The organism is Mesorhizobium sp. M0166 (assembly GCF_040322255.1).
Classification (GTDB): Bacteria; Pseudomonadota; Alphaproteobacteria; order Rhizobiales; family Rhizobiaceae; genus Mesorhizobium.
The window spans coordinates 1-54,924 of the sequence record NZ_JAMYTD010000011.1 but is presented as its reverse complement, the minus strand read 5'-3'; the positions used below and the strand labels follow the sequence as shown (position 1 = coordinate 54,924).

Sequence of the window (54,924 nt, the reverse complement as noted above, 5' to 3'; positions counted from 1 at the left end):
ACACGGCGCAGTCGTCGACCTTGATCGGCAGTGCCTTGGCCGACATCGTGATGGGCCGCACGGTCACCAATCCGCTCGGCGGCATGGCCTGCATATGGTGCCGATGTACACCGGAAATCTTTGGTCATATCCCTCATGGGCGCGTATTGCCGGATGAAGGATGTGGTTGCCTGATCCCGGTTTCCGCGCCGAAACGGGAACAGAGTGAAATGCCGAACTGGATGTTCTTTTCAGAAGTTCCTGCCGCCCGAGGGCCAAGTTTCGAAGACTCTGCGGAAACAGAACAGTCAAACTGGCTGGAAGAACGGAGCAACCCTTCCTTATGGCAGGCAGGCTTCAGAGGACATTCGATAGGCAAGGCTTGCCCCTTCGGAGAGTTCTCCAAGAAAAAAGGGAACAGAGTCCGGTAAACGGACCGGATTTCATAAGGGAACCGCCACGATGAGCAGAACCCGTCTCTCGCAGCCTCAGCGCGCGAAGCGCCGAGAAGCCCGGACTACGGCAGCTACGGTGAGGCGCTTCCGCTCAAAGGGCGATGATGCGGTCCGCAACAGGGTGGACGCGCTCGGTTGAAAGGGGAGGTGACCTCGATGGTCGCAAGCATCCAGGCTGTAGCCCCCCACGATGTGGCGCTTTCGGTGCGCGACCTCACGGTGAATTTGCCGCAAGGCATGGAACGGGCCCATGCTGTCAAGAACATTTCCTTCGATCTCAAACGCGGCCAGATACTCTGCATCATAGGCGAGTCCGGATCGGGCAAGTCGGTCACGGCGAACGCGATCATGGGGCTTCTGCCGAAGGTGATCCGCCTCTCATCGGGTGTCATCCAGCTGGAGGGGATGAACATCATCGGCATGTCGCCAGACAAGCTGCGCAATCTGCGTGGACGGGTCGTGTCGATGATCTTTCAGGACCCGCTCTCGGCGCTCAATCCCCTGATGACGGTGGGCGCGCAGATTGACGAGGTCATGGCCGCGCATGGCTTCGGCACGCCACAAACCTGTCGCAATCGCGCCATCGAGCTGCTCACTGAAGTAGGCCTGCCAGATCCCGAACTCATGTATCACCAGTACCCTTTCCGGCTTTCGGGCGGGCAGCGGCAGCGCGTCATGATCGCCATGGCCTTGGCGCTCGAGCCGACGGTCCTGATTGCAGATGAACCAACGACCGCCCTCGACGTCACCACCCAGGCTCAGATCCTGCAACTGATCCGTGACATTCAGCGGCGCAAAGGCATGAGCGTGATGTTCATCACCCACGATTTCGGCGTGGTGGCCGAGATCGCCGACAGCGTCGTGGTGATGGAAAAGGGCCATGTCGTCGAACAGGGCAGCGCCGAGCAGGTGTTGAAGTCGCCCAAGCACCCTTATACCCAGCGCCTGATCGCGGCCGTACCACATTTGACCGGCGAAGATCGTTCTCGCCCGGAGGCTGCCAGCAAGGAGCCCATCCTCAAGGTTGAGGGTCTGGTGAAGACCTATCGCGGCGGCAGCGCGCTGTTCGGCGCGCAGCGGACTGTGACGGCGGTCAACGAGGTTTCGTTCGAACTGGCGCCTGGCCGCACGCTGGGGATCGTAGGCGAGAGCGGTTCGGGGAAATCCTCGCTGGGCCGGCTGCTGATCAAGCTGCTGGACAGTGACGGCGGCAGGATCTTGTTCGAGGGCTGTGACATAGCCAAGCTTTCCGAAGCGAAGTTCCGCCCGCTTCGACCGCGGATCCAGATGATCTTCCAGGATCCCTTCGCTTCTCTGAATCCACGCTCGACGGTCGGCCACATCATGACAGTAGGTCCGATGGCGCACGGGATGCCTTATGCTCAAGCGCGCGATGAAGCGCGTGCGCTTCTGGCCCATGTCGGTCTCGATGCCGGTGCTTTTGGCCGCTACCCGCACGAGTTCTCGGGTGGGCAACGCCAGCGCATCGGCATCGCTCGTGCGCTGATGTTCAAGCCGAAGCTGTTGATCGCCGACGAGGCTGTCTCCGCACTCGACGTGTCGATCCAGGCGCAGATCCTGCAGCTTCTGGACCAGATCCAGCGCGAGACCGGCGTGTCGATGGTCTTCATCACGCACGACCTGCGCGTCGCCAGCCAGATCTGCGACGAAATCGCTGTGATGCAGAAGGGCCGGATCGTCGAGCGCGGGCCGCCCTCGCAAATATTCCTGAACCCGCAAGCAGCCTACACGCGCCAACTGGTAGCGGCAATTCCAGGAGAGCGGCCGGGCAATGCCCGTCCAGTAGCAGCAAACGCATAACAAATAACAAGAGAGGAACTACCATGACCAAAAATTCATCGACTACGTCCAACTACTCGAGGCGCGAAGCGCTGCGACTGATGGCGCTAGGTGGGGCTGCAGGCCTCATCGCGCCCAATCTGTTGGGCAAGCCCGCCTTCGCCAAGACCCCTCCTGCAGGCCCGGCCGGTCGCGTCGTCGTCGGTCTTTCGCAAGAGCCGACCGTATTCAATCCGCTGATGGCGCATATCGAAGTCGATGACGCGGTCCATTTCTCGGTTTTCGATGCGTTGGTCCGGATGGATCCCCAAGGTGGCCTACATCCAAACCTCGCAGCCGAGGTGCCAAGCCAGAAGAACGGCGGCATTTCGGAGGACGGTCTCAACTGGCGCATCCGGTTGCGCGACAATGCCCGCTGGCACGACGGTGAGCCCTTCACGGCCGAGGACGTGAAATTCACCCTTGAGCTCATCACGAACCCGAAGTTTCGCGCTTGGCGCACGAGCGGCCATTCGCTCGTGCAGGACATCACAGTGGTTTCGCCCACCGAGATCACATGGCGGATGAAGGAGGCTTTTGCGCCCTACCTTTCATTCTTGGCCGAAACCTTCATCGTGCCTAAGCACATTCTGGGGAAAGAGGCCGATCCGAATACCGCCGCGTTCAACCAGGCGCCGGTCGGCACCGGCGCATTCAAATGGGGCCAGCGCGTCGCGGGCGATCACATCGAGCTCGTCGCCAATCCTGAGTACGCCGGCGAAGGTCCCTATGTCGAGCAGCTCATCTTCAAATACATCCCCGACATGACGGTGCTCTACACGCAGTTCAAGAGCGGCGACGTGGACCTGGTTGATCAGTCGTTCATCACCGCCGACCATTATACTGAAGCCCGCGAACTACCAGACCGCGTGGTGACACTGGAGACAGGGGCATCCCTGGAGTCGATCTACCTCAATTTGGGCCGCCCGCAGTTCAAGGATCTGGCAGTGCGCCAGGCGCTCTACGCCGCGTTGGACAGGAAAGCGATCGTCGACACGATCTATTACGGCGTGGGCACTCTCACCGAGACCTTCATGCCGAAGGAGTCCTACTACTACGACCCGGACCTGCCGGTTCAGGAGTTCAATCTGGACCGGGCGCGCCAAATCCTTGATGAGGCCGGCTGGGCGCCGGGGCCGGATGGAATCCGCGCCAAGGATGGGGTGCGACTGTCCTTCTCCAACTCGACAACTTCTGGCAACAACCTCCGCGAGCAGACGCAGCAGTTCCTGCAGCAGACGTTTGCCGAGATCGGCGTCGAGATGACGATCTCGAATTTGCCGGCTGCAGTTATGTGGGGCGAGTTCTGGCTGAAGTCGCAATTCGACACCGCCATGGTGGGCGTCACGTATCTGATTGCCGCGGACCCCGACGCCACAAACCGGCTCCATACGAAGGCGATCGCCGCTCAAGGCGGACACGGCTCGAACACCGGACAATATTCCAATCCTGAGGTCGATGCCCTGCTCGAAAAGGGTGCTCGCAGCTTCGATCCGGAAGAACGGCGCGGGATCTATAACCGGGTGCAGGAAGTGGTGCGCCACGATCTGCCCTTCCTGCCGCTGTTCGCCTACACAATCGTCCTCGGACGCAAGAAAGGGTTGGACGGCTTCGAGCCCAACGCCAACACCCGCACCGCGTCGTGGAATGCCGCGGCCTGGCAGTGGAAGGCCTGATCCACGCAGTTGCCGCCGCCCGGTTCCGTCGCGGCGGCGGCAACAGATCAGAATCATCAACCCACAATGGAGGACTCGAATGCGCGGCTTCCTGCTCAATCGCCTCTCTCAGAGCCTGGTGCTGCTTGTGATCGTTTCGATCATCGGCTTCGGCATTCTGAACCTCCTTCCCGGCGGCCCGCTGGCGCAATTTGGGCTTGATCCCGGAATGACCCAGCAGGATATCGAGCGTCTCAAGGGGCTGCTGGGCCTCGATCGGCCTATATGGATCCAATATGTGGACTGGGCATGGCGGCTGGTGCGGGGCGACTGGGGTCACTCGTTCCGTGATGGAGCGCCGGTGTTGGAGGTCATCGGCAGCCATCTCTTTGCCACGCTGCTGTTGATGGGTTCCTCAACCGTGATTGCAATTTCCATTGGCGCCTGGATCGGAATCCGCGGCGCCACGCGCCGCTATTCGCTGTTCGACTATCTCGCAACTGTCGGTGCCATGGTCGCGTTGTCGGTCCCCACCTTCTGGTTCGGGCTCGTCGGCATCTACGTCTTTTCCCTGAAGTTGGGCTGGCTGCCCGCGGGCAATATGTCCGAGATCGGCGACGCCTCGATCCTGGGCTACCTCCACCATCTGATCCTGCCAAGTATTGTGCTGTCGCTGGTCCATGTCGCGATCTGGAGCCGCTACATGCGGACGGCGACTCTCGACGCCATCAGCCAGGACTTCGTCAAGACGGCTCGGGCCAAGGGGTTGAGTGAACGCCGGATCCTGATGAAGCATGTCGTCGGCAACGCACTTTTGCCGATGATTACCTTGGCCGGGATGCAGCTTCCCAGCGTCCTCACTGGCGCGCTCGTGACCGAAACCGTCTTTACCTGGCCAGGAATGGGACGGTTGTTCCTCGATAGCCTTGGTTACAGCGACTATCCGGTTGTGATGGGGCTGCTGATGTTCTCCGCCATCCTCGTTCTGCTTGGAAACCTGATCGCCGATATTGTCGTCGCTATTGTCGATCCGCGCATTCGTCTGGCTTGAGCGCGCAACTTCCCCGACAGGAGACAGCCGATATGACCGCTCTCACCGCAAATGCAGCTCCGAGCCGATGGAGAAACAACCGCGCGGCACGTCGTTTCATGCGCCATCGCTTGGCGCTGCTCGGGTTGGCGATGATCATCTTCCTGAGTCTTGCTTGCGTCCTCGGCCCCCATCTCCTGCCTTATAACTCACTGTATATCGATCTGCGGGCCCGCTTTGCCCCCCCGCTGACGGGCTACCACTTTCTAGGCACCGATCCGCTTGGCCGCGACGTGGCGGCAAGGCTTTTGATGGCGGGACGAATCTCGCTGCTGGTCGGTTTCTTCGCCATGGTTCTGTCGACGCTCATCGGCACCCTGGTCGGCGTGATTGCCGGCTATCGCGGCGGCTGGGTCGGGGCCACGCTGATGCGCACGGTCGACGGATTCCTGTCGTTCCCATCGATCTTTCTGCTGCTGGCGCTGGCTGCCGCACTGAAGCCCAGTCCCGTGATGATCACCGTCATTATCGCCCTCACCAGTTGGATGGAGGTTGCCCGGATCGTCGAAGCGGAAGTCCGCTCGTTACGCGAACGCGAGTTCGTCCTGGCCGGGCGAATGCTGGGATTGAGCGGCACCCACATCATGTTCCGCGAGATACTGCCCAACGCCATGGGGCCGATTATCGTCGCTTCCACCTTGACGGTCGCGCGCGCCATTCTCATGGAAGCCTACATCAGTTTCCTCGGCTACGGGATCCAGCCGCCACTTCCCAGCTGGGGCAACATGCTCAATGGCGCCCAACAATATCTGGGCAGCGCGCCTTGGCTGGCAATCATTCCCGGAGCTGCAATCACCATTGCGGTAACCAGTTTCAATTTCATCGGTGACGGGCTGCGTGATGCGCTCGACGTCCGAGACGACCACATCTGAAGTTTCATCGACCGCAGATCTTTACCCCTGCAATGCAGCGAGAAGTCAGCCACGTGCAAGAGCCTCATATCGCCGACAAGAACACACCCTACTGGTGGGAAGCAGCGCCCGTCATGCCGCTGCCGCGCCAGCCAGTCGCAAAGGAGCTTGACGTGGCAATTGTCGGCGCCGGTTATGCCGGGCTTTCGGCCGGGCTGGTGCTGGCGCGCGAAGGACGCTCGGTCGCAGCCTTTGATGCGATGAATCCGGGCGAGGGTGCTTCCACCCGCAACGGCGGGATTACGAGCGGAAGCATCCGGCCGGACTATGCCACGATCACCCGGCGCTTCGGGGAAGAGAAGGCCATGGCGATCGAGGCCGAGGGCAAGGTCGCACGCGAATTCCTCTACGACTTCATCAAGACCGAAGGGCTCGACTGCGACTTCCGACTGGTTGGCCAATTCAAAGGCGCTTTCGGATATGAACAGTATGAGAAGATGGCGCGCGGCGCCGAGACGCTGGCGAAGAAACTGGGGATTGAGTCCTACGCGGTTCCGCGTGCCGAGCAGCGAAATTATATCGGCACCGACTTCTACCGCGGCGGGACCGTTCGGATGGACATTGGCGGGCTGCACCCCGCAAAATTCCATGCTGAGCTCCTGCGGGTGGCGCTCGCATCCGGGTTGACGGTCCATTCGCATACAGTGGTCAAGTCGATCGAGAGGAACGGTTCGGGGTTCCGCGTCGCGACTTCGGCAGGGACGGTGGATGCACGGCAGGTTCTGGTCTGTACCAACGGCTATACCGACGGCGCCGCTCCCTTCCTACGCCGCCGCCTGGTTCCGGTCCGCAGCCGGATCATCGTCACCGAGGAACTTGCGCCCGATATCATGGCGCGACTGATGCCGAAGCTGATGACGATCACCGAGAACCGGCAACTCGGTTTCTATTATCGTCCCTCGCCTGACGGAAAACGCATTCTGCTGGGAGGCCGTGACAGCTCTCGCGTCGGCGATCCGGCGGCGCCAAAGCTTCTCCTACGCAAGGGACTGGTGAACCTTTTCCCGGAGTTGGAGAACGTGCGCCTTTCGCATTGCTGGTTCGGCAACGTGGCGATGAACCGAGACATGCTGCCCCGCATCTTCGAGAAGGACGGTGTGGTCTATGCCTCCGGCTTCTGCGGTTCGGGCGTGGTCTGGGCGCCATGGATTGGCATGCGTGCGGCCCACAAACTGATGGGGCATGGCGAGCAGTCGCGCACGGCGTTCGATTTTCGACCGCCTTCGGCCGTCCCGCTCTATCGTGGCAATCCGTGGTTCATGCCGGCGATTATCCAGGGCTATCGGTTGCAGGACCGTCTCGCCTTCTGGCGCGCCAGCCGCTAGTCGCCGACATCGGGGCGATCCGTGGTTCGTGGGGGCAAGCCTTTGGCGTGCCCGCTGCTGACACGACTGAAAAATCGCGCGAGTTGCAGGACAGCTCCAGTGGTGTCGAAAAATCCGTCAGGACTGGGGCCTGTCGGTGCGAAGCTGATCAGCGGTGGGACGCCTTTGCGCGGATCAACGCGTCGGCCATATAGAGGTCCTGCAGGGAGATACCGGAACTGTCGAAGACCGTGATCTCATTGTCGAAGCGGCGTCCGGGCACACGCTTTTCAATGACGTCGCCGATTGGTGTTACCGCAAGCATGCCGGCGTCGATCTCGTCGCGCACGTGCTGGAATTCGCCGATCTGGACTGACTGGGAAAGCAGATCACAAAACAGACGTGCCTTGGGAAACAGTTCGCTCGGCAATTCGCGCTTACCTGGAGCATCCGACCCCATGCTGACGATATGGGTTCCGGGTCCCACCCAAGCGGCATCGAACAGCGGTTCGCGTGCGGGTGTCGCCGTGACCACGATGTCGGCCGCGCGCACGGCTTCTTCCGGCAAGGCGGCGCGCGCCTTCAGTCCCCTTTCGCCGATCTGATCGACAAAAGCGTCGCGCCGCGGCGAAGGCCGGGCCACGACCAGCACGGTTTCGATTGGGCGGATGCGTGCCAGCGCCATCACTTCGAAGCTCGCCTGGTTGCCGGCGCCGAATATCGCCAGAACCTTGGCTTGCTTGCGCGCAAGAAGATCAGCCGCAACCGCGTCGGCGGCGGCCGTCCTGTAGGCGTTGACCTTCCCGGCCTCGATCACGGCGCCGAGCCGACCTGTATGCTGATCGAGCAGCACGATGGTGGAGTTGTGGCGGGGAAGGCCACGTGCCGGATTGCCCGACCAGAAAGAGCCGATTTTCAGTCCGGTCAGGTCGTCCGACGAACCGGATTTGATTGAGAAGGTATTGGTCGCGTCCTGTGTGCGTCCGAGAACAGCGGGAAAGACCCAGCTCTGCTGCGATGCTGCTGCCACGAGGGCCTCGCGCGCCGCCTCGAAAGCAAGTTTATGCGTGACGAGGGCGGCTGACTCCTCTTCGCTGATGTAGATCATCCAAAATTCCTCTGGGCATCACCGATCGCGGACAACCACGAAGCGGCGATTCAAGGTGCCAGCTATTCCTCGCCCGATTTGCGCGATTTGGCATGCCGAGGAACTGCTCAAAACGAATTATCCCGCTGATTTGAAGGGGCAAAACAGCAGCGAAATCTGTCCGCCGGGCGCGACTCTAAGATCCGACTTCAATCCGACTCTGGATCAAGTGACAGCGTTGCACCTTATGGCCTTTGAGCATGACAGAGATATCGTCAGCGCCCCGACCGAGCTGATGAAATTCCAAACCCGCCATTTGCCGGGCGCGCTGAAGCTGTCGCAGGAGATGGCCTGGCCCTACCGCCAGGAGGATTGGGAATTTGCCCTGATGGTCGGCAACGGCCTGGTCCTCGAGCGGGCAGGACAGGTGATTGGCACGGCCATGTCCTGGAACTACGGACAGTCCTATGCCTCGGTCGGGATGATTATAGTTACTGGCTCCGCGCAAGGCGGTGGCAACGGCGCCCGGCTCTTTGATGGATTGCTTGAGGCGGCACACGGTCGCAACCTGCTGCTCAACTCAACCGAAGAGGGGCTGGCGCTTTACAAGCGACGCGGCTTCACTGCCTGGGGCACGGTGCTTCAGCACCAGGGCTCGCTGAACGTCGCCGTGACGCGCAGTGCTTGCGACGACATCCGTCAAGCGACAGTCTCTGACCTCGCGGCGATCCAGGCCTTCGACGAACGGGCCACGGGCATGCCCCGGCTGGCGATGGTGGCTGCGCTCGCCGATGTGGGCAACGCCTTGGTCATTGAGCGCAGGGGAGGGATTGCGGGCTACGCTATCGCGAGGAGGTTTGGCCGCGGCTATGTCGTCGGCCCTTGTGCAGCCGAGAGCGAGCAAGACGCGCGGCTTCTGATCCTGGCCCAGCTTTCGAAGCTTCACAATCAATTCGTTCGCATCGACGTCTATGCCGAGGATGGATTGGGCGACTGGCTTGAGAGCCTTGGCCTTCAGCGGTCCGGCAGTGCGACCGCCATGGTCAAAGGGCAACGGCCCGTCTCCGAGCGGGCCGCCCATATGTATGCGTTGGCAAACCAGTCGTTCACTTAGGAAACGAACTTATGAACACGAGGGCAGCAAACGTGGCGGTGAGCGAGCCGGCTCGGACGATCGACGCCTTAATCACTCCGGCGCTGCTTCTCGACCGTGGGCGGCTCGAGCGCAACATCCAGGGTCTGGCCGAGCGCGCCAGGAAGTTTGGCGTGGCACTGCGCCCGCATATGAAGACGGCCAAAAGCATCGACGTCGCCCGATGCGCGTTCCACCGCGAACCCGGTCCGATCACGGTCTCGACCATCGCCGAGGCGGAGTATTTTGCGGGCCATGGCTTTCGAGACATAACCTATGCGGTTGGTATCTCACCGGCTTCGGCCAGGCGCGCCATGGAGCTTTGTCGCCGCACCGGCGCTGATGTGAAGTTGTTGCTCGATTCCGTCGGCCAGGCCGACGGCCTGGCCGACGTCCGCGAAGCCACCGGTATGACGCCATCTGTTTTCATCGAACTGGACTGCGATGACCATCGCGGTGGCTTGAAGCCGGACGATCCCAAACTGCTCGAGGTGGCCAACAGGGTCGTCGAGAAGGGCGCTAATCTCGTCGGCGTCCTCGCCCATGCGGGCGAGTCCTATGCCTTGAGCACGCCCGATGCGCTGGTCAAAGCAGCCGAGAACGAGCGTTCGGCCAGCTTGCGCGCGGCGGAAACTTTGCGCGCTCACGGCCATGCCTGCCCGATCATCAGCCTCGGTTCGACGCCGACGGCGCATTTCGCCAGTAATCTTGATGGGGTCACGGAGCTGCGCGCTGGCGTCTACATGTTCTTCGACCTCGTCCAGCACGGCGTCGGGGTCTGTGCCATCGACGCCGTCGCGATTTCCGTGTTGGCCACGGTGATCGGGTCCAAGCCGAAAAAGGGATGGGTGCTGGTCGACGCAGGGTGGATGGCGCTTTCGCGCGACCGGGGAACCGCAAACCAGCAGATCGACCAGGGCTACGGCGTGGTCTGCGACGAAAAGGGGCGGGTGCTTGAAGATGTGATCGTTGCCCAGGCCAGCCAGGAACACGGTATCCTCGCCATTCGTGCCGGCTCTGGAAAGTCCATGCCCGAGCTGCCGCTCGGGTCTCGGGTCCGGATTCTGCCCAACCATGCGTGCGCGATGGCCGCCCAGCATGACTTCTACAGCGTCGTCAATGGGGACAGCCCCAAGATTGAAGCGCGTTGGGAGCGGATGCGCGGATGGTAGCGCGCGCAATTACGCCTGGGATGTTGCCCCACTCAAGTCAGCATTGGTGGTCAAAATGAAGCTTACCTCATACTGGCTGGATACGGCTCAGCCGTTCAATGAAGGGTCGTCCAAACCGCTCGAAGGCCACTACGACGTGGCGATCGTGGGCGGCGGCCTGACCGGCTCCTCCGCCGCGCTGGCCCTTGCCAAAAAGGGCGCCCGGGTTGCCCTATTGGAGGCCGAAACGATCGGCAACGCCGCGTCCGGCCGCAATGGCGGTATGTGCAACAACGGCTTTGCCCAGAACTATGCAATCATGGCTGGCAAGCACGGCAAGCCGGCTGCAAATGCACTCTACAAGGCTTTCGACGCCGGCGTCGATATGGTTGAGCGGTTGGTGCAGGAAGAAAAGATCGACTGCAGCTTCTCCCGCGTAGGCAAGCTCAAGCTTGCTGCCAAGCCCGAGCACTACGACATGCTGGCGCGCAGCCAGGAACTGCTGGCTGCCAATGTCGACCCCGACACCAGGATGATCGCGCGCGAGGACCTGCGAACCGAAGTCGGCACCAACCGCTACCATGGCGGGCTGCTCTTTCCCAAGAGCGCAGGCATGCATGTCGGCCGGTTCGTCCGTGGCCTCGCGACCGCCGCTGCTCGGCGTGGCGCCGAGGTCCATGAACGCTCGCCCGTCATGGCGATGCGCAAGGTTTCAGGCGGGCATGAGGTAACGACGCCAAAGGGCAAGATCGTCGCGCGGCAGGTCCTGTTGGCGAGCGGCATTTCCCAGGTCGGTCCGCTGAGATGGATCCGCCGCCGCATCGTGCCGGTCGGTGCCTTCCTCATCGTGACGCAACCGCTGTCGCCTGCGCAGATCGAGCGTCTCATGCCGACCCGTCGCAATGTCGTCGATACGCGCAACCTCGTTGTCTACTGGCGGCTCACGCCGGACAATCGCCTTCTGTTCGGCGGGAGGGCGCGCTTTGCCGTGTCCAACCCTCAATCCGACGAAAAAAGCGGCCGGATACTCAAGGCGGCGATGGTCGAGGTCTTTCCGGAACTGACCGGCACCCGCATCGACTACTGCTGGGGCGGCATGGTCGATATGACACGCGATCGCCTGCCGCGCGCCGGAGAGCGCGATGGCATCTATTACTCTATGGGCTATAGCGGACACGGGACCCAGATGTCGACGTTGATGGGCACCATCATGGCCGACGTCATGGACGGGCACCCCGAGCTCAATCCCTGGAAGGATTTCGACTGGCCAGCGATCCCCGGTTATTTCGGGCGCCCCTGGTTCCTGCCGATTCTCGGCGCCTATTACCGCATGAAGGACCTTGTAGGGTGATGACGCCCTTCGAACACCTGGCCCGCAACGGCCACCTGCACAAGTTCTTCATCGACAGTCAATGGGTTGAGCCGAGCGGCACCGCGACAGGCGTCGTCGTCAACCCCGCCACAGAAGAGGTTGTGAGCCAGTTTCCGCTTGGAAATGACGAGGACGTTGACGCGGCCGTTGTAGCGGCTCGCCGGGCATTCGCCACCTGGAGCCGGACCACGCCAGAAGATCGCGCGGGTCTGCTCGATCGCCTGCAAGCGCTGCTCGAGGCGCGCGGCGAACTGCTGGCTCAATGCCTGAGCCTCGAAATGGGCGCGGCGATCGGCTATGCGCGTAGCGCCCAGGTGCCGCTGGCGATCACGCATGTTAAGGTCGCTCGCGATGTGCTGACAACCTTTCCCTTCGTCAAGCAGCGGGGGCAAACCGCCGTCACCCACGAACCGATCGGTGTCTGCGCCTTGATCACCCCGTGGAACTGGCCACTTTACCAGATCACCGCCAAGGTTTCGCCGGCGCTCGCTGCAGGCTGCACGATCGTGCTGAAGCCGAGTGAGCTTTCTCCGCTGGACGCCCTGCTGTTCGCCGAAGCGATTGAGGAAGCCGGCTTCCCTGCCGGGGTTTTCAACCTCCTGCAAGGCGATGGTCCAGGCGTGGGTATGGGTCTCGCCTCCCATCCGGATGTCGACATGATCTCCATTACCGGGTCCACCCGCGCGGGCATTGCGGTGGCCCAGGCGGCAGCGACCACGGTCAAGCGTGTCGCGCAGGAGCTCGGCGGCAAGTCGCCGAACGTGATCCTGCCGGACGCAGATCTCGATCGCGCCGTTTCTCTGGGCGTAGCCGCAGCGTTCCGCAATCTCGGCCAGTCATGCAGCGCACCGACGCGCATGATCGCGCCACGCGCACTGCTCTCCGAGATCGAGGAAATCGGCAAAAGGGCCGCAGCCCAGATCGTCATTGGCGATCCGCTTTGCGAAGCCACAACTCATGGTGCAATCGCAAACCGTGCCCAATTCGACCGCATCCAAGCCATGATCGGCGTCGGCATTTCCGAGGGCGCCAGGCTCCTCACCGGCGGACCGGGCCGTGCGCACGATCTGAAAGTCGGGTTCTATGTGAAGCCGACCATCTTTTCCGACGTACATACGAGCATGCGTATTGCCCAGGAAGAGGTCTTCGGGCCCGTTCTCTGCATCATCCCCTACGACACAATCGAGGAGGCCGTCACCATCGCCAACGACACGGTCTACGGTCTGGGGGCCCATGTGCAGGGCGAGGATATGGACGCCGTCAGGGACGTGGCCTCGCGGATCCGCTCCGGTCAGGTGCATATCAACTCCCCGGCCTGGGATCCGCACGCCCCGTTTGGCGGTTTCAAGCAGTCTGGAAACGGACGCGAATATGGGATCGAGGGCATGTTGGAGTATCTCGAGGTCAAATCCATCCTCGGCTATTTCTAGGCGACATCTTCGCCAAGTGCAGAGCGCGCCCGTCGGCCGAGCCCAGCTCCTGGACCGGGCTCACATACGAACCCGGCAATTGTCATGGCTCCGCAGCGTGCGGGCAATCTGCTGAGAAACCCGGTCGAGGCCCTTGGTCGATCCAGAATGCCGTCGCAATTAGAGATGTTTGGCCGTCACGGTCCAGGCGATCTGTACGTTTCGTACAACGAATTGAATACAACCGTGGAGAGACTACCATCGCCCTGGGCCGCATACGGGGAGGGTTGGATGAGTAAGGTGCAGAGGGTCAGTCCGGTAGTAGAGCAAGCAATCGCCGCAGTCCTCAATAGGGAGGACCGTGGTGACACCATCTCGATCACAGCGACATTAAACGCCGCGCGACAAGCTGCCCCTCATCTCGTCGCATCCGACGAAGAGCTAACCGAGGCGATCGTCGAGGCAGCAACTGCCCTGGGCCTGTCCGTTGCTTTCGACCGTGGGGAATAGCCGTCGGCTCACAGGGGTGGCTAAATCGGAACGTTGGTGTCATGCGTTGGGTGCCCCTCCGATGTTGCTGCATCTCAACGGGGCATCGCTGCGAGTTGGCAGGTGAACTCTTGCATCGGCAGCGAGTGTTGTCGCGCTGTCGCCGATAGTCCGCCAGAGCCGCGTCGAAGCGGCTGTCGCCGCTGAAACCATGGCAAGTGCATTTGCGCAGAGTTCGGTGTCCCGGAAGGCATCGCCGATCCCCTGCGCACTGCGTCCTTGCTGTAGCCAGCATCGCCAACGGGCGCCCGGCCTGGGCCCGTACGGTTGCGAAAGACGTTGGGCAACGCAGCGCCAGCGAATGGCGTCTCGTTGCCAAAACGGTCGGCCAAGGCAGGTCATCCCCGACTGCGATCAAGAACCCTGCGCGCCAGCCGGTCCACCAAGGTTGCCGCGATCGCCCTCGATGTCGTAGAGCCTACGATCGGCGGTTAAAATTGGTGGAGAAGAATATATGCCAGAGCACCCGAAACTCGTCTCTACTGCCAAGTCGCATGGCGGCGCCCAGCATGTTTACTCTCATCTCTCGACGAGCTGCTCGTGCGAAATGACGTTTGCCATTTTCGTGCCTCCGCAGGCACGGGAAAGCCGTTGCCCGGTGGTGTGGTACCTCTCCGGGCTCACCTGCACCCATGCCAATGTAATGGAAAAAGGCGAATACAGACGTATTGCCGCCGACCTTGGCTTGATCGTTGTCTGTCCCGATACCAGCCCGCGTCGTGCCGACATTCCGGATGAAAAGGACAATTGGCAGTTCGGCAGCGGCGCCGGTTTCTACCTCGACGCGACGCAAGAGCCGTATGCTAAGAACTATCGCATGTATTCCTATATCGTCGAGGAGCTGCCCGCCGTGATCGGGCGCGAATTTCCCGCCGATATGGCACGCCAGTCGATCTTCGGCCATTCGATGGGCGGGCATGGCGCGCTGACGATCGCACTGAAAAATCCCGCGCGTTTCAGAAGTTGCTCGGCGTTTGCGCCGATCGTGCAGCCAAGCACAGCCGGCTGGTCGAAGCCGGCTTTCGAAAAGTATCTCGGCCTGGATGAGGCCTCGTGGCGGCGCTACGATGCCACTTCGCTTATTGAGGATGGAAACCGTTTCCCGGAATTCCTGGTCGATCAGGGAACGTCAGACGGTTTCCTCCAGGAGGGCCTCAGGCCTTGGCTGCTCGAAGACGCCTGCTCCAAGGCAGGCATTCCGTTGAAATTGCGGATGCAGGACGAATACGATCACTCCTATTTTTTCATTTCGACCTTCATGCATGACCATATGACGTGGCATGCCGAACGGCTTTCACGAGCCTAAGGCCAGAGGAATAGATCGGCAGTCAGGCGGGCTCGGTGACGACGCCGATACGCCGGTAGACGAATGGTTCGTCCTTCGAAGGAACCGTCGCAGCGCGCTGGGCTTCCTCGATCAGCATTGCCATGCGCGCATGGATCGGCGATTTAGCGCAAGCCGGGTCCGTCGCGGCGGCATCGCCGGCGATTGCCATCGCCTGGCAGCGACAGCCGCCCCAGTCGATCTCGCGCCGCTCACAGTTGCGGCAGGGCTCCTGCATCCAGTCCGTGCCTCGAAATGCATTAAATGCCGGGGAATCGGTCCAGATCGCGGCCAGGGTGCGTGATCCAAAACGCTCGAAGCCGAGCGACGGTATGGTCTGGGCGGCATGGCATGGCAGCACGGTGCCGTCCGGCGTCACCATGAAGGCGTCGCGCGCCCAGCCGCCCATGCACGGCTTGGGATAGATGGCGAAATAATCCGGCGTAACGAAGTCGATGTTCATGATGCCGGTGAGCCGTTCGCGCGCCGCCGCGACGATCTCCGCCTGGCGGTCGACGGCAGCACGCTCGGGCATCAGTTGATCGCGATTGGTCAGCGCCCAGCCGGCGTACTGCACGTTGGCGATCTCGAGACGCTCCGCACCCAGCGAAAGGGCCAGATCGATGAATTCCGGTACCTCCTCGATATTGTGGCGATGGATCGGCGCGTTGATGGTAAGCGGCAAGCCGGCCGCGCGAGCGCGGCGTGCCGTTTCCAGCTTCTTTTCATGGCTGCCCCTGTGGTTGCCGATGCGCTCGGTGGTCGCCGGCCGTGCGCCTTGAAAGCTCAGTTGCAGATGGTCGAGCCCGGCTTCGGCAAATGCCTCGATGCGGCCATCCGCAATGCCGACGCCGGCGGTGATCAGGTTGGTGTAGACGCCGCGCGCCGAAAGCCCGGCGATCAATTGCTCGAGATCGCGACGCAGCGTCGGTTCACCGCCGGAAAGATGCACCTGGAGAACGCCAAGGTCGGCCGCCTGCGAGAACAGGTCGAGCCAGCTCTGCGTGTCGAGTTCGCGATTGGCTTTCAGTAATTCGAGCGGATTGGAGCAATAGGGGCATTGCAGCGGGCAGCGATGCGTCAGTTCCGCCAGCATGCCGATCGGGGGGAGATGGGGCTCGTTCATAGCTTCACCAGCAGCTTGTCCGACCATTCCTGCAGGAAGGCGACGACGTCGGCCGCCACAGCCTCCTGTTCGGCATCATAATCTGCGGCAAGGCCGGCAATGATGTGGCCGACCGTGGACCGCCCATCGCAGCGGCGCAATATGTCGAGGCTGATGTCGTTTGGCCAGAACACCTTTTCGGGCGAAAGCACGGCGAACGCCTGGCGCACGGGGTCATACTGTATGCGCACGTGCCTCGGCAGCGATGGAACCGACTGCGGCGACACCATGGCTCTTTCGCGCAGTGCCATCATTGGGCTGCCTCCGGACGGAAGGCGCCGGGCGGGATATTGCCCGGCTCGCCATAGGCGTGTTGAAGCGCGTCGAGCATGGCCCAGAGTATATCGCATTTGAACACCAGTGCATCGATCACCTGCTGCTGGCGTTCCGCCGTGTCGGCATGTTCGAGCACATAGGCGAGCGCGAAGTCGGCGTCGCGTGAGGCCTGTTCGGGCCGTCGGCTGAAATAGGCCAGCGTGTCCTCGGTGATATAATCGTATCTGGCCAGCATCGCGGGTACCCGCTCGCCGATGATGAGCGGCGAGAACATCTCGGTCAGCGACGACGCGACGGCCTCCAGCAGGGTCCGGTTCGTGCAAAAGGAGAGGTAAGCGCCAACCGCAAAACGTGTCGTCGGCAGGGCCAGCCTCTCGCTCTTCACTGCGTCGGCATCGAGACCGAGCGAGGTCGCCAGGTGCAACCAGCGCGCAATACCGCCGCTCCAGCCGTCCTCGCCGTCATGATCCTCGATGCGTTTGCGCCAGGCGGCGCGAAACGCCGGATCCTCGGCATGAGCGAGTATCATGGCGTCCTTGCGCGGAATGACAGCCTGATAGCAATAGCGGTTCAGCGCCCAGGCCTGCATCTCGGTCCTCGACAGCGCACCGCTGGTCATCCTGTGATGGAAAGGATGGCGGTTGTGATAGCGCTCGGCACCGACCTGCCGCAGCACGGCTTCGAGCTCGCTGGAGGACAGGCCTTTCTTGGCCGCGTCGTGGAAATCACTCACAGTTCCATCTCCATCCCGTCGCAGGCCACTTCCCAGCCAGCCGCTTCGACTGCTGCATGCTCGGCAGAATTCTCGTCCAGAACAGGATTGGTGTTGTTGATGTGGACAAAGACACGGCGGCCGATCCTCACATCGGCCAAGCCGGCGATCGACCCCGCACCTCCCGACATTGCCAGATGCCCCATGCGCGCACCGGTCTTTTGGCCGACGCCGGCAGCAATCATCTCGTCGTCGGTGAAGACCGTGCCGTCGAACAGAAGACATGCGGCATCGGTTAGACGCGTGCGCAGGGTCGCATCGATGCGGGCGCAGCCGGGGATGTAGAATACGGAGCCGCGACTGCCGGCACTGGCGATACGGACCCCGATCGTGTCGCCGGCATCGGAGCTGAAATTGGCATCCGGCTGGCCTTTTTCTTCGAGATATAGGGCTATTTTCCCGGGCACGGGAAAGCTCTCGACAGCTACGCCGGTGTCGTGGCCGTCTGCATCGCAGATCGCCAGCTCTTTCGCCGGCGGCAAGATGCGTCGCGGCACGAGCGCCGGATCGAGGACATTGAAAATCGAATTCGCCTCCAGCGTCGCCAGAACCTGTGTCGTTGCATAGATAGCGAAAGGCTGCCGCTCACGCAGGCTGAGCAGGCCGGCGACATGATCGACATCGGCATTGGTCAGCACCACCGCGCGAATAGGCGTGGAGCGCAGCGGCGCATCATGCGCAGGCTGCAATTCAGGCGTCGCCGCGATCTGCTGGCGAAGGTCGGGCGAGGCGTTGAACAGAACCCAGCCAAGTCCATCCGCCGACACGGCGACACTCGATTGGGTTCGTGGATGCACGCCAGCTACCCCGGTGCGAGCCGCACGGCTCAGACGATAATTGCAGTTCCATTGCGGAAAGCCACCGCCGGCAGCCGATCCGATGATTCTCAAGCGCATGAAAACGCCCGCCCCGCGGCTTCGCTGACCAGCAGCCAATTTGCAGCCGCAAAAAACAGCTCGCCCGCTTTGCGCGCCTCAAACTCTTTCACGAAAATCCCATGCGGCAAGGGGATGCGTGCCCCTGTTGCCAGGGACACGCACCTCTGCGGCCTACTTCTTGGGAGTAATTTCAGCAGGCAGATACCGCGAAATTTCAAAGCCCGCAGCAACCTGGCACATGGTCGGTTTTGTCCAGCTCTTCTTCATAACATTTCTCCTCTTCTACCAGCCCGAAGGGCCGATGCTGTCGTTAGTCAACCACTGCAGGGCACCGAAGCAATGGCTCGTCCATCAGGTTTCAAAATGGACAAATGAATCAATAGGTTTTAAAAAGTCAAAAAATGAAATCGAAAGTAGCTGTGGTCTCTTTCTTCAATTGTCATCGCGTAGGGTTTCTTCTCCTCCAGCGGAAGACTTGCACGTACCCAGCCATCCGCGCCGAGCGGATGCCAGATCACTGAACTGTAGCCCCACTCGACTGCCCGTTTCGCGGCATTCCACGACATCCAGCAATTCGTCATGCAATAGAACAGAATCGCGCGCGATTTGTCGGTGGCCGCGGCTGCGAGGCCTTGGCGAAAGTAGCTGGCGGTCTCTTCCGAAATAGCGCCGTATCCCGCGTTGGCCAGCCATATGCTGCCTGGAATGTCCTTTCTGACCTTGTCTCTCCATATCGTTCCAGCCGGCAGAGTGGTCGGCTTCGGCGTGTTCGGCATCACGTCGAAGAAGACGGCCTTTTTCCCTCGCCACAGCGCTTCCGCCTCTTCCGTGGTCACCACTGTCGCACCCTGCAGCATGTCCGGCACGGGTGCCCGGTATTCGTCCGGCCGGTAGCCAGCGGGCTCGTCAACCCCGCCTGCCCATGCCGGCTCCGTAATGCCCAGGAGGCCCATCATGAGCAGCAAAACCGCTTCCTTTCCTCTCATCGCCTGCCACATTTCTGGCCTCTGCCGGGCCCGTCCCAACTATTGTGTGATCGGATTGTCATGCTCGTCGATCAGCGGCACGTTGTAGCTGAGCAGGATCTTGATGATCTCCGCCTGGTTTTCCCTGATTACCCGGTTGAGCGTCCGCTTCCATTCCTGGTCGGACGGGCGTACGCCCATGGTGATGCGATAAGACATGCGCGAGCCGGTTTTTTCTTTCAGCAGCGGAACGATCGTGACGTCGGCTCCGAGTTCCCTGGCATAGTAGCCCGCCATCGGGCCCCACAGGACCGCCGCGTCGATCTTGCCGGCGAGCATGTCCTTGATCATGACCTCCCCCATGGAAGGGGTGACGCGCGTATCCACCGCCAGCGGGTAGATCTTGGCGGTCCGCAGAAGCTTGTTGGCGGCCATGTTGGCGGTTGGCGGCGTGCTTTCGACGACGCCGATTCTCTTGCCGGAAAGTTTCGGGTCTTCGATCGTCTCGACGCCTTCCATGCCGTTGCCTTTCGGGTAGACGAGCACATAGGCGGAGCGGTAGTAGGCATTGGTGTTCTGCACCAGTTCATCACCCTGGGCGTAGCCCATGATGATGTCGCATCGGTTGGCCCCAAGCGTGTTGCGCACAAAGCCGGTGACAGTGGGAAACCACGTGTAAGCGACTGATTTTCGCCCGGTCTTCTTGGCAACCAGTTCGGCCAGCTTGTTTTCGAAGCCTTGGCCGTTCTTGTCGGTAAAGGGCATGTTCGAGGGATCGGCGCAGACGCGCAGAATGTCGGGATCAACCAGTTCGCCCGCAGCGCCAAGCCCGGCATTTTGTGCCAGAACGTTCGACGGCAGCAAGGCGAGCGCGCCGAGGATCGACAGAACGACGCGCAGCTTCGATGCAGTGCAGCCGGTCATATCATCCACCCATGCAGGATGCTTCGGCATCCTTGGCTGCCTGGGCCTTGTTTTCGTGCTTGGGCGGCCTGCCGCGGGGTGCCGCGCCATCGGCGCGCGCGCGCAGATAGACGTAGAGATCGTCCAGGTAACAATAGACGTTCTTGTTGTCGCCAAAGGCAGGCATGACATTCTCCTTGCCGCCGCCGACATTCTTGCGGCCCTCGGCGACGATCGACAGGAACGTGGCGTAATCCATGTTCTTCAGGCTGTTGGCCAGAGCAGGCGCATAGCTCGAACCTGTGGCGTCCTGTCCGTGACAGACATGGCAATCTGAGTGATACCGGCGGTACCCGCTGAAGGTGTACCAATCGACGGTTCCGTTTTCGATCTTGTAGGTCGGATTTCCGTCCGCATCTAAATATTTGCCTCCTTCTTGCTTCACCGCCTTGGCTTTCTCCATGCTGTCTTCGGCCCGTACCAGACTTGAGCTGGCCAGAGGCAGCAGGACCAGGGCGAGAGCGGAAACTGCAATGCGAACGATCATTCAGACTCTTCCTTCGTTTGCCAGAAACCCTGGCTGCCGTCGTGCAGCGGCATTGATCGGAGTTGGGTGCGCGGCGCAATCGAGAGCCCGGTTCCCGGCTTCGGGGGCCCGGGCTCTCGTTTTCGAACCTAGTCGTTAGGCTCTTCCCGTTAATCAGTCCGGGAGGCCGAAGACGGTGAGCTGGCCGCCCAGCGTCGTATAGTCGGCAAGTGCCGCATAACCGCCGACGGCACCCAGACCAGCGGTTCCAACGACCGCGGCCTGATCGCCCTGCGCACGGCCCTGATCAACGGCGCCATGCCAGGCGGCGGCGTTATCGGGCGAAAGCAGCCCGCCTGCCAGACCGATACCGGCCCATCCACCGACGCCGGACAGAACGGCGATGTACTGCTTGCCGTCATGCTCGTAGGTTGTGATGTTGCCGATGATGCCGGATGGGGTCTTGAACTTGTAGAGCTCCTTGCCGTCCTTATCGACCGCCTTGATGTAGCCTTCGAGGGTACCGTAGAAGACGACGTCGCCATCTGTCGCCAATGCGCCCGACCACACCGAGAACTGCTCGGGCTTCGACCAGACGATCTCACCCTTGGCTGCATCCCAGGCAATGAAGTTGCCCATGTTCCCGTCACCGCCAGGCGCCGCATACATCGACACGGTGGCGCCTACATAGGGCTGACCGGCGGTGTAGCTCACTTTGTAAGGCTCATAGTCCATGCAGACATGGTTGGTCGGCACGTAGAACAATCCGGTCTTCGGCGAGTAGGCGGCCGGCTGCTGGTCCTTGGTTCCAAGCGCGGCCGGGCAGATACCGGTCGAGTTGGTGTCTTCGCCGTTCTGCTGGGTCGAATACTTGGCGACGACCTGCGGGCGGCCATACTGGTCGCTCTTGGGATCCATGTTGACTTCCGTCGCCCAGTTCACTGCCGGATCGTATTTTTTGGCGACGAGAAGTTCGCCGGTGGCGCGATCCATTGTGTAGGCAAAGCCGTTGCGGTCGAAATGCACCAGCACGTCGTGCTTGGCTCCGTTGACCTCCATGCCATCGACGAGAATCATCTCGTTGATGCCGTCATAGTCCCACTCATCATGCGGGGTCATTTGGTAGAGCCATTTGGCAACACCAGTGTCCGCATCGCGAGCCATGATTGTCATAGACCAGCGGTTGTCACCTGGGCGCTGGACCGGGTTCCACGTCGAGGGATTGCCGGTGCCGTAATAGACCAGGTTCAGCTTGGGATCATAGGAATACCATCCCCATGTCGTGCCGCCGCCCGTCTTCCACTGTTCGCCTTCCCAGGTGTTCGTGCCGGAATCCTTTCCGACAGGCTTGCCGAGATGGGTCGTCTTCTCGGGATCGAGAAGGGTGTCTGCATCAGGACCTTCCGAATAGGCTTTCCAGGCGAGCTTGCCGTCTTTCAGATTGTAGGCGGCCAGCCAGCCGCGAACACCGAATTCAGCACCGGAGACGCCCACGAGCACCTTGTCCTTGATGACTACGGGTGCCGACGTGCCGGATTCGCCCTTTCCGCCGTCGGTCTGGTCGCCGTTCTTGACAGACCAGACGACCTTGCCGGTCTTGGCATCGAGCGCGACGACGGTGGTGTCGGCCTGGTTGAGAATGATCTTGCCGTCACCATAGGCAACACCACGATTGACCGTGTCGCAGCACATGATCGGAATGACGTTCGAGTCCTGCTTGGGCTCGTATTTCCACAGGATCTTGCCGTCGTTCTTGAGGTCCAGAGCATAGACGTTGTTTGGGAAAGGCGTGTGGACATACATCACATCGCCGATGACCAGCGGCCCGCCTTCGTGACCGCGCAGCACGCCGGTGGAAAAGCTCCATTTGACCTGCAGGTTCTTCACATTGTCGGCAGTGATCTGGTTGAGTTTGGAATAGCGGGTGTTGGCGTAGTCACCCGTCTGCATCGCCCAGTTCTTCGCATCCGATGCGAGCTTTATAAGGTCTTCATTGGCCGAAGCCGTATAGGCAGCGCCGAGCGATAAAAACGCCGCGGTCGTCAGAATGTAAGTAGTTTTCGCAAGTACACGCATCCAAAATCCTCCCGGGTTCACAGTGAAGAATCGACCGTCAAGCCCCACAAGGGCTTGCCCAAGCAATTCATGTTGGGAAGTTATTTTCCGGCAGCTGTCACGACCTACCCCGAAGCAGAGGGCACCGTTACCGCCCGCCCCCCTTGGTCTTCGAAAGACTGCCGCCGCTCCCTGATAACGGTGGCGCTCTTGAAGCCGGAAACAAGAAAAAACTATGTCATCGTAAAAGACCAGGCAAGCAAAAACCTACAATGGATCGTTGCGCTGCAATATCGATATGCTGCACCGCAATATTTAGAAACAATTAAAATAAGCACCGTTTCAAGAACTAAAAAGAGGATGACCGCACAGCCGCGATGTATATAGCAACCATATTGTTCCCGTATTCTCGAGGTGATACACATTTGACTTTATTTCGATATATTCTACGGGGCGCCTCCGAGTAAGTATGCGTGCGTCTCGCTGGTTGCCGGATAGTGAGCGAAGCATGAAATGAACGCGTGAGGGAGGGTGCGCAGCGGGTCATGAAGCTGGCTCTTGTCGGTCGATAGGGCATTCCTCCTTTGGTCCTATACGCAGGCCATTGGAGCTTGACGGGCTTTGCGGCACGTCGCCAATTGGAGCGATGATCCCTTCTGGATGCATGGTGTCCAGGCCAAAACTGGAGGTTCCCCATGATAAGGTCTGTTGGATCTCTCACCCTGCCGGTGGCCTTTGCGACCACGCTGGCCTTTGCGAACTCGGCCAACGCCGCGGGAGACTACCCGACGGCAACGATTGCCGACTACGTGCTCGGCTGCATGCAAACAAATGGCCAGACACGCCAGGCGCTTGAAAGCTGTTCCTGCTCGATCGACGTTATCGCCTCGATCCTTCCTTACGATCACTATGAGAGGGCGGAGACCTTCAAAAGCATGTCGTTGACGACAGGGGAGGCGGCAGGGTTGTTTCGCGAAAGCGCGCCAGCGAAGGCGGCGCGCACGGAACTGAAACGCGCGCAGGCTGAAGCCGACGTACGTTGCTTTTAGTCAGGCGGAACAGGCACGCGTGGCCGGTGCGCCTCACAGTCTCGCCGTTTCTATCGGCCAATGGCCGCGAAATACCTTGCCATCCGTGTCGCCTCGACACGGATTTCGCCTTTGCCGTGCGCGGTGAAAGCGAACCGGAAATTGGGATCCTCCGAAATAGATATTCCGCCCTCCATCGAGAGAATCGGCTGATCGCCTTGAGAGATCGACAGTTCGTGGATGAAGTGCGCGGGAATGAAATACCGGGTGTCACCGCTTTGGCACGAACTCGAGCAATGGCGCGTACGGCGGCCCGACCAGCGGCGGATAGCGGCGGTAGGTGTTGTAGACCGCTCCGTCCTCCATCGCGAAGACGCTCCACCCTGCGCTCACCGACACGGCCGACTGGAGGTCCGGCGCACCCACATCGTCCCGGTAATCCTGCAGCCATTGCGGGGCCTCGCGGAGCAGCTGCCCCATGTCGAACTCGTCGCGGGCGATTCCGGACATCTCCTCCCGGCGGAATGCGAAGCCGTAGTCGAACAGGAAGTCGTCGCCGTAGCCCGACACGTAGGGCATCGTCCACCCGCGCTGTGTCTTAGTTGCCATCAGCTTCTCCAGCGGCGCCAGCGACATCGCGATGAGTGTCACGTCGCGGCCGTTCACGTGCGTGATCATGCCGCCCAGCCCATCGCCGACCGAGGCGCACCCCGGGCACGCCGTCTTCCAGTCCTCTCCGTACATTAGGTGATAAATGAGGAGCTGCGAGCGGCCATCGAACAGCTGCGGCAAGGACTTTGGCCCTTCCTCGGTGGCGAAGGCGTAGTGCTTCTCGACCGGCACCCAGGGCAACTCTCGCCGTTGCTCAGTCACGCGCCGTTCGTGCGCCGCCAGCTCCTGCTCGGCCGCCAGCAGCTCCTTGCGGGCAGCCTGCCACTCCTGCTCAGTCGCGACCTTCATCCGACCTCCTATGTTCGACCTAATCCTTGTTGAAATGGCGCCGGAGCGGAAACCCATCAGCCCCGCGAACTCGACGGCCTCCGCGACCTGTCTTAGTCGCACCACAGACACGGCAAGCGGACGGTAGCCTGGCTCGCCCGGCGGGCACAAGTAGCCCGCGACGGAACGCGCGTCGAAGCGATCGTAGCGCAGCAGACGACGGCCGGTCAATTTGCGAACGGCGACCCCCAGCATTGTCGTTGTCGCTTATTCCCATTCGAGCTCGGCATAAGCCGCTGTCGCGTTGCACTCGTTGTAGTCGTCGAACAGATGCCAATTGCCGCGTTCGCTTTGGCCGGCGGTCTTGATGGCCTCGCTGAGCGGCAACCCTTCCGCGATCGCCTTTCGAATATCGCGCGGCAGGATGTCGAAATAGCGCCGCTCCGCCGTCAGCGCCTCCGGCCAGCCGCCGGCGCCGGGCCGAGACTCGGCACGGCGCGCGCGGCGGCGATCGCGGCGAGCGCGTCCATCTGGCGGAGCCAGCCGAGCAGTGATCCGTCGAGCGTCGGCAAGGAACCTACGAACACGAGATCGCCGGCAAACAGCGTACCGGTCGCGCTGTCGAAAATGGTCAAATCATTGGCGGTGTGAGCCGCCTTCCATGCCTGCTTCGAGCGTGCGTTCTCCGAGGTCGAGATGCAGGCGATCCTTGACCAGCATTGTCGGAGACACGGTCTCGATCCCTTTCATGAGCGCGCCGCCGATCTGTTCGCGAAAGCTTTGCAGGCAGAACGCGCCGCGCGCCTCGGGAGCGCGCGGCAGATTGTGATGGCCGACGATGGTCGCGCCGATCTCCCGAAACGCAGCGTTGCCAAAGACGTGGTCTGGGTGCGCGTGAGTGTTGATCAGGTAGCGAACCGGCTTGGCGGTTATTTTCCCGACCGCGGCGGTAAAGGCGTGCGCCTCGATCGGGCTGCCGCCGCTGTCGATGACGGCAACGGCGTCAGTCCCGACGACGACGCCCAGGTTCGAGATCGCGCCCTGGTTGGCGGCGCTCATCAATTCATCCACGCCCTGGAAAAACAAAGACGTTGTCGGCGACTTTCCTGACCTTGAAGGCTGTCGGCAGGGGCGAAGGCGGCCCGCCCGACAGCATCGCGGCGCTGGCCGCGGTACAGGCGAAGCCGTTCACGAGCTTGCGTCGTACCCTGTCGATCGACATGTCTTTTCCGATATGCATTCCGAACGGCAAGGCGATCAGCCCACGCCCGGAAATTCTTGCTGGAATGATCGCAAAAGGTCGCTCATCACCAGTGGATTGCGATGCTGTCGCGGCACTCTTACGTCGAACATGCCGAGCACGTGGGCTGGGCGCTGCGCAAGCACGATGATGCGGTCCGACAGCATCAGTGCCTCGCGCAGATTGTGCGTTACCATCAAGGCAGTCGTGGGCCGCGCCGACCACACGGTCAAAAGCAATTGCCGAAGTCGCTCGGCGGTCTGTTCGTCGAGGGAGGCAAAGGGTTCGTCCAGGAAAAGCACCGCCGGTTCGGTGGCGAAGGCCCTGGCAAGCGCTGCCCTGCGCGCAAGGCCGAGCGAAAGCTCCGCCGGATAGAGCGAGCGCATGCCGGCGAGGCCGAGAGTGTCAAACAGCTCGTCGAGACTGTTCGCTCTTAGGCTTTTCGGCAGCGCCAGCCTGACATTCTGCTCCACCGTCCGCCATGGCAGCAAAGTAGGCTCCTGGAACACGGCGGCGATGCGGTTCGAGCCGCCTTGCGGCAGCTGGAAAGAGCCAGAAAAGTCTTTGTCCAGTCCAAGCAGGATGCGCAACGTCGTGGTCTTGCCGCAGCCCGACGGCCCAAACAGGCAAGCGAATTCGCCCTGCCGCACCTCGAAGGACAGACCCTCGAGTGCCGTGATCGACACGCCTTGCGCCGACCTGAAGGTCTTTTCGGCGATGTCGACCCTAAGCGGGACGGCGGCGCCAACGGGTTACATGTCGTTCAATGGGCTGCACCAGGAGAAGTTCGATGACAAGCATCACCGCCACGAAAGCCAGCGTGTAGGCAAGAATGGCGGCGACGTCGAAGAGCTGGAAATAAAGATAGATCTGGAAGCCGACGCCATTGGAGCGGCCGAGCAGTTCGACCACCAGGACGATCTTCCATATGAGGGCGATGCCGGACCGCGAGGCCGCAGCAAAATAGGGCTGCAGTTGCGGCAGCAGGACATGGCGGATGCGCTCGAGCGGGGCGAAGCGGTAGACGGCGGCCATTTCGGCATAACGCGGATCAAACGCCCTCGCGCCTTCGCGCATTGTCACCACGACGTTCGGGATCTTGTTGACGGCAACTGCGCCAATCGCCGCCGCCTCGTTGAGGCCGAACCAGATATAGGCGAGCGCGATGACCACCAGCGCGGGAATGTTGAGAAACAGGACCACCCACGGACTGAAGAACCGGTCCGCACCGCGGTAGCTCCCGAGGATGACGCCGATGAGGGAGCCGATAATCATTGCGACGACGTACGCCGCAGCAACCCGTCCGAGCGTGGCGCCAAGATGATAAAAAAGGTCGCCGCTCGCCGCTTCCCTGAGCAGCACCTGCCAGACCTGCCCTGGTGAGGGGAAGGCACGGCTTTGCCACAGATGGGCCGCGAGGCCCCACAACAGGCAAAGTCCGAGCAGGGAAACCGTTACCGTCAGCGCTGGCGTTAGCGGCGACGCAAAGCCGGATCGACCCGACTTGTCTTCCGTTGCGGTCATTTCGCGAGTTCCGCCCAGAACGTGCCGGGCGCCATCTCGGGCGCCCTGCCAACCAGCTTCTCGCCGCCTATCGCGGCCAGCACGTGATAGAGTTTACCCGCATCGACCGCTTCTTCGGCGACCGGCCGTCTTGGGATGCCCTGGCGATAGCGGTCGCGCAGTTTTTCCAACTCCTTGCCTTCTGCGCGAATGAGTGGCGCCAGGCGCAGCCATTCATCATCGGACCTGCCCAGCAAGTCCTTGGCCTGCATGGATGCCTTGACGAAGCCCCGGGCGGCATCCGGATTGTCGTTCGCCCATTGGTCATGGAAGACATAACCGAGTGCCGATACGGGGCCCGAGGCACCAAGCGCTTTCGTCGCGTCATCCGCGCCGATCAGCCGACGAAAGCCGTTGGCCTCGAGCCGGGCGCAGAAATGCCAGAAATTGAGCACGGCATCGAGTTCGCCTTGCATCGCCTTTTCGGAAATCAGCGGCGGCGCACCAAAGACGACGTCGCAGGCTGTCGGCAGGTCGAGGCCGTGATCGCGTCTGGCCAACGCCTGGACCAGTAGCCAGCTCTTGTCGAGCGGGCCGCCGGCGACACCGATTTTCTTTTCCTTGAGGTCGGCCAGCGTCCGGATCGGCGATTCCTCCTTCACCATGATTGCCCCCACGGCGGTCGAATAAGGGGCCAATGTAAGGTCGCCGCCCTCGGAGCGCTGGCGCGAGACCCACAGCCAGTCGGTCACGATTATGTCGATCGCGCCGGCCAGCAGCGCGACGTTGGTCGCATCCTCCCCGGCGAAGTAGACAATTTCCAGATCGATCCTGTTGGCCTCGTCGAGCTTGTGGCGTTTCAGCGTATCGAGTTCCCAGCTCACGGTGCCGAACTTCAGGACACCAATTCGGACCTTGGCTGCCGCAAAGACGGCAAACGGCTTTGAGGCGAGGATGGCCCCCACAGCGGCCAAGCGCAGCATCATGCGCCGCGAAATCATCATGGCGTCTCCTCTTTCAGGGTCGTCGACGAACCAGGAATGTCGATCAAATCGCTCGTTCCTTGCTCGGAACGGCACATTTCCAGCGCACGACCTTGAGACTTGGATGTTCCTGAGACCATTTTGCGATCTCGGCGGGCGCCAGGAACATGCATTGGAACAGAGAGCCGCGGCTCCCGAAATAGAGGTGTTCATCTCGGCAATTGCCCGGATTGGTGCTCAGGCACACCGTTAATATGAGATCGACCATATCCATTTGGCACCTATCGTCGCCTGTGCAGCGATCTCTCCAGAGTTCGTGCTTTGGAGTTTCATCGGATTTCCTGAAGGTGCCCAAACAGGAAACGGGTTGGAGTGAGGCTACGCGTTCGGCCAATAGGCGTCAATGATGTGGGACTGCGTGTCGCTACACACTTCCCTTCGCGCAGTCGGGAAACGAAACAGGACCTTTGTACGATTGACTTCTTTCATCGGCAGTCTAGCTTTTCGAGGCGTGCAGGTGCTGCCAGTCCGGGGAGGAAGGACGAATAGTTCGCTCTCCCGCGTAAAAACGGATGCCGGCAAGGCATCGACACGCGTAAAGTGTCCAGGGCACTCACACGATCAATGAGGAAATGCCATGCGCGCAGTCGCATTTTTCGCCGCCGTGTCCGTCGCCACCTTTGTCACTACCCAGTCTCAGGCACAGGATGCCGCGGCGGGTGAGAAGGTCTTCGCCAAATGCAAGATCTGCCACGTCGCCGACAAGGACCAGAACAAGGTCGGTCCGTCCTTGAACGGTGTCATCGGCCGAACGGCCGGGACGCATCCGGGGTTCAGCTATTCCAAGGCCATGACCGAGGCCGGAAAATCCGGCGTTAAATGGGACGAAGCCACGCTGACGACCTACCTTCACGATCCCAAGGCGATGGTCAAAGGAACGAAGATGGCGTTTTCCGGCCTCAAGAAAGACGAGGACATCGCCAACGTCATTGCCTACCTGAAGCAATTCTCGAAATAACGCGGTACCGCCGACCAATTGGACTGCGCCCGGCCGGCGTTGCCCTGGGCTTTGCGCTCGAGGTCACGCAGCGTCTTGCAGCCTCTGCATCGCGGACGGGATATCGAACAGGCTGTCGCAAACGAGGTCGGCGCAAAGCTCTTCAACGGGAATTTGGCTGTATCCTCCACGCAGCAGAATGACTGCCATCCCGGCGGCACGTGCGGCGGCCACGTCGGCGCCGCTGTCTCCGACCATCAGCGTGTCACGAGGTTCGACCTGAAGCTGGTCGAGGGCCAGCAACAGCGCGTCTGGGGCCGGTTTCAAGTATGTCACCGCGTCTCCGCCGACGATCGCGCCGAGATATTCCGTCAGCCCAAAATGCAAAAGGATTTCGCGAGCCGCCAACTGCGGCTTGTTGGTCACCACGCCCATGGCTATTCCGCTCAAGTGGAAGTGCGTGAGAACCTCCCTGACGCCAGGCATCAGCCTCGTGCGGCCGGTCAGATGCCTGCGATAGATCGGCGCCATGACGCGGTTGGCCTCATCGAGCGTGCTACCGAGGAGCGGCGTGCCGGAAGCCGCGAAGGCTCGTTCGACCAGTTTCCTGATGCCGCCGCCGATCATGGCCTTGACCTGATCCAGCCGCAGCGGCGGCAGATCGCGGTCGGCCAGCAATTCGTTGACGGCGGCCGCTATATCAGGCGCCGAATCGACCAGTGTGCCGTCCAGATCGAACAGGATCGCCTTGGGCGAGCGAAACGGCCTGCCTGCGCCGACGTTCATGCAGCATCCTTCCACTTGATCGAACAGCCGATCGAAGCGATCTGGTCGAGCGGTCCGTCGCCGGTTCGGGCAACCTGCTTCATCGCCTCGAACAGGTCGCGCCTCAGCCCGGGCAATGCGGCGTCGCGTCGCGACGCGTCCAGCCGGCCGCGATATTGCAGCGTCAACTCGCTGTTGAGCCCGAAGAAATCCGGGGTGCAAACGGCTCCGTAGGCACGCGCCACCGTCTGGTGCTCATCGTGGAGATAGGGGAAAGTGAAGCCGTTCGTCCTGGCGAAGAGCTTCATATTGTCGAAGGAATCATCCGGATAAGCCCCGGCATCGTTTGAGTTGATCGCGACAAAGCCGATGCCTTCGGCCTTGAGGTCGTTGGCGTCGCGCACCATGCGCGAAATCACCGCTTTCACATAGGGGCAGTGATTGCAGATGAAGGCCAGCACCAGCCCGTTCGGGCCGGCATGGCTGAAGATCGAATGCGATTTGCCGTCGACGCCGGGCAAAACGGCGTCGATGGCTCGCCAGCCGAAATCGCAGACAGGTGGGGTTGCCGCCATATTTGCCCTCCGATGAGACGATTATGCAGCTTTCCGGATCGCCCCGTCGGCCGCCTGCCTGATGGTGCCGATATTGGCGCGATAGGCAGCCTCGGTGCCACCCCTAAAGATGGCAGAGCCGGCGACCAGCACATTGGCGCCGGCCGCGGTGACCAGCGGAGCGGTTTCGGGCGTGACGCCGCCGTCGATCTCTATGTCGATCGGACGATGGCCGACTAGGGCCTTGACCCGCCTGACCTTGTCAACGACCGCCGCAATGAAGGCCTGGCCGCCGAAGCCCGGATTAACCGTCATCAGAAGCACCAGATCGAGCCGGTCGAGCACATATTCGATGACGCTTTCTGGCGTCGAGGGGTTCAGCGAAACGCCGGCCTTCTTGCCGAGGTTTCTGATTGCCTGCAGCGAACGGTCGAGATGCGGTCCGGCCTCGGCATGCACCGTGATGATGTCGCAGCCGGCATCGGCGAAGGCGCCGAGATAGGCGTCGGCCGGCGCGATCATCAGGTGGCAGTCGAAGACCTTGTCCGTTCGATTACGGATCGCCTTGATCACCGGCGGACCGAAGGTGATGTTGGGCACGAAATGGCCATCCATCACATCGAGATGGATCCAATCGGCACCCGCCCGGACGACCGCTTCCACCTCGTCGCCGAGCCGCGAGAAGTCCGCAGATAGCACCGAGGGCGCAATGATTGTCTTGGTATCCATGATCGTCGGCTCCCATTCTGTCGTCCGTTTCCGGTCGCTGCACACACAACCGGCGTCGTCTTGTCAGCGCACCTTCGTCTCCGGTTCGCCTTCGAGCTTACCTTCCGCGAATACGCGGCTGCCGCGAATGTCGGATTCCTCGATGGTGATAAGGTCGGTTTTCGTCAACGCCCGGTCGCGCGATGCGAAAAGCCGGCTGGCCTGGCGAAGCCGGGCCCGGTCGAGGCTATTGCGGACCGAGCGGGCGTTGGAGAAATGCGGCAGCCGCATGCGGATCGGGAGATACTCGTCGAGCGCCTTAGCCGCCGCTTCGCTGAGACGGTAATTCTGTTGCGCCAGCATGATCTCGGCGATGGATTTGAGTTCGCTGACGCCGTAGTCCGGAAAATCGAGGTGATGGGCGAGGCGCGAGCGCATGCCGGGATTGCTGTCGAAGAAGCGGTCCATCTTGTCCTTGTAGCCGGCAAGAATCACAACCAGATCGTCGCGGTTGTTTTCCATGCATTGCAGCAGGATTTCGATCGATTCCTGGCCGTAGTCGCGTTCGTTCTCGGGCTTGTAGAGATAGTAGGCCTCGTCGATGAAAAGCACCCCGCCCATGGCGCGCTTGATCACGTCGCGGGTTTTGGGCGCGGTGTGGCCCACATACTGGCCGACGAGATCGTCGCGCGTCACCGCGACCATGTGGCCTTCGCGGACATAGCCGAGACGATGCAGGATTTCTGCCATTCTCAGCGCCACGGTGGTTTTTCCGGTGCCGGGATTGCCCGTAAAGTTCATGTGGAGCGTCGGCGCGCCCGAGGTCAGGCCGAACCTGCGGCGAAGTCGGTCGACCAGGAGCAGCGCCGCGATCTCGCGGATGCGGGTCTTGATGGGCTTCAGGCCAACGAGTTCGCGGTCGAGCTTGTCCATCACCTCATCGATGCTGGATGCCTCGAACTCGGCCTGCAGATCAACCGATTCGTCCTGCGCGGCAGCGCCCTTTGCTATCGCGTCCAGCATGGTGTCGCCTAGCTCCGCTCGCCTTCGGGCCTGTCGGTCGCATAAGGCACGATCGAATAGCCCTGGCTGCGGCCGTCACGCTCTTGGCGCAGCAGCCGGAACCCGGGTTCATTAGGTGGCCGGTTGACGATGAATGACATGCGCGGCGCTTCCCAGCCCTTGGTCGAATCGAAGGCGGTGACCCGGACATACATGTTGGGCATGGCTTTCCGGCAATTGTTGACTTCAAGCAGGATGCCCGCCGGGTCCCTCAGGTCGAACATCGGGTTGCCGTACATTTCCCAATAGGTGTTTCGCGGATGCGGATCGTCGGTGTATTCGACGCTGACCGCCCAGTGGTTCTTCAGCGCGTATTTGATCTGCGCCGAAATCTGCTCATCGGTCAGTTCGGGCAGGAACGAAAACTGTCCCTGCGTGACCTTGTTTCCCGGATTGGTCATCATGGCGACGGTTCCTTTCGTCTAGAAGCTCGGCGTTGCGGTTGGCACAAAGTCGGCCGTGTCGGTCGATTCGTAGTTGAAGGTGACGTCCTTCCACGTCTCCAGGGCCGCCTTCAGCGGCGTGCACCATCTGGCCGCCTGTTCGAGGATCTTGGTCCCTTCGCGCAGATAGTCGCGGCCCTCGTTGCGGGCGAGGATCATCGCCTCCAACGCGACGCGATTGGCCGTCGCGCCGGCCTGGATGCCGTCCGGATGGCCGATCGTGCCGCCGCCGAACTGCAGGATGACGTCCTCGCCGAGATAATGGATCAACTGGTGCATCTGGCCGGCATGGATGCCGCCCGAGGCGACGGGCATCACCTTGTTGAGCGACGCCCACTCCTGATCGAAGAACAGCCCGGTTTCGAGGTTCTGCGGCGTGCGCTCCTCGCGCAGCGTGTCATAAAACCCCCTGATCATAAGCGGGTCGCCTTCCAGCTTGCCAACCACCGTGCCGGCATGGATGTGATCAACGCCGGCCATCCGCATCCATTTGCAGATGACGCGAAAATTCATGCCGTGGTTCTTCTGGCGCGAATAGGTCGAGTTGCCGGCGCGGTGCAGGTGCAGGATCATGTCGTTGCGGCGTGCCCACTTGGCCATCGACTGGATCGCCGTGTAGCCAATGACGAGGTCGATCATGACGATGCAGGAGCCAAGCTGTTTTGCAAATTCGGCGCGCTCGTACATGTCCTCCATCGTGCCGGCGGTGACGTTGAGATAATGGCCCTTGACTTCGCCGGTGGCGGCCGACGCCTTGTTCACTGCCTCCATGCAGTAGAGGAAACGGTCGCGCCAATGCATGAAGGGCTGTGAGTTGATGTTCTCGTCGTCCTTGACGAAGTCGAGGCCACCCTTCAGCGCCTCGTAGACGACGCGGCCGTAGTTGCGGCCTGACAGGCCAAGCTTCGGCTTCGTCGTTGCACCGAGCAGCGGCCGGCCGAACTTGTCGAGCCGCTCGCGTTCCACCACGACGCCGGTCGCCGGGCCTTGGAAGGTCTTGAGGTAAGCCACCGGGATGCGCATGTCCTCGAGCCGCAAGGCCTTGACGGCCTTGAAGCCGAACACGTTGCCGATGATCGATGCAGTCAGGTTGGCGATGGAGCCGGGCTCGAACAGGTCGAGGTCGTAGGCGATATAGGCGAAGTACTGTTGCTCGATCCTGGTGCCTGGACCTGTGTTCGGGACCGGCTCGGATTTGAATGCCTTGGCGCGGTAGAGCTCACAGGCGGTCAGCCTGTCGGTCCACACCACGGTCCATGTCGCGGTAGAGGATTCACCGGCGATGGCCGCGGCCGCCTCCTCATGGTCGACGCCGGGCTGCGGCGTGATCCGAAACATGGCGATCAGGTCGGTCTCCTTGGGCCGGTAGTCCGGCTCCCAGTAGCCCATGTTCTTGTAGGGGATGACGCCCGACCTGTAGCGTTCCTTGCCTTCCTTGAGCGTGCCTGCTGAGGGCATGTCGATCTTGTTCATGGCAGGTCTCCTGTTTGCCGCTCAGGCGGCTTTCGCGGTTGCGATTTGGGGGTCGAGCTTTCCCGCGGCGTAACGTTTCGCCATCTCATCCATGGCGATCACCCTGATCTTCGACGCGTGGCCTGCGGTGCCGAAGCGTTCGAAGCGATCGCGGCAAAGGTCGCGCAGGGCGTCCGTGGCGGGTTTCAGGAATTTACGCGGATCGAATTCGCGCGGGTCCTCCGTCGCGACGCGGCGGAACTGTCCGGCCATGGCCATTCTGCAATCGGTGTCGATGTTGACCTTGCGCACGCCGTAGCGGATGCCGCGCTCGATTTCCTCGACCGGGACGCCAAAGGTCTGGGGCATCTCGCCGCCATAGTTGTTGATGATGTCCTGCAGTTCCTGCGGCACGGAGGAAGACCCATGCATGACCAGATGCGTGTTGGGCAGCTTTTCGTGGATCGCCTCGATCACCTGCATGGCCAGGAGGCCGCCGTCGGGCTTGCGGCTGAATTTGTAGGCGCCGTGCGAGGTACCGCAGGCGATCGCCAGCGCGTCGACCTGCGTGGCGGTCACGAAGTCGACCGCCTGATCGGGATCGGTCAAAAGCTGGTCGTGGGAAAGCACACCTTCGGCGCCGTGCCCGTCCTCGGCCTCGCCCTGGCCGGTTTCCAGCGAGCCGAGCACGCCAAGCTCGCCTTCGACCGAAGCGCCGACCCAATGCGCCATGCGTGCGACACGTTCGGTGATGGCGACGTTGTAATCGTAGCTCGCCGGCGTCTTGGCATCCGCCATCAGCGACCCGTCCATCATCACCGAGGTGAAGCCGTGGCGGATCGCCGACAGGCAGGTGGCTTCGTTGTTGCCGTGATCCTGATGGATGCATAGCGGAATGGCCGGATGGATTTCGGTCAAAGCCTCCATCATCTTGGCCAGCATGATGTCATTGGCATAGGAACGGGCGCCGCGCGAGGCCTGGATGATGACCGGCGCATCGCAGGTCCTGGCGGCCTCCATGATGGCGAGGCCCTGTTCCATGTTGTTGATGTTGAATGCCGGCACCCCGTAGCCGTGCTCGGCGGCATGGTCGAGAAGCTGGCGAAGGGTGATGCGGGCCATGGTCGTCCTCCTAGATGATGAGCTTCAGCGCCGCTGCCGCGACGGCTTCGGGCGTGATGTCGAAATACAGGTAGAGATCCGGGGCAGGGGCGCTGGCGCCGAAACCGGCCATGCCGACGAAAGCGCCGGTGTCGCCGATCCAGCGGTCCCAGCCGAGACGGGCGGCTGCCTCCACGGCAACGCGCGGCGCTGAACCGAGGACGGCCTTGCGGGTGCCGGCGTCCTGTTCCTCGAACAGCTCCCAGCACGGCATCGAGACAACCGCGGCCGCGATGCCGTGCTCGGTCTCAAGCCGTTCGGCGGCGGCAACCGCGATTTCGACCTCCGAGCCGGTGGCGATCAGGGTCACCGCGCGGTGCCCGGCTGGCTCGCGCAGGATGTAGGCGCCCCGGCTCGACCGGTTCTCGTCGCTGTGTGGCTCGCCGCTAGGTGCTTGGCGCAGCATCGGAAGGTTCTGGCGCGAGAGCACCAGCACGCTCGGCCGGTTCGCGCTCTTAAGCGCCAGTTCCCAGCACTCCGCCGTTTCGATGATGTCGGCCGGACGGAAGACGTTGAGGTTTGGCGTCGCCCGCAGCATCGCCAGGTGCTCGACCGGCTGGTGGGTCGGGCCGTCCTCGCCGAGACCAATGGAATCATGCGTCATCACATAAATGACGCGCTGGCCCATGAGCGCCGAGAGCCGCATCGCGCCGCGCGCATAGTCGGCGAAGCACAGGAACGTGCCGCCATAAGGCACGAAACCGCCATGCAGTGCGATCCCGTTCATGGCTGCGGCCATGCCGTGCTCGCGGATTCCATAGTGGATGTAGCGGCCGGCGTAGTCGCCCGGCGCTATGCGACCCATACCCTTGGTGATCGTCAGGTTCGAATGCGTCAGATCGGCGGAGCCGCCGACGGTCAGCTCGGTTGCGGCGTTGATTGCACCCAGCGCCATTTCCGAGGCTTTCCGCGTTGCAACCTTGGTCGCCTTCTCGAGATGCTCCTTACGGAAAGCAACGAGCGCTTCGAAGACCGCGTCGGGCAGGGTGCCGGCGACCGCGCTCTCGAAGGCCTCGCGCTGCGGCGAGGCGGCAAGCCGCTGCTCCCAGGCGCGACGTGCCGCTTGCCCGCGGCCGGCGATCTCGCGCCAGGCGAAAAGGATATCGTCCGGCACCTCGAACGGCGCGTAGGCCCAGCCGATGTTTTCGCGCGTCGCGGCGATCTCCGCATCGCCCAGCGGTGCGCCATGCGTCTTTTCCGAACCGCCCAGATTGGGCGCACCCTTGCCGATCACCGTGCGGCAGGCGATCAGAGACGGCCGATCCGACTGCTGCGCTGCTTCGATTGCAGCCCCAACGGCTTCCATGTCGTGGCCGTCCACCGACTGGACTTGCCATCCAGCGGCCTTGAACCGTGCCGGCTGGTCCATCGAAGTCGACAGCGAAGTCGGTCCGTCGATCGAGATCGCATTGTCGTCCCAAAAGACGATCAGCCGGGAGAGCTTCAGGTGACCGGCAAGATCGATCGCCTCGTGGCTGATGCCTTCCTGCAGGCAGCCGTCGCCGGCGATCGCGTAGGTGAAATGGTCAACGACATCTGCGCCGTGACGGGCAGCGAGCATGCGCTCCGCCAGTGCCATGCCGACAGCGGTCGAAATGCCTTGTCCAAGCGGGCCGGTCGTCGTCTCGATGCCAAGCGCATGGCCATATTCCGGATGTCCGGCGGTGCGGCTGCCCAGCTGACGAAACCGCTGCAACTCCTCGATCGGCATGTCCTCGTAGCCGAGCAGGTAATGCAGCGCATATTGCAGCATCGAGCCGTGCCCGGCCGAAAGCACGAAGCGGTCGCGATCGGGCCAGTCCGGCATCGACGGATCGATATTGATGAAGCGGCTGAACAGCACCGTCGCGACATCGGCCATGCCCATCGGCATGCCCGGATGACCGGAATTGGCCTTTTGGACGCTATCCATCGCCAATGCGCGAATGGCGTTGGCCATGTCGCGTTCCGAGACGGCGGCGACGGGCTTCAATGCTGCGGCTTGGCTGTTCATGGCGTCCTCCTCACGACACACGGTTCTTGCGTTCGATCAATTGCAGGATGAGCGGCGTCAGGATCAGCTGCATGGCAAGGTCGAGCTTGTTGCCGGGCACCACTATGGAATTCGGCCGCGACATGAACGAGTCGTGGATCATCGAAAGCAGGTAGGGGAAATCGATGCCGCGGGGGTTGGCGAAGCGGATGACCAGCATTGATTCGTCGGGCGTCGGAATCCAGCGCGCGATGAATGGATTGGACGTGTCGACAATCGGCACGCGCTGGAAGTTGATGGCGGTCTGCGAAAACTGCGGGACGATGTAGCGGACATAGTCCGGCATGCGACGCAGGATCACGTCCATCACCGCCTCGGTGGAATAGCCGCGCGTTGCGCGGTCGCGATGGATCTTCTGGATCCATTCGAGATTTATGACCGGCACCACGCCGATCTTGAGGTCCGCGTGCCTGGCCAGGTTGATCTTGTCGGTGACGACGCAGCCATGCAGGCCCTCGTAGAAAAGCAGGTCGCTCGGCGGAAATTCGCGCCATTCGGTGAAATGTCCCGGCGGCGTGCCGTACTGCTTCTCTTCATCCTCGTCATGGATGTAGGTGCGGGTCTTTCCGGTTCCCCGGCGGCCATATTCCTCGAACACCTCTTCGAGGATTGCCAGTTCATTGGCCTCGGCATGGAAGTGGGTGAAGTTCGGATTGCCTGCCTTTTCCTCCTCGGCCACCTTCGCCTTCATCGTGGCGCGGTCGTAGCGATGGAAGGCATCGCCTTCGATGAAGGCGGCCCCGATGTTCTCGCGCCGGAAGATCAGCTCGAAGATGCGCTTGACAGAGGTAGTGCCTGCGCCCGACGACCCGGTGATGGTAACGATGGGGTGCTTTGCCGACATGGTCTTCAGGCCCTGAAAAGGCCGCGGCGGCTGAACAGCGGCGCGCGCTCGCCGATGGCGCTCGGCTCGGTGTGGTAGCGGGTGATGCGCGCGACTTCCCGCGCCGATCCGAAAATCATGGGCACGCGCTGGTGCAGGCTCTCGGGTTCGATTTCGAGGATGCGGGTGATCGTATCGGTGGCGGCACCGCCCGCCTGTTCGATGAGATAGGCGATCGGGTTTGCCTCATAGACGAGGCGAAGTCGCCCCTGCCTGTAGCCCTTGCGCTTGTCGCCTGGATACAGGAAGACGCCGCCGCGCATCAATATGCGGTAGCAGTCGGCGACCAGGGAGGCGATCCAGCGCATGTTGAAGTCCTTCTCGCGTGGGCCTTCGGTGCCTTCGAGGCAGTCGTCGATGTAGAGCCGCACCGCCTCGTCCCAGTGCCGGTAGTTGGCGGCGTTGATGGCAAATTCCTGGGTACGCTGGGGGATGACCCGGCTCTCATAGGCCTGGACGAACGTGCCGAGCCTGGCTGAGAGAACGAAGACATGCGTGCCGCTGCCGAGAGACAGAACGAGCGCCAGCTGCGGCCCGTAGATGAAGAAGCCGGCGCCCAGCTGGTTCACCCCTGCCTGCAAAAATGAGGCGGCCGGATTCTTATCCGGCGCACCAATTGCAGGGAGAAGCGAGAAGATCGTTCCGATCGACACGTTGGTGTCGATGTTGGAAGAGCCGTCGAGCGGGTCGATGGCGATGGCGAGAGGCGCTTGCGGGTCGAGAAGCACCGGCTGCTCCAGTTCCTCGGAAGCGTAGAGCGCGACCGGAGCGTGGCGCATGGCATCGAGAAAGATGTCGTCGGCGAAGACATCGAGATCCTTCTGAACATCGCCGTCAGCATTGGCGCCACGGGTTCCGGCAAAGGCGGTGCCGAGTACCCCTTGATTGATGGTGTTGCGGATCGTGGTGGCCGCCTGCGTCAGCCGACGGACGGTCATTACGACCGCGGCGCGCAGTTCGTCCGGCTCGCCGAGATAGGAGTTCAGAAAAGCGTCGAGCGTTGCCGCTGGCATCGTAACCTCCCGATCCAGCCGCCTCTCCTCGGATCGGCCGGATTGGGGAATGAAAACAAACGATGGTGGATAAGTAAAATTCAATAACTTTACTTTGACACTAAAAAAATTTTAGTATGCTGCATGAGAAATCTCACGCTCAAGCAGTTCAAGACCGTTCAGGCAATCGTCCGCCACGGGAAAATCGTCAGTGCAGCCAAAGTGTTAGGCCTGTCTCCTCCAGCGGTGACGATCCAGTTGCGGCAGGTTGAGGAAGAGTTCCAACTGGCCTTGTTTGACCGGACGGCGGACGGCATGCGTCCCACTGCCGCAGGTCTTGCCTTCGTCGAGACTGCACAGGCCATCGAGGAGCGGCTTCGTCTGCTCGAAGACAAGATGGATGCGATCAAGGGCGTGCGCGCCGGCAGCTTGCGACTCGGTGTCGTTTCCACGGCCAAATATTTCGCACCGCGGCTGATGGCTGCCTTCATGAAGGAACATCCCGACATCGACATGCGGCTTGCCATTGGCAATCGCGCTGAGACGATCGACAATCTGAAGAATCACGACATCGACATCGCGCTGATGGGACGCCCGGCGAAGGAAGTTCCGGTGCGTGCCTCGGTCTTCGGCGATCATCCGCTGGTCATCATCGCGCCGCCCGACCACCCGCTGGCCTCGGTGCGCGAGATATCCAAGGAGCGGATCGCCCAGGAACATTTCCTCATTCGCGAGTCCGGCTCCGGCACGCGCATCTCGCTGGAAATATTTTTGAGCGACGTGCCTGGCCGCATCGACGATCTCGGCGTCGAGATGGGCTCGAACGAGACGATCAAGCAAGCGGTGATGGCCGGGCTCGGCATCGCCTTCATCTCTGCCCACACCATCGCCGCAGAAATCGAGGCTGGCCGGCTGGTTATCCTCGACGTCGTCGGCATGCCGATCCGCCGGCAATGGTTTTCCGTGATGCGCAGCGATCACGCCATCTCGCCGGCGATGGCGACCTTCCACGATTTTCTGATGCGCAAGGGCGCGATGTACCTGCCACTGTTCGGCAAGCTCTATCCGCACGAGGAACTGAACAGTAGAGGTCGAGCGAGTTAGGGCGCGCGGCCCAAGACAAACGCTTCAGGCAAACGATGGTGCGTAGCAGCGGCTGATCGGCTGTGGTCTCCAGACCGACGTCCACGAGCAGAGGATCGGGAGGCTTCGCTGGTGGCACGCATTTGCCGAGGCGACCGCTACCGAAGCGCTGGGGCCACGGGGTAGCCCCCCACGTTCACGGAACGGGTGGGCTTTGACTGAGCGTCTGCTAGCCTACAATTGGTTCGGCGACAGCTTCTTCGAGGCCAGCTGCCGCTTGGGCGGCAAGACCGCGGGCCGCTGCTTGTGAATCGTAAAATTCCTCAAGTGCATAGACTCTGCCCCACCGCAGGGTGAACACGTGCAGACCACGGTTGACGTACGACGCGTCGCCATTGAGCAGCGTTGCAATGCCGTCCCACTGGGCAAACACGGTGGTATGCCACGGCCAGCCCTTCACCGAGATATGGTTGACCGTGAGATGGAGATTGGGCAGGACGCGGCCGAGGCGCTCAAACCAGCGGCGCATGGCTTCTTTGTCGTGGCGCTCGCCACCAAGCGCGTGGGCGCCGGAAACGCGGTGATGACATGCAGGGCGAGTGCCTTCGCCGCCTCATCCCAGCGATGGTTGTTGACGTGGTCGAAGCTCTCTCGGATCGATTTCTCGACAAAATAACTGTATAGCATTTGACCTCTCCTCAAGCATATTCGATGGCGTGATCGAGGGCACCGTGGCGCTCCGTCCGCTGATTTCTGACGATGCTCGCCGCCATTGGGGAACGCTGGCGTTGATCCGGTGGAACCTCGTTGGTTTCTGTCCGGTGGCCCCCTGTCGTCGCCGTCTCTAATACGGCTTTTGCCTGCTCCTGGCGGTCTCGAGAGGACCATCCGAACAGGACGCCCGCCAGCACAATGGCGGGTCTCGTTTTCATGCCCATCTCCTCATATCGAGTAGATCGCGTTCGACCTCTACGTCGGCCGCGCGGACGCGAGACCGACGGTCCGTAGCACGCAGGTTGCGGTCTGCACGTCGGGTTAGCGCATTGTCGCGTCGGCTCGCAGATCCATGGCAGCCTCGGTCGAGACCGTCACCTGCTCGCCGGACCTTTCGAACGCGTAAAGCGAGCCCTGGTGGCCCGGCATGGAAAAAGCCACGGAGTCATGGTCGGCGAGACCCATTACAACGCGCAGCGGATCGCCCCCGGTCTTCGGCGCGAAGGTGGCGGTGACCTCCAGGAGGCCGCCGTCGACCGGGACGTAGTAGACCACCATGTCAAGGTGTCCCTCGTGCAGGCTGACGCCCTCGATCGGGCGTCCGATGGTGGCTTCCTCGGCAAAAGCCGGGGTCGCAAGAAACAGCGCGGCCAGAAGCGATGCGCTCAGGATTTTGCGGGTCATTTCGTATCTCCTTTTTTAGATTGCGTTCGAACTCTATATAAGGTATAGATTACGAATGCAATCTAAAAAAGAGGTCGACAATGCGCGTAAGTCGTACTCAGGCCGCGGAAAACCGCGAAACCGTAATCAACGTGGCAAGCCGCCTTTTTCGCGAGCGCGGCTTTGACGGTATCGGCCTTAAGGATCTGATGAAGGGTGCCGGACTGACCCAAGGCGCGTTTTACAAACAGTTCGCATCCAAGGACGACCTGGCGGCGCAGGCGTCCAGGCGGGCGATGGAGAGCGCCACCCGTCGATGGTCGGCCGCGACGGCCGAAAACCCTGATGACCCGCTTGGGGCGGTGATCGCGTTCTACCTCAGTATGGACCATCGCGGAGAAAAGATGGACGGCTGCCCGATCGTGGCGCTCGGCTCGGATGCCGCCAGACAGGGCAAGGACGTGAAAGCGCCGTTCGAAGCCGGGATCAAGGAGCATCTCGAGATCCTCGGCCGTTTCCTTGCCGAGGCCAATGGCGGGGAGTTCGATGGTAAGGCCATGGCCATTCTCTCGACGATGGTCGGTGCGCTGATGTTATCGCGCGTCATCAACGATCCTGACCTCGCGCAGGCCTTTCTGGATGCGGCGGCCAATCAGGTTCGTGAATCAGCCGACGCTTGAACGGCGTGGCTGCGCCGGCGGCGCGCCCGAACTGATAGGAAAATAGATGCGACGGATTGTTGTTACGGGCATGGGTGCGGTCACGCCCCTTGCTGCCGATGTTGAAACGTCCTGGTCGCGTCTCCTGGCCGGCCGCTCGGGCATCCGGAGGCTTGCGGATGATGTGGTGGGCGACCTGCCGGCGAAGGTCGGCGGGGTAGTGCCCTCCGCAGAAGAAGATCCGGACGCCGGTTTCGATCCGGAAGCCGTCCTTCCGCTGAAGGATCAGCGCAAGGTAGACCGGTTCATTGTCTTTGCGTTGGCGGCGGCAGAAGAGGCGCTCGCCCAAGCAAGATGGGTCCCCGCCTCGAAAGCGGATCGCTTGCGCACGGCCACGATCATCGCCTCGGGCGTCGGCGGGTTCCCGGCCATAACCGAGGCGGTGCGCACGGTCGACCGGCGCGGCGTCCGCCGTCTATCACCTCTTACGGTGCCGTCCTTCCTGGTGAACCTCGCGGCAGGCCACATCTCGATACGCCATGGCTTCAAAGGTCCGCTCGGCGCACCGGTGACGGCGTGCGCGGCCGGCATTCAGGCGATCGGCGATGCGGCTCGGCTAATCCGCGCCAACGAGGCCGATATTGCTGTGTGCGGCGGGACGGAAGCATGCATGAATCTTGTTAGCCTCGGTGGGTTTGCCGCGGCACGCTCTCTTTCGACCTCCTTTAATCACCGTCCTGATGAGGCCTCCCGACCGTTCGACAAGTCGCGGGACGGCTTCGTCATGGGCGAGGGAGCCGGCATGCTGGTCATCGAGGAATTGAGCCACGCGCTGGCGCGCGGCGCAAGACCGCTGGCCGAGCTTGTCGGCTACGGCACGACTGCGGATGCTCATCACGTCACCTCCGGTCCCGAGGACGGCGACGGTGCGCGCCGGGCCATGGAGATCGCAGTCGCCCAAGCAGGGATCTCGCCCCGCGAGGTTCATCATCTCAATGCCCATGCGACCTCCACGCCGGTAGGCGACCTGGGTGAGATCGAAGCGATCAAGAGCGTATTCGGGCGCGATTTCGCGATAGCTGTCAGTGCAACGAAATCGGCGACCGGACACCTGCTCGGAGCCGCCGGCGGGCTCGGAGCTATCTTCGCAATCCTGGCACTCAGGGATCAGATGGCACCGCCGACCCTCAATCTGAGCACTCCCGATCCAGCCGGCGACGGGATCGACTTCGTCGCAAACCGGGCCCGGCCGATGGCGATGGGCTATGCGATCTCCAATGGCTTCGGCTTCGGAGGCGTTAATGCCAGCGCGCTGTTCCGGCGCTGGACGGATGATCTCGCCGGTGCGAGCACCGGAGGCGCTCGTGATTGATGCCTTTCGCTCCGACCTGTCGTGCTTCCCCCAACGTCAATTCAATACGAAGAAAGAAGTGACCTTCATGAATAAGACCAATCTAGGCGTCGCCCTGGTGACCGGCGCATCCAGCGGCATCGGGCACACAACGGCCAAAGCCCTGCAGAACGCGGGCTTTCGTGTGTTCGGAACCAGCCGTCGCGCGGTCGCCGACCGATCCGACGGCGTTACCATGCTGGCCTGCGACGTGACCGATGACACGTCCGTGGCGAAACTTGTCCAGGACGTGCTGGCCGAGACCGGGCGCATCGACCTGCTCGTCAACAATGCCGGCGTTGGCCTGCTTGGTGGCGCGGAGGAGTCCTCGATGGCCCAGGCCAAGTCGTTATTTGACGTGAACGTCTTTGGCGTTATGCGGGTAACCAAAGCGGTGTTGCCGACAATGCGCCGTCAAGGCAAGGGCAGAATCGTCAATTTGAGCTCGGTGCAGGGGTTCATCCCAGCTCCCTATTTCGCGCTCTATTCGTCGACCAAACATGCCGTTGAGGGCTATTCCGAATCGCTCGACCACGAACTGCGTACTTTCGGAATTCGCGTCGTGTTGGTGGAGCCCGCCTATACCCGCACCTCGTTTGAAGAAAATCTCGCCAGGCCGGATCAGTTGCTTGATATCTATGACTCTGCGCGCGCTGGCATGAATGCAGCTGTGCGGAAAGCGATGGAAAAAGGCGATGCGCCGGAAGTGGTAGCCAGGACCGTTTTGGCGGCTGCGACCGATCCCGCTCCGAAGAGGCGCTATGCGGCTGGAAAAATGGCGCGCCAGGTCAGTTTCCTGCGCCGTTTCGTCCCCGCATCCGCATTCGACAAAAGCCTGCGAAAGCAGAACGGGCTTCCGGTCTGAGGTCGACAACAATGATAGTCCTGTTTGGGTCGAGCCTATGGGAGCGCGCGTTCCAGGAGTTCACATTTTTTGGCACTGGCACAGCCAGACGCGCATCTTCGATGCGCACGCGTCCGCGACTGAGCCCTGCGGTCATTGGAGTTAGATTAGCGTCATGTTATATTGCGGCGCGAAAGAGCGGGGGCCACGTTCCTTTCACACCCGTAAGTGATCCGTATGTGCGACCCCTGCAGACTGGTCGGTATCACGGAAGCTCCCGGGCATGGGGTTCGGGATTCGATGGGGACAAGGGGTAATGCTCTACACGCTGGTTATGATGGTCTGCCTGACGGATGTGCCGCAGACCTGTGAACAACGCGAACAGATGGTGGACGGCCTGGCGATGAATCCCGGGACCGCCTTCGTGCAGGCGCAATCGCTGGTAGCCCAGTGGATCGGGACGCATCCCGGTTATTTCGTTCAGCGCTGGCGCGTGCTGCCCGGCCGCGGATCGTGATATCCGCCGCGAAGATTGAATGAGGTTCTATTTCTTCGCGGCGAGCGTTTCCGAGACGACCTTGGACAATTGATAAAGCCGCTGCTCGATTATCGTCGGCACTTCACAGACGTAAGTCAGTGATTGGACGCGTTCATTGAAAATTCGCGTTGCGAATTTCAGCTGTTCGGTTCGCCGATCGATCTCGCCGGGATCTGCATCCGGCCTTGCCCGCAACGCATCGACATCGGACGCTTCCTTGCGCAATGCGGCGGCCATTTGGAGCTGCTTGTGGGCATAGCGCGAAATGCCCGAGATCACCTGCGAGCGCTCGGCGTCCAGGTGATCGAACATGCCTTGCACCAGCATCGCCATTTTGGATGCAAGTTGCTCGGCCGGCAAGGAGGCGGCGAAATCCCTGATCTTCTTTTGAGCTTCCGCAATCGGCGTCCGGCGAGCTGCCACTTCCTCGACCAGGGCGGAGATGGTGGGGTCCTTCGACCAGTCCTTCGCCGCTGAAGGAAGGTCCGGTCCGGTCCAGATCTGGCCCAGCGAGAGTTGCGGCACCTTGCGCTGTATGCAGGGCCAGTCCGGATCGGGGTTGGCCGCCATGACGTTGACGCCCGGCGCCAGCATCGCGACCAGAGCCAGGCCGCGAACAAGGCTCATTCGTGCCATCAGGCATTTCCTCCCGTGTCCTGTTTGCGGGTCATCAGGCCGCGCGAAGGGTCGTAGGCGATGATGGCGGCGGCAAGGAACAGCAGCGTGCAGCCGGCAACGACGCCCAGCGACAGCCAGTCAACCTGGCCGTAGAAGGCGAAGCGGATCAGTTCGACGGCGTAAGTAAACGGATTGGCGAGGCAGATTTTGTAGAGCAGGGGGCTAGCCTCCTGGATACGCCACAAGGGATAGAGTGCCGGAGAAGCGAAATAGCCGGGAAAGATGACGAAGTTCATGATGCCAGCGAAGTTTTCGAGCTGCTTGATCATCGAAGACAAAAGCATGCCGAGCGCGCACAGCATCATGCCTGACAGGAACAGCGCCGGCAGTACGGTGAGATAGCCAAGCGGCGGCGCCTTGACGCCCCAGAACCAGGCAACGATCAGGAACGCGTAAACCTGCGCGATCGACACGGCGACACCGGCGAGCATCTTCGAGATCAGTAAAAACCAACGCGGGAAGGGGCTGACCAGCAGGGTGCGCATGTTGCCCATTTCGCGGTCATAGACCATCGACAGTGAAGACTGCATGCCCGAAAACAGCAGAATCATGCCGCACAGGCCCGGCGTGATGTAGACCTCGTAGAGCACGTAGGTCTTGTAGGGCGGGATGATTGATACGCCGAGCACCTGCCGGAATCCTGCGGCAAAAATGAACAGCCAGACGAGCGGCCGAACCAGCGAGGATATGAAGCGCTCGCGCTGATGCAGGAAGCGCAGGCACTCCCGCACGACGATCCCTTTGAGGCAAACGAGGTAGTGGCGGAGCCCAAACTGTTCGAACTTCACCGGCGTGCGGGCGGCGACTTTTGCGGGCATTGCCGGAGCGCTCATGGCGACATCTCCGCGATGCCGCTTGTTTCGATGCGGTTGAGCCTGGAAAAAGCGTCGCGGATCGAACTGGCACCGCTCGTCGCAACGACATCGGCCACCTTACCCTTGGCAACCAGGTCGCCCTGCCGCAGCACGACGACATGGTCGCCGTCTTCGACCTCATCAATCAGATGCGTCGCCCACAGCACGCCGATGCCCTCGGTTTCGACGAGTTTGCGGATGGTGGCCAAAATTCCCGCACGCGACTGAATGTCGAGACCGACCGTCGCCTCGTCGAGCAACAGCAGGGAAGGCCGGTGGAGCAGCGCTCGCGCGATCTCGATTCGCCGCATTTGGCCGCCGGAAAGACTGCGTGCCTTATCATGCTGACGGCCCTGCATGTTGACTGTATCGAGCAGCGCGGCAATGCGCTGCCGCGCTTGGTGTCCGCCAATGCCATGCAGCGAGGCGTGGTAGGAGAGGTTCTGGTGGACGCTGAGGTCGAGGTCGAGCGTGCGTGCCTGGAACACGATGCCGACACGCCTGAGTGCTTCGCCCGATGCGCGGCTGACGTCATGGCCGAAGATGCGGATCGACCCGCGGCGGGTGCCGTAGAGATGGCTGATCAGTGAAAACAAAGTTGTCTTGCCGGCGCCGTTGAGGCCGAGCAGAACGGTGAAAGTTCCCGGCGCGATTGAGAATGAGACGTCGTGGAGCGCCCGCTTCGGACCATAGGAATGGCTGATACCGGCAACATCGAGCGCCGCCACCTCCTCTCCAGCTCCGCCTGTCATCACATGCTGCATGCGGCTGGCTCCTTCGGTGCGCGCTGGTTATCTAGTGCACTTGCAACAGCCCCGCGGCAAAGATTTGTCATGTCGGCCTCCCTGATCATCGCTGCGGTTTAGTGGGGCGAAATGGCCACGCCCCAAGGCTGCTGGCCCACCGTAACCGATTGAACCGGCTCGTCGGTCGCCGTGTCGATGAAGGTGATGTCGTTGGAATTGCCGTTGGTGGTGATCAGCGTCTTCTGATCAGGGGTGAAGTCGAGATGCCAGACGCGCTGGCCGACCAGGATATATTTTTCCACCTCGTAGGTTTCGGTGTTGATAACGGCGACATGGTTCGCTGGGCCGAGCGCGACATAGGCTTTCTTGCCGTCGGCGCTGATCGCGATGCCAACTGGCTGGATAGTTTCGGGCCGTAGTCCCGCAATCGCGAACTGAATCTTCTTCACCACCTCGCGTTTGAGACTGTCGATGACGCTGACGGTGCCGCCGATTTCGGCGCTGACCCAGATCTGTGATCCGTCGGGCTTGAATTGCGCAAAGCGCGGACGCGTGTCGACCAGGACATTGTCGGTCACCTCATGGCTGTCGGTGTCGATGAAATGCGCCATGCTGGTGGTTTCGGAGGTGTTGACCATGGTTTTGCCATCGGGACTGACGGCCATGCCTTCAGGCTCCACCCCAACGGGAATCTCGGTCATGACCTGCTTGCTCTCGATGTTGATCGCGGTGACGAGATTGTCGTCCTCGTTGGCGACGTAGAGCGTCTTGCCGTCGGGCGATAGCACGAACAGTTCGGGATCGGGGCCCGATGGCAGCGTGCCCACGATCTGCAGCGTCGCGGTATCGATGATCTCGATCGTATCGTCATCGCTGGCGCACAAATAGATGAATTTGCCGTCATGCGAGATGGTGATGCCGCGCGGCCTCTGGCCGACTTCGACGGTCTTCACCACTTTCATCGTCGCCGTGTCGACGACCGTTATCGTATTGTCTTTCTCGTTGGAGACATAAACGGTGTAAGCCCACGCCGGATTGACCATGAAGCCGGTTGCGAGAATGGCGAGTGCGCAAGCTCGTCTCTGCACGAAAATTCCTCCCGATTGGTCTACTTAAGGACGCATTTGGTTTCCGGCTGATCGACGCCGAGCGTATCGAGCTCGGAGATCTGGTGGAGATAACCCTCCTGTGGCGATGTCGAGACCACGGATTTGGTGTCGCCGAGCAGGATTGGCTGGCGAAGCTGGTGGTTCCACTTGCGGAAGGTCAGCTTCTGTCCCTTGAAGGCGGCGACCGAGAAATCATCCGAGCGGATGTAGTCGCTGATCTTCTTCGGATCGTCGCCATTGGTGCGCGTGCTGGCTTCGCCCACGGCCCGCACCGCCGTCCAGGCCGACATATCCTTGGACAGCATTCGCCGGCCGGTCGTCCTCAGGAAACGGCTTTGCATTTGAATGCCGCCCCATTGCTCGCTCGCGGGGTGCCAGGAGGATGCGACAAGACCGGCCGTGCCAGCGACCAGCCGCGGTGTCCATGTGCGGTAGGGTACATAGGTTCCGAACACCTCGCTCTCATCGGCAACAAGCACCACGTCATGGTCCGGCAGATCCTGCGTGAACACGGAAATCTGCTGCTGTATCTGCGTGGCGCCGGTGTCGGTGCGGCGCGCCGTGCCGGTGTCTTTGAATTCCTTCTCGGCGACGATCTGACCGCCGAAGCGGGCCGCCGCGCGGCGCAACGCGGCCGCATAGAGATGATCCGGCTCATGCGAACCGTAGAGCAGCACCCAATTCGGCCATTTCTTTACCACCAGATACTGCGCCAGAGCGTCGGCCAGCATGCTTCGCGTCGGCGCCACATGGAAAATGTTTATGCGGCAGTCTTCCTCGCGCAGGCTGTCGTCAGTGGCGCCGACATTGAAGACCAGAACGCCCTTGTCGCGGGCGATATCGGCGATCGACAGCAATTGCTTGGCCGAGAGGTCCGCGACGACATAGCGGTCACCTTTGGCAATCAGATCGTTGAACGCCTGAACCGCGTCGGCGTCCGGCTTGACCTCGGCTATATCGAGGTTGAATTTCTGGCTGAGGAACTTTCCTGTCGTATTGTTATCGCCGATCGCCACATTGGCGCCGGCGACACCTTCGTCGCGTGGCGGCAGGTCCAGAAGCGAAAGTGCCAGTTGCGGCGCGTAGGCCCGCAAATAACCTATTCTGATTTCAGCTATCTTTCTTTCTGGCCTGTCGGTTGCGACCGGTTGCTTGCCCGTCGCTTCCTGGGCCATCACGTCCGCAATGTTGGCGGTCTGGAAAAATAAGCACAAAAAGGCCGCGAGAGTGCCTGGCACCGCGCTCATCATCGATAAAACTGCCCATTCTTGCACTAAAGTCCGATTGTTCCCGGACCAGCGCGAATTCAAGGTGCCCACAATGAGCTTAGCGGACCCGACAAGATTTATCAAAGCCCTGCAAGTGGACTTGCGTGTCTGCTTTAGTCCTATGGCTTTTCGCGGAGATACGCGGTGAATGAGCGTGTTGCGGTCTTCGACTCCGAGATCATCCGCAGCAATGCCGGAATGTGAAACTCTATGGGTTGTCTTGGGAGGATTGCCTGATGAAAACGCGCGCCGCTGTCGCCGTTGCCGCCGGAAAGCCGCTGGAGATCATGGAGGTCGACCTCGAAGGTCCCCGCGATGGCGAGGTGCTGGTCGAGATCAAGGCAACCGGCATCTGCCACACCGACGAGTTCACGCTGTCGGGCGCCGACCCGGAAGGCCTGTTTCCGGCGATCCTCGGCCATGAAGGCGCCGGCATCGTCGTCGACGTCGGCAAGGGCGTCACCTCGGTCAGGAAGGGCGACCATGTCATCCCGCTCTATACGCCGGAATGCCGGCAGTGCCCGTCCTGCCTGTCGCGCAAGACCAACCTGTGCACCGCCATCCGCGCCACGCAGGGACAGGGCTTGATGCCCGACGGCACCTCGCGCTTCTCGATCGGCAAGGACAAGCTGTTCCACTATATGGGCTGCTCGACCTTTTCCAACTTCACCGTGCTGCCCGAGATCGCGGTGGCCAAGGTCAATGCCGACGCCCCGTTCGACAAGATCTGCTACATCGGCTGCGGCGTCACCACCGGCATCGGTGCTGTCATCAACACGGCCAAGGTCGAGCAAGGCGCGACCGCCGTCGTCTTCGGCCTCGGCGGCATCGGCCTCAACGTCATCCAGGGCCTGCGCCTAGCCGGCGCCGACATGATCATCGGCGTCGACCTGAACAACGACAAGAAGGCATGGGGCGAGAAATTCGGCATGACGCATTTCGTCAATCCGAAGGAGATCGACGGCGATGTCGTGGCGCATCTCGTCAACATGACCAAGCGCGGCGCCGACCAGATCGGTGGCGCCGACTACACGTTCGACTGCACCGGTAACACCAAAGTCATGCGCCAGGCGCTTGAATCGTCGCATCGCGGCTGGGGCAAGTCGGTCGTCATCGGCGTTGCCGGCGCCGGCCAGGAGATCTCGACGCGGCCGTTCCAGCTGGTCACCGGCCGCACCTGGATGGGCACCGCCTTCGGCGGCGCGCGCGGCCGCACCGACGTGCCGAAGATCGTCGACTGGTACATGGCCGGCAAGATCGAGATCGATCCGATGATCACCCACACGCTGAAGCTCGAGGACATCAACAAGGGTTTTGACCTGATGCATGAAGGCAAGTCGATCAGGAGCGTGGTGGTTTACTGAGGAGGAGAAAGCCGCCGGCTAACCAGCCAGCGGCCGAAAAATGCAGATGTTCAAAACGGGAGGAGACAAAAATGCCGGAAAAACTGCATCCTAAAATCGACAATGGACTGCCACGGGAAAAGGCCGATTTTGCCGGCGGCACGCTGGTCTGCGCCTGCACCAGCAACCCGGTCAAGGTGAAGGTCAAAGGCCAGATCGCCCACAACCATGCCTGCGGCTGCACCAAATGCTGGAAGCCGGAAGGCGCACTGTTCTCGGTCGTGGCGGTTGCCGGTACAAACGACGTGACGGTAACCGAAAACGGCGACAAGCTGAAGGTCGTCGATCCGGGCGCGCTGATCCTGCGCCATGCCTGCACCGGCTGCGGCGTCCACATGCACGGCCCGGTCGAGCGCGACCACGCGTTCAAGGGGCTGTCCTTCATCCATCCCGAGCGCTTCCAGGAAGACGGCTGGTCGCCGCCGGGCTTCACCGCCTTTGTCTCGTCGATCATCGAGTCCGGTGTCGATCCGAGCCGCATGGACGGCATAAGGTCACAGCTGAAGTCGATCGGGCTCGAACCTTATGATTGCCTCAATCCCGGCCTGATGGACTATATCGCCACCTGGACGGCCAAGAGATCCGGCGCGTTGCCGGCCTAACGACCGATCAGACATTATCCTTTGGGGGCCGGACGAAATCGCCCGGTCCCATGCGTTGGAACGAACGCAGGCGAGCGCGTAGACGGACGCGCTTCGTAAGTCATTGCCGACGTGCTGTCAGCCTCGGCGGCGTTGGGCTCAACGGGAATACGCTGGAATTGGTCCAACCGGATCGTGTGGCTTCAACATCAGCGACTGCGATCAGTTGGTTCTGACTTGGCGCAGCCCAGATCGGCCGATTTGGGCCACCGGGCAAGGCATTGCATTTTGGAACGGCCACATCTGCCGCGTGGCGCCGCGGGAATCATGGGCACATTCTGCTTTAGCCGGCCAAGATGGCAATGTACTATTTGCCAATAAGCTGGCCATGGTTGCAGGACTATTCTAGGCCAAACCAAACCGAAATGAAGCTGATGACCGATCGCGCCAGGTTCCTGATCATTGACGACCATCCGCTGTTTCGCGAGGCCCTGCATAGTGCCGTGCAGATGGCCTATCCGGAAGTCGACACGGTCGAGGCACGCTCGATTGCCGAGGCGCTCGAGCTTCTGACGGATGCCAAGCCATTCGACCTGGCGCTACTCGATCTCAGTATGCCCGACGTGCATGGGTTTGACGGGCTGCTGCAGCTCAGGACGCGCTATCCGCGCCTGCCGGTGGTCATCGTCTCCGGCTATGAGGAACCGAAGATCATTTCCGAGGCGCTGTCCTACGGTGCGGCTGGCTTCATCCCGAAATCGGCGCGCAAGAGCGACCTTGCGGCCGCCATCCGCTCGGTGATGGAAGGCGCGATCTATGTTCCCGAAGCTTATGAAGGCCGGCCGCGCGACGTCGAAAGCACCGACCGCGCCGAGATGGTGCAGCGCCTGGCTACGCTGACGCCGCAGCAGCTCAAAGTGCTGCAGATGCTGCGCCAGGGCCTGCTCAACAAGCAGATCGCCTATGAGCTGCAGGTCGGCGAGACCACCGTCAAGGCGCATGTCTCCGAAATTCTGCGTAAGCTCAACGTCTACAGCCGTACCCAGGCGGTGATCGAGGTCTCGAAGCTCGACAATGCCGAGCTGTTTCGGGACCAGGCAGGGTTTTGAGAGCGCTCGCTAAAAAGCGCACTGTCACCGTAGTCGACCGCACTCGTGTCACCGCAATCGGGCTAGACTAGTTTCCGTCCACAAACGTCAAACTGTTGATTTTATTGCCTAAATCGTGACTTTGCGCGGGCAAGGCCCGGCGGTTTCAGGTACACTTTGGTCTCATGCCACTGATTCCAAAGTACAATCTGCAACCGCCGGAGCCGACAATGCGCCAAGAACGCACCGTCCAAGATGGGGTATTCGGCTTGCGCCCCATCTTGGCGGAGCGGCATGGAGGTGCTGCGCTTCGAGCTGATGGTAGAACGTGGTCTGTCCGAAACAGCCGCAAGCATCAGGAAAGGAAGCGCAGCATGAAACATTATGCAGGATTGGACGTCTCGGTGAAAGAGACGGCAGTGTGCATCGTCGACGAAACAGGCACGGTTTGCCGCGAGATGAAAGTTCCCAGCCATCCGGAGGATCTTGCGCGGGTGCTCAAGGATCCTGCCTGGAACTTTGAGCGGATCGGTCTTGAAGCCGGGCCCTTATCGCAATGGCTGTTCGAGGGCCTTGCAAAAGCCGGCCTGCCGTTGATCTGCATTGAGACGCGTCACACCAAGGCATTCCTGAAGGCGCAGGTGAACAAGACCGACCGCAATGACGCGCGCGGCATCGCACAGATGATGCGGGTCAACCTGTTCCGCCCGGTGCATGTGAAGACCCTGACGAGCCAGAAGCGTCGGGCGTTGCTGACGGCGCGCAAGCTGCTGCAGGAAAAGGCGATTGCCATCGAGAACGACATCCGCGGGCTGCTGCGCAACTTCGGGCTCAAGGTCGGCATCGTCGGTACGGTCAAATTCGAGCAACGCATCCACGAACTGGTTGAAGGCATGCCTGATCTGGCCGAAATCGTCGAACCGCTTCTCGACGCTCGCGGCAAGCTGCGCCAGCACTTTGCCACCCTTCACCGCAAGCTTTTGGCGATCGTCCGGGATGAGGAAGTTTGCCGCCGACTGATGACGACACCAGGTGTAGGCCCGGTCGTGGCTCTGGCCTATACCACCACCATCGACATTCCGGCCCGCTTCCGCAATTCGAAAGCGGTCGGACCGGTTTTGGGTCTGACACCTGTGCTCCATGAGTCGGGCGAAAGCCGCCGGGTCGGCCGGATCTCGTTATGCGGTGACGATATGATGCGAACGCTGCTCTACGAAGCCGCGCAGGTCCTACTGACGCGCGTGACGAAGTGGTCCTGGCTGAAGGCCTGGGCGATGAACGTCGCCAAGCGGCGTGGTCGGCAGCGGGCCATCGTTGCGCTCGCCCGTAGACTAGCGGTGATCATGCATCGCATGTGGAGCGATGGCACACGGTTCCGCTGGACAAAGGAAAGCACACCGGTCGCCGTCTGAACTGGGCCGTTAAGAAGGAGACAACAAAGTTCCACTTGCCGGTGGAAAAACGTCCTTCGCGGGACGATGGATGAGGTGAGTTCGCTATGCTGGCGGTGCCGATCGTACATCAGGACGCGTCCAAGATTGTTCCACCTCGTTCTGCGGATTCCCCATACTGGGAGGGCCAAGGCGCCGATCCCGAAGAGAAGCAAGACCCGCGAAAGACGTCAGATGCCGGCGAAGCGGAAAGCTCGAAAGTGCTTGACCTCAAGCCGCCGAATAGAGAAGAAGCCAGCATATTCGATCTTTTCGCCACACACGAGATCGGCCACGAGTTGAAGGCGATGTCGCAATGGCTGGATGAGCATTGCGA

Annotated in this window: 60 protein-coding genes (1 of these 60 only partly in view); 24 read left to right on the top strand and 36 right to left on the bottom strand. The window is 61.4% G+C overall.

The window, feature by feature from the left end:
• The 6 genes from NKJ46_RS14805 to NKJ46_RS14780 all read left to right on the top strand — a co-directional run.
• Positions 1-410: the 3' portion of a hypothetical protein gene (locus tag NKJ46_RS14805; protein ID WP_352665712.1), read on the top strand. It extends 31 nt beyond the left edge of the window; the window shows 410 of its 441 coding nt (coding positions 32-441); its start codon lies beyond the left edge, outside the window; the stop codon is at positions 408-410.
• Between the two features lie 180 nt (positions 411-590).
• Positions 591-2,255, top strand: a complete 1,665-nt coding sequence (locus tag NKJ46_RS14800) for an ABC transporter ATP-binding protein (RefSeq protein ID WP_352665711.1) — start codon at positions 591-593, stop codon at positions 2,253-2,255.
• 23 nt (positions 2,256-2,278) lie between these two features.
• Positions 2,279-3,949 carry a peptide ABC transporter substrate-binding protein gene (locus tag NKJ46_RS14795; protein WP_352565922.1) on the top strand — a complete coding sequence of 557 codons (1,671 nt, stop codon included), beginning with the start codon at positions 2,279-2,281 and terminating at the stop codon, positions 3,947-3,949.
• A gap of 79 nt (positions 3,950-4,028) precedes the next feature.
• Complete coding sequence (locus tag NKJ46_RS14790; RefSeq protein WP_352665710.1) at positions 4,029-4,979, top strand: ABC transporter permease; 951 nt, start codon at positions 4,029-4,031, stop codon at positions 4,977-4,979.
• Positions 4,980-5,011: 32 nt separating this feature from the next.
• Positions 5,012-5,890 carry an ABC transporter permease gene (locus tag NKJ46_RS14785; protein ID WP_352665805.1) on the top strand — a complete coding sequence of 293 codons (879 nt, stop codon included), beginning with the start codon at positions 5,012-5,014 and terminating at the stop codon, positions 5,888-5,890.
• A gap of 32 nt (positions 5,891-5,922) precedes the next feature.
• Complete coding sequence (locus NKJ46_RS14780; protein ID WP_502903402.1) at positions 5,923-7,254, top strand: NAD(P)/FAD-dependent oxidoreductase; 1,332 nt, start codon at positions 5,923-5,925, stop codon at positions 7,252-7,254.
• A 148-nt stretch (positions 7,255-7,402) separates the two neighbouring features.
• Here NKJ46_RS14780 and NKJ46_RS14775 read toward each other — a convergent pair whose 3' ends face one another.
• Entirely contained in the window at positions 7,403-8,341 is a 939-nt protein-coding gene (locus tag NKJ46_RS14775; RefSeq protein ID WP_352665707.1) for an ornithine cyclodeaminase family protein, read from the bottom strand.
• Between the two features lie 55 nt (positions 8,342-8,396).
• Between NKJ46_RS14775 and NKJ46_RS14770 the strand changes: the two genes are divergently transcribed.
• The 6 genes from NKJ46_RS14770 (at position 8,397) to fghA (ending at position 15,239) form a co-directional block, all read left to right on the top strand.
• A complete protein-coding gene (locus tag NKJ46_RS14770) occupies positions 8,397-9,434 on the top strand; it encodes a GNAT family N-acetyltransferase (RefSeq protein WP_352665706.1) in 1,038 nt (345 codons plus the stop codon).
• Between the two features lie 11 nt (positions 9,435-9,445).
• Positions 9,446-10,624 (top strand): alanine racemase, encoded by a 1,179-nt coding sequence (locus tag NKJ46_RS14765; RefSeq protein WP_352665705.1) that lies wholly within the window; start codon positions 9,446-9,448, stop codon positions 10,622-10,624.
• Between the two features lie 55 nt (positions 10,625-10,679).
• Entirely contained in the window at positions 10,680-11,954 is a 1,275-nt protein-coding gene (locus NKJ46_RS14760; RefSeq protein ID WP_352665704.1) for an NAD(P)/FAD-dependent oxidoreductase, read from the top strand.
• A complete protein-coding gene (locus NKJ46_RS14755; protein ID WP_352665703.1) occupies positions 11,951-13,405 on the top strand; it encodes an aldehyde dehydrogenase family protein in 1,455 nt (484 codons plus the stop codon). Before NKJ46_RS14760 ends, NKJ46_RS14755 begins: the two co-directional genes overlap by 4 nt.
• A 270-nt stretch (positions 13,406-13,675) precedes the next feature.
• The gene (locus tag NKJ46_RS14750) at positions 13,676-13,894 is read left to right on the top strand and encodes a hypothetical protein (RefSeq protein ID WP_352665701.1); all 219 of its coding nucleotides are present in this window, start codon (positions 13,676-13,678) and stop codon (positions 13,892-13,894) included.
• Positions 13,895-14,387: 493 nt separating this feature from the next.
• Complete coding sequence (gene fghA / locus NKJ46_RS14745; RefSeq protein WP_352665700.1) at positions 14,388-15,239, top strand: S-formylglutathione hydrolase; 852 nt, start codon at positions 14,388-14,390, stop codon at positions 15,237-15,239.
• Positions 15,240-15,261: 22 nt separating this feature from the next.
• Here the strand turns inward: fghA and pqqE are convergent, their stop codons facing one another.
• From pqqE to NKJ46_RS14705, 8 genes are all read right to left on the bottom strand, one after another.
• Positions 15,262-16,383 (bottom strand): pyrroloquinoline quinone biosynthesis protein PqqE, encoded by a 1,122-nt coding sequence (gene pqqE / locus NKJ46_RS14740; RefSeq protein WP_352665699.1) that lies wholly within the window; start codon positions 16,381-16,383, stop codon positions 15,262-15,264.
• Positions 16,380-16,676 (bottom strand): pyrroloquinoline quinone biosynthesis peptide chaperone PqqD, encoded by a 297-nt coding sequence (gene pqqD, locus NKJ46_RS14735; protein ID WP_352665698.1) that lies wholly within the window; start codon positions 16,674-16,676, stop codon positions 16,380-16,382. Before pqqD ends, pqqE begins: the two co-directional genes overlap by 4 nt.
• Positions 16,673-17,431, bottom strand: coding sequence for a pyrroloquinoline-quinone synthase PqqC (pqqC, locus tag NKJ46_RS14730; RefSeq protein ID WP_352665697.1), 759 nt, complete (start codon positions 17,429-17,431; stop codon positions 16,673-16,675). The genes pqqD and pqqC overlap by 4 nt, the downstream gene beginning before the upstream one ends.
• Positions 17,428-18,366, bottom strand: coding sequence for a pyrroloquinoline quinone biosynthesis protein PqqB (pqqB, locus tag NKJ46_RS14725; RefSeq protein WP_352665696.1), 939 nt, complete (start codon positions 18,364-18,366; stop codon positions 17,428-17,430). Before pqqB ends, pqqC begins: the two co-directional genes overlap by 4 nt.
• A gap of 368 nt (positions 18,367-18,734) precedes the next feature.
• On the bottom strand, positions 18,735-19,346 hold the full coding sequence (locus tag NKJ46_RS14720) for a PQQ-dependent catabolism-associated CXXCW motif protein (RefSeq protein WP_352665695.1): 612 nt from the start codon (positions 19,344-19,346) through the stop codon (positions 18,735-18,737).
• Between the two features lie 27 nt (positions 19,347-19,373).
• Positions 19,374-20,237, bottom strand: a complete 864-nt coding sequence (locus tag NKJ46_RS14715; protein ID WP_352665694.1) for a substrate-binding domain-containing protein — start codon at positions 20,235-20,237, stop codon at positions 19,374-19,376.
• Between the two features lies 1 nt (position 20,238).
• A complete protein-coding gene (locus NKJ46_RS14710) occupies positions 20,239-20,763 on the bottom strand; it encodes a c-type cytochrome, methanol metabolism-related (RefSeq protein WP_023678824.1) in 525 nt (174 codons plus the stop codon).
• Positions 20,764-20,916: 153 nt separating this feature from the next.
• Positions 20,917-22,818: a methanol/ethanol family PQQ-dependent dehydrogenase gene (locus NKJ46_RS14705; protein WP_352665693.1), complete on the bottom strand. Its 1,902-nt coding sequence runs from the start codon at positions 22,816-22,818 to the stop codon at positions 20,917-20,919.
• Between the two features lie 674 nt (positions 22,819-23,492).
• Between NKJ46_RS14705 and NKJ46_RS14700 the strand changes: the two genes are divergently transcribed.
• Entirely contained in the window at positions 23,493-23,846 is a 354-nt protein-coding gene (locus NKJ46_RS14700) for a hypothetical protein (protein ID WP_352665692.1), read from the top strand.
• A gap of 50 nt (positions 23,847-23,896) precedes the next feature.
• Here NKJ46_RS14700 and NKJ46_RS14695 read toward each other — a convergent pair whose 3' ends face one another.
• The 9 genes from NKJ46_RS14695 to NKJ46_RS14655 all read right to left on the bottom strand — a co-directional run bounded on the left by NKJ46_RS14695 (position 23,897) and on the right by NKJ46_RS14655 (position 28,764).
• Positions 23,897-24,052 carry a thiosulfate oxidation carrier complex protein SoxZ gene (locus NKJ46_RS14695; protein ID WP_352665804.1) on the bottom strand — a complete coding sequence of 52 codons (156 nt, stop codon included), beginning with the start codon at positions 24,050-24,052 and terminating at the stop codon, positions 23,897-23,899.
• 43 nt (positions 24,053-24,095) lie between these two features.
• A complete protein-coding gene (locus NKJ46_RS14690) occupies positions 24,096-25,019 on the bottom strand; it encodes a DUF899 family protein (protein WP_352665691.1) in 924 nt (307 codons plus the stop codon).
• Positions 25,020-25,213: 194 nt separating this feature from the next.
• On the bottom strand, positions 25,214-25,399 hold the full coding sequence (locus NKJ46_RS14685; RefSeq protein ID WP_352665690.1) for an MBL fold metallo-hydrolase: 186 nt from the start codon (positions 25,397-25,399) through the stop codon (positions 25,214-25,216).
• 1 nt (position 25,400) lies between these two features.
• Positions 25,401-25,823: an MBL fold metallo-hydrolase gene (locus NKJ46_RS14680; protein ID WP_352665689.1), complete on the bottom strand. Its 423-nt coding sequence runs from the start codon at positions 25,821-25,823 to the stop codon at positions 25,401-25,403.
• A 4-nt stretch (positions 25,824-25,827) separates the two neighbouring features.
• A complete protein-coding gene (locus tag NKJ46_RS14675; protein WP_352665688.1) occupies positions 25,828-25,986 on the bottom strand; it encodes a hypothetical protein in 159 nt (52 codons plus the stop codon).
• Positions 25,987-26,021: 35 nt separating this feature from the next.
• Entirely contained in the window at positions 26,022-26,723 is a 702-nt protein-coding gene (locus NKJ46_RS14670; protein ID WP_502903405.1) for an ABC transporter ATP-binding protein, read from the bottom strand.
• Between the two features lie 7 nt (positions 26,724-26,730).
• Entirely contained in the window at positions 26,731-27,528 is a 798-nt protein-coding gene (locus tag NKJ46_RS14665; RefSeq protein ID WP_352665686.1) for an ABC transporter permease, read from the bottom strand.
• Entirely contained in the window at positions 27,525-28,511 is a 987-nt protein-coding gene (locus tag NKJ46_RS14660; RefSeq protein ID WP_352665685.1) for an ABC transporter substrate-binding protein, read from the bottom strand. Before NKJ46_RS14660 ends, NKJ46_RS14665 begins: the two co-directional genes overlap by 4 nt.
• A gap of 43 nt (positions 28,512-28,554) precedes the next feature.
• Positions 28,555-28,764, bottom strand: a complete 210-nt coding sequence (locus NKJ46_RS14655) for a hypothetical protein (RefSeq protein ID WP_352665684.1) — start codon at positions 28,762-28,764, stop codon at positions 28,555-28,557.
• A 363-nt stretch (positions 28,765-29,127) separates the two neighbouring features.
• On the opposite strand from NKJ46_RS14655, the gene NKJ46_RS14650 reads away from it, so the two are divergent.
• Complete coding sequence (locus NKJ46_RS14650; protein ID WP_352665683.1) at positions 29,128-29,508, top strand: c-type cytochrome; 381 nt, start codon at positions 29,128-29,130, stop codon at positions 29,506-29,508.
• Between the two features lie 63 nt (positions 29,509-29,571).
• Here the strand turns inward: NKJ46_RS14650 and gph are convergent, their stop codons facing one another.
• The 10 genes from gph to NKJ46_RS14600 form a co-directional block, all read right to left on the bottom strand.
• Positions 29,572-30,273, bottom strand: a complete 702-nt coding sequence (gene gph, locus NKJ46_RS14645) for a phosphoglycolate phosphatase (RefSeq protein ID WP_352665682.1) — start codon at positions 30,271-30,273, stop codon at positions 29,572-29,574.
• Positions 30,270-30,827 carry a thioredoxin family protein gene (locus NKJ46_RS14640; RefSeq protein ID WP_352665681.1) on the bottom strand — a complete coding sequence of 186 codons (558 nt, stop codon included), beginning with the start codon at positions 30,825-30,827 and terminating at the stop codon, positions 30,270-30,272. Before NKJ46_RS14640 ends, gph begins: the two co-directional genes overlap by 4 nt.
• 21 nt (positions 30,828-30,848) lie before the next feature.
• Positions 30,849-31,535, bottom strand: a complete 687-nt coding sequence (gene rpe, locus NKJ46_RS14635) for a ribulose-phosphate 3-epimerase (protein WP_352665680.1) — start codon at positions 31,533-31,535, stop codon at positions 30,849-30,851.
• Between the two features lie 63 nt (positions 31,536-31,598).
• Positions 31,599-32,537 carry a CbbX protein gene (cbbX, locus tag NKJ46_RS14630; protein ID WP_352665679.1) on the bottom strand — a complete coding sequence of 313 codons (939 nt, stop codon included), beginning with the start codon at positions 32,535-32,537 and terminating at the stop codon, positions 31,599-31,601.
• Positions 32,538-32,545: 8 nt separating this feature from the next.
• Entirely contained in the window at positions 32,546-32,980 is a 435-nt protein-coding gene (locus tag NKJ46_RS14625; RefSeq protein ID WP_023678835.1) for a ribulose bisphosphate carboxylase small subunit, read from the bottom strand.
• An 18-nt stretch (positions 32,981-32,998) separates the two neighbouring features.
• Positions 32,999-34,477, bottom strand: a complete 1,479-nt coding sequence (locus tag NKJ46_RS14620; protein ID WP_352665803.1) for a ribulose-bisphosphate carboxylase large subunit — start codon at positions 34,475-34,477, stop codon at positions 32,999-33,001.
• Positions 34,478-34,513: 36 nt separating this feature from the next.
• Entirely contained in the window at positions 34,514-35,593 is a 1,080-nt protein-coding gene (fba, locus tag NKJ46_RS14615; RefSeq protein ID WP_352665677.1) for a class II fructose-bisphosphate aldolase, read from the bottom strand.
• 10 nt (positions 35,594-35,603) lie between these two features.
• Entirely contained in the window at positions 35,604-37,625 is a 2,022-nt protein-coding gene (gene tkt, locus NKJ46_RS14610; protein ID WP_352665676.1) for a transketolase, read from the bottom strand.
• A gap of 10 nt (positions 37,626-37,635) precedes the next feature.
• The gene (locus NKJ46_RS14605) at positions 37,636-38,508 is read right to left on the bottom strand and encodes a phosphoribulokinase (RefSeq protein WP_352665675.1); all 873 of its coding nucleotides are present in this window, start codon (positions 38,506-38,508) and stop codon (positions 37,636-37,638) included.
• A gap of 5 nt (positions 38,509-38,513) precedes the next feature.
• The gene (locus NKJ46_RS14600; protein ID WP_352665674.1) at positions 38,514-39,560 is read right to left on the bottom strand and encodes a class 1 fructose-bisphosphatase; all 1,047 of its coding nucleotides are present in this window, start codon (positions 39,558-39,560) and stop codon (positions 38,514-38,516) included.
• A 123-nt stretch (positions 39,561-39,683) separates the two neighbouring features.
• Here NKJ46_RS14600 and NKJ46_RS14595 point away from each other — a divergent pair, with 123 nt between their 5' ends.
• The gene (locus tag NKJ46_RS14595; protein WP_352665673.1) at positions 39,684-40,643 is read left to right on the top strand and encodes a LysR family transcriptional regulator; all 960 of its coding nucleotides are present in this window, start codon (positions 39,684-39,686) and stop codon (positions 40,641-40,643) included.
• Positions 40,644-40,851: 208 nt separating this feature from the next.
• Here NKJ46_RS14595 and NKJ46_RS14590 read toward each other — a convergent pair whose 3' ends face one another.
• From NKJ46_RS14590 to NKJ46_RS14580, 3 genes are all read right to left on the bottom strand, one after another.
• Positions 40,852-41,151, bottom strand: a complete 300-nt coding sequence (locus NKJ46_RS14590; RefSeq protein WP_352665672.1) for a nuclear transport factor 2 family protein — start codon at positions 41,149-41,151, stop codon at positions 40,852-40,854.
• Between the two features lie 169 nt (positions 41,152-41,320).
• Positions 41,321-41,554, bottom strand: coding sequence for a hypothetical protein (locus tag NKJ46_RS14585; RefSeq protein ID WP_352665671.1), 234 nt, complete (start codon positions 41,552-41,554; stop codon positions 41,321-41,323).
• A 103-nt stretch (positions 41,555-41,657) separates the two neighbouring features.
• Positions 41,658-42,020, bottom strand: a complete 363-nt coding sequence (locus NKJ46_RS14580; RefSeq protein ID WP_352665670.1) for a hypothetical protein — start codon at positions 42,018-42,020, stop codon at positions 41,658-41,660.
• A gap of 80 nt (positions 42,021-42,100) precedes the next feature.
• Between NKJ46_RS14580 and NKJ46_RS14575 the strand changes: the two genes are divergently transcribed.
• The 4 genes from NKJ46_RS14575 (at position 42,101) to NKJ46_RS14560 (ending at position 45,409) form a co-directional block, all read left to right on the top strand.
• Positions 42,101-42,679, top strand: coding sequence for a TetR/AcrR family transcriptional regulator (locus NKJ46_RS14575; RefSeq protein ID WP_352665669.1), 579 nt, complete (start codon positions 42,101-42,103; stop codon positions 42,677-42,679).
• A gap of 46 nt (positions 42,680-42,725) precedes the next feature.
• Positions 42,726-44,030: a beta-ketoacyl-ACP synthase II gene (gene fabF / locus NKJ46_RS14570; RefSeq protein WP_352665668.1), complete on the top strand. Its 1,305-nt coding sequence runs from the start codon at positions 42,726-42,728 to the stop codon at positions 44,028-44,030.
• A 67-nt stretch (positions 44,031-44,097) separates the two neighbouring features.
• Positions 44,098-44,913 (top strand): oxidoreductase, encoded by an 816-nt coding sequence (locus NKJ46_RS14565; protein WP_292654870.1) that lies wholly within the window; start codon positions 44,098-44,100, stop codon positions 44,911-44,913.
• A gap of 295 nt (positions 44,914-45,208) precedes the next feature.
• Positions 45,209-45,409 (top strand): hypothetical protein, encoded by a 201-nt coding sequence (locus NKJ46_RS14560; protein ID WP_352665667.1) that lies wholly within the window; start codon positions 45,209-45,211, stop codon positions 45,407-45,409.
• Positions 45,410-45,436: 27 nt separating this feature from the next.
• On the opposite strand, the gene NKJ46_RS14555 is transcribed toward NKJ46_RS14560, so the two are convergent.
• From NKJ46_RS14555 to NKJ46_RS14535, 5 genes are all read right to left on the bottom strand, one after another.
• On the bottom strand, positions 45,437-46,066 hold the full coding sequence (locus NKJ46_RS14555; RefSeq protein WP_352665666.1) for a hypothetical protein: 630 nt from the start codon (positions 46,064-46,066) through the stop codon (positions 45,437-45,439).
• Positions 46,066-46,926 carry a lanthanide ABC transporter permease protein PedC gene (locus tag NKJ46_RS14550; RefSeq protein ID WP_352665802.1) on the bottom strand — a complete coding sequence of 287 codons (861 nt, stop codon included), beginning with the start codon at positions 46,924-46,926 and terminating at the stop codon, positions 46,066-46,068. The genes NKJ46_RS14555 and NKJ46_RS14550 overlap by 1 nt, the downstream gene beginning before the upstream one ends.
• Positions 46,927-46,937: 11 nt before the next feature.
• Complete coding sequence (locus tag NKJ46_RS14545) at positions 46,938-47,726, bottom strand: lanthanide ABC transporter ATP-binding protein PedB/LutE (RefSeq protein WP_352665665.1); 789 nt, start codon at positions 47,724-47,726, stop codon at positions 46,938-46,940.
• A gap of 98 nt (positions 47,727-47,824) precedes the next feature.
• A complete protein-coding gene (locus NKJ46_RS14540) occupies positions 47,825-48,796 on the bottom strand; it encodes a YVTN family beta-propeller repeat protein (RefSeq protein WP_352665664.1) in 972 nt (323 codons plus the stop codon).
• 20 nt (positions 48,797-48,816) lie between these two features.
• Positions 48,817-49,992 carry an ABC transporter substrate-binding protein gene (locus NKJ46_RS14535; protein ID WP_502903401.1) on the bottom strand — a complete coding sequence of 392 codons (1,176 nt, stop codon included), beginning with the start codon at positions 49,990-49,992 and terminating at the stop codon, positions 48,817-48,819.
• A gap of 329 nt (positions 49,993-50,321) precedes the next feature.
• Here NKJ46_RS14535 and NKJ46_RS14530 point away from each other — a divergent pair, with 329 nt between their 5' ends.
• From NKJ46_RS14530 to NKJ46_RS14510, 5 genes are all read left to right on the top strand, one after another.
• The gene (locus NKJ46_RS14530; RefSeq protein ID WP_352665662.1) at positions 50,322-51,449 is read left to right on the top strand and encodes an S-(hydroxymethyl)glutathione dehydrogenase/class III alcohol dehydrogenase; all 1,128 of its coding nucleotides are present in this window, start codon (positions 50,322-50,324) and stop codon (positions 51,447-51,449) included.
• Positions 51,450-51,520: 71 nt separating this feature from the next.
• Entirely contained in the window at positions 51,521-52,090 is a 570-nt protein-coding gene (gene gfa / locus NKJ46_RS14525; protein ID WP_352665661.1) for an S-(hydroxymethyl)glutathione synthase, read from the top strand.
• A 404-nt stretch (positions 52,091-52,494) separates the two neighbouring features.
• Complete coding sequence (locus NKJ46_RS14520; protein WP_352665660.1) at positions 52,495-53,178, top strand: response regulator; 684 nt, start codon at positions 52,495-52,497, stop codon at positions 53,176-53,178.
• Positions 53,179-53,531: 353 nt separating this feature from the next.
• Complete coding sequence (locus NKJ46_RS14515; RefSeq protein ID WP_352665801.1) at positions 53,532-54,569, top strand: IS110 family RNA-guided transposase; 1,038 nt, start codon at positions 53,532-53,534, stop codon at positions 54,567-54,569.
• Between the two features lie 86 nt (positions 54,570-54,655).
• A partial coding sequence (locus tag NKJ46_RS14510; protein ID WP_352665659.1) for a hypothetical protein occupies positions 54,656-54,924 on the top strand: 269 nt, incomplete at its 3' end.

Bases quoted from the DNA above. Each gene is read 5' to 3' on its own strand.
- NKJ46_RS14665 (WP_352665686.1), bottom strand. From the start codon at position 27,528: ATGACCGCAACGGAAGACAAGTCGGGTCGATCCGGCTTTGCGTCGCCG.
- NKJ46_RS14590 (WP_352665672.1), bottom strand. From the start codon at position 41,151: ATGCGCCGCTGGTTTGAGCGCCTCGGCCGCGTCCTGCCCAATCTCCAT.
- NKJ46_RS14520 (WP_352665660.1), top strand. From the start codon at position 52,495: ATGAAGCTGATGACCGATCGCGCCAGGTTCCTGATCATTGACGACCAT.
- NKJ46_RS14760 (WP_352665704.1), top strand. From the start codon at position 10,680: ATGAAGCTTACCTCATACTGGCTGGATACGGCTCAGCCGTTCAATGAA.
- NKJ46_RS14785 (WP_352665805.1), top strand. From the start codon at position 5,012: ATGACCGCTCTCACCGCAAATGCAGCTCCGAGCCGATGGAGAAACAAC.
- rpe (WP_352665680.1), bottom strand. From the start codon at position 31,535: ATGGATACCAAGACAATCATTGCGCCCTCGGTGCTATCTGCGGACTTC.
- NKJ46_RS14640 (WP_352665681.1), bottom strand. From the start codon at position 30,827: ATGGCGGCAACCCCACCTGTCTGCGATTTCGGCTGGCGAGCCATCGAC.
- NKJ46_RS14750 (WP_352665701.1), top strand. From the start codon at position 13,676: ATGAGTAAGGTGCAGAGGGTCAGTCCGGTAGTAGAGCAAGCAATCGCC.
- NKJ46_RS14555 (WP_352665666.1), bottom strand. From the start codon at position 46,066: ATGGCACGAATGAGCCTTGTTCGCGGCCTGGCTCTGGTCGCGATGCTG.
- NKJ46_RS14605 (WP_352665675.1), bottom strand. From the start codon at position 38,508: ATGTCGGCAAAGCACCCCATCGTTACCATCACCGGGTCGTCGGGCGCA.
- NKJ46_RS14545 (WP_352665665.1), bottom strand. From the start codon at position 47,726: ATGCAGCATGTGATGACAGGCGGAGCTGGAGAGGAGGTGGCGGCGCTC.
- pqqE (WP_352665699.1), bottom strand. From the start codon at position 16,383: ATGAACGAGCCCCATCTCCCCCCGATCGGCATGCTGGCGGAACTGACG.
- NKJ46_RS14550 (WP_352665802.1), bottom strand. From the start codon at position 46,926: ATGCCCGCAAAAGTCGCCGCCCGCACGCCGGTGAAGTTCGAACAGTTT.
- cbbX (WP_352665679.1), bottom strand. From the start codon at position 32,537: ATGCTGGACGCGATAGCAAAGGGCGCTGCCGCGCAGGACGAATCGGTT.
- tkt (WP_352665676.1), bottom strand. From the start codon at position 37,625: ATGAACAGCCAAGCCGCAGCATTGAAGCCCGTCGCCGCCGTCTCGGAA.
- fabF (WP_352665668.1), top strand. From the start codon at position 42,726: ATGCGACGGATTGTTGTTACGGGCATGGGTGCGGTCACGCCCCTTGCT.
- pqqB (WP_352665696.1), bottom strand. From the start codon at position 18,366: ATGCGCTTGAGAATCATCGGATCGGCTGCCGGCGGTGGCTTTCCGCAA.
- NKJ46_RS14625 (WP_023678835.1), bottom strand. From the start codon at position 32,980: ATGATGACCAATCCGGGAAACAAGGTCACGCAGGGACAGTTTTCGTTC.
- NKJ46_RS14700 (WP_352665692.1), top strand. From the start codon at position 23,493: ATGATAAGGTCTGTTGGATCTCTCACCCTGCCGGTGGCCTTTGCGACC.
- NKJ46_RS14620 (WP_352665803.1), bottom strand. From the start codon at position 34,477: ATGCCCTCAGCAGGCACGCTCAAGGAAGGCAAGGAACGCTACAGGTCG.
- NKJ46_RS14800 (WP_352665711.1), top strand. From the start codon at position 591: ATGGTCGCAAGCATCCAGGCTGTAGCCCCCCACGATGTGGCGCTTTCG.
- NKJ46_RS14780 (WP_502903402.1), top strand. From the start codon at position 5,923: ATGCAGCGAGAAGTCAGCCACGTGCAAGAGCCTCATATCGCCGACAAG.
- NKJ46_RS14680 (WP_352665689.1), bottom strand. From the start codon at position 25,823: ATGAGCGCCGCCAACCAGGGCGCGATCTCGAACCTGGGCGTCGTCGTC.
- NKJ46_RS14775 (WP_352665707.1), bottom strand. From the start codon at position 8,341: ATGATCTACATCAGCGAAGAGGAGTCAGCCGCCCTCGTCACGCATAAA.
- NKJ46_RS14535 (WP_502903401.1), bottom strand. From the start codon at position 49,992: ATGGCCCAGGAAGCGACGGGCAAGCAACCGGTCGCAACCGACAGGCCA.
- NKJ46_RS14600 (WP_352665674.1), bottom strand. From the start codon at position 39,560: ATGCCAGCGGCAACGCTCGACGCTTTTCTGAACTCCTATCTCGGCGAG.
- NKJ46_RS14720 (WP_352665695.1), bottom strand. From the start codon at position 19,346: ATGTGGCAGGCGATGAGAGGAAAGGAAGCGGTTTTGCTGCTCATGATG.
- NKJ46_RS14580 (WP_352665670.1), bottom strand. From the start codon at position 42,020: ATGACCCGCAAAATCCTGAGCGCATCGCTTCTGGCCGCGCTGTTTCTT.
- NKJ46_RS14705 (WP_352665693.1), bottom strand. From the start codon at position 22,818: ATGCGTGTACTTGCGAAAACTACTTACATTCTGACGACCGCGGCGTTT.
- NKJ46_RS14560 (WP_352665667.1), top strand. From the start codon at position 45,209: ATGCTCTACACGCTGGTTATGATGGTCTGCCTGACGGATGTGCCGCAG.
- NKJ46_RS14715 (WP_352665694.1), bottom strand. From the start codon at position 20,237: ATGACCGGCTGCACTGCATCGAAGCTGCGCGTCGTTCTGTCGATCCTC.
- NKJ46_RS14655 (WP_352665684.1), bottom strand. From the start codon at position 28,764: ATGGATATGGTCGATCTCATATTAACGGTGTGCCTGAGCACCAATCCG.
- NKJ46_RS14585 (WP_352665671.1), bottom strand. From the start codon at position 41,554: ATGAAAACGAGACCCGCCATTGTGCTGGCGGGCGTCCTGTTCGGATGG.
- fba (WP_352665677.1), bottom strand. From the start codon at position 35,593: ATGGCCCGCATCACCCTTCGCCAGCTTCTCGACCATGCCGCCGAGCAC.
- NKJ46_RS14690 (WP_352665691.1), bottom strand. From the start codon at position 25,019: ATGCTGGGGGTCGCCGTTCGCAAATTGACCGGCCGTCGTCTGCTGCGC.
- NKJ46_RS14710 (WP_023678824.1), bottom strand. From the start codon at position 20,763: ATGATCGTTCGCATTGCAGTTTCCGCTCTCGCCCTGGTCCTGCTGCCT.
- NKJ46_RS14795 (WP_352565922.1), top strand. From the start codon at position 2,279: ATGACCAAAAATTCATCGACTACGTCCAACTACTCGAGGCGCGAAGCG.
- gph (WP_352665682.1), bottom strand. From the start codon at position 30,273: ATGAACGTCGGCGCAGGCAGGCCGTTTCGCTCGCCCAAGGCGATCCTG.
- NKJ46_RS14565 (WP_292654870.1), top strand. From the start codon at position 44,098: ATGAATAAGACCAATCTAGGCGTCGCCCTGGTGACCGGCGCATCCAGC.
- NKJ46_RS14765 (WP_352665705.1), top strand. From the start codon at position 9,446: ATGAACACGAGGGCAGCAAACGTGGCGGTGAGCGAGCCGGCTCGGACG.
- NKJ46_RS14660 (WP_352665685.1), bottom strand. From the start codon at position 28,511: ATGATGATTTCGCGGCGCATGATGCTGCGCTTGGCCGCTGTGGGGGCC.
- NKJ46_RS14675 (WP_352665688.1), bottom strand. From the start codon at position 25,986: ATGTCGATCGACAGGGTACGACGCAAGCTCGTGAACGGCTTCGCCTGT.
- NKJ46_RS14530 (WP_352665662.1), top strand. From the start codon at position 50,322: ATGAAAACGCGCGCCGCTGTCGCCGTTGCCGCCGGAAAGCCGCTGGAG.
- gfa (WP_352665661.1), top strand. From the start codon at position 51,521: ATGCCGGAAAAACTGCATCCTAAAATCGACAATGGACTGCCACGGGAA.
- fghA (WP_352665700.1), top strand. From the start codon at position 14,388: ATGCCAGAGCACCCGAAACTCGTCTCTACTGCCAAGTCGCATGGCGGC.
- NKJ46_RS14650 (WP_352665683.1), top strand. From the start codon at position 29,128: ATGCGCGCAGTCGCATTTTTCGCCGCCGTGTCCGTCGCCACCTTTGTC.
- NKJ46_RS14515 (WP_352665801.1), top strand. From the start codon at position 53,532: ATGAAACATTATGCAGGATTGGACGTCTCGGTGAAAGAGACGGCAGTG.
- NKJ46_RS14790 (WP_352665710.1), top strand. From the start codon at position 4,029: ATGCGCGGCTTCCTGCTCAATCGCCTCTCTCAGAGCCTGGTGCTGCTT.
- NKJ46_RS14575 (WP_352665669.1), top strand. From the start codon at position 42,101: ATGCGCGTAAGTCGTACTCAGGCCGCGGAAAACCGCGAAACCGTAATC.
- NKJ46_RS14595 (WP_352665673.1), top strand. From the start codon at position 39,684: ATGAGAAATCTCACGCTCAAGCAGTTCAAGACCGTTCAGGCAATCGTC.
- pqqD (WP_352665698.1), bottom strand. From the start codon at position 16,676: ATGATGGCACTGCGCGAAAGAGCCATGGTGTCGCCGCAGTCGGTTCCA.